The organism is Pseudohoeflea suaedae (assembly GCF_004354915.1).
In the GTDB taxonomy this organism is placed as follows: domain Bacteria; phylum Pseudomonadota; class Alphaproteobacteria; order Rhizobiales; family Rhizobiaceae; genus Pseudohoeflea; species Pseudohoeflea suaedae.
This window is the reverse complement of record NZ_SMSI01000001.1, coordinates 566,277-621,782: the sequence shown is the minus strand read 5'-3', so window position 1 is coordinate 621,782 and position 55,506 is coordinate 566,277. Positions and strand designations below refer to the sequence as shown.

57 protein-coding genes and 1 pseudogene (1 of these 58 cut by a window edge) are annotated in these 55,506 nt (G+C 63.6%); 34 read left to right on the top strand and 24 right to left on the bottom strand.

What is annotated here, in order from left to right:
- Positions 1-84: 84 nt before the first annotated feature.
- The 5 genes from rpmH (at position 85) to argB (ending at position 4,151) form a co-directional block, all read left to right on the top strand.
- The gene (gene rpmH, locus E2A64_RS02940) at positions 85-222 is read left to right on the top strand and encodes a 50S ribosomal protein L34 (RefSeq protein ID WP_133282936.1); all 138 of its coding nucleotides are present in this window, start codon (positions 85-87) and stop codon (positions 220-222) included.
- Positions 223-255: 33 nt separating this feature from the next.
- Entirely contained in the window at positions 256-693 is a 438-nt protein-coding gene (gene rnpA, locus E2A64_RS02935; protein ID WP_133282935.1) for a ribonuclease P protein component, read from the top strand.
- Positions 693-2,492, top strand: coding sequence for a membrane protein insertase YidC (yidC, locus tag E2A64_RS02930; protein ID WP_133282934.1), 1,800 nt, complete (start codon positions 693-695; stop codon positions 2,490-2,492). The genes rnpA and yidC overlap by 1 nt, the downstream gene beginning before the upstream one ends.
- A 2-nt stretch (positions 2,493-2,494) precedes the next feature.
- Positions 2,495-3,166 (top strand): ribosome biogenesis GTP-binding protein YihA/YsxC, encoded by a 672-nt coding sequence (yihA, locus tag E2A64_RS02925; protein ID WP_133282933.1) that lies wholly within the window; start codon positions 2,495-2,497, stop codon positions 3,164-3,166.
- Between the two features lie 88 nt (positions 3,167-3,254).
- The gene (gene argB, locus E2A64_RS02920) at positions 3,255-4,151 is read left to right on the top strand and encodes an acetylglutamate kinase (protein ID WP_133282932.1); all 897 of its coding nucleotides are present in this window, start codon (positions 3,255-3,257) and stop codon (positions 4,149-4,151) included.
- Between the two features lie 19 nt (positions 4,152-4,170).
- Here the strand turns inward: argB and E2A64_RS02915 are convergent, their stop codons facing one another.
- Positions 4,171-5,451 (bottom strand): alpha/beta hydrolase, encoded by a 1,281-nt coding sequence (locus tag E2A64_RS02915; RefSeq protein WP_133282931.1) that lies wholly within the window; start codon positions 5,449-5,451, stop codon positions 4,171-4,173.
- 102 nt (positions 5,452-5,553) lie between these two features.
- A complete protein-coding gene (locus E2A64_RS02910; RefSeq protein WP_133282930.1) occupies positions 5,554-6,459 on the bottom strand; it encodes an EamA family transporter in 906 nt (301 codons plus the stop codon).
- Positions 6,460-6,741: 282 nt separating this feature from the next.
- Here E2A64_RS02910 and E2A64_RS02905 point away from each other — a divergent pair, with 282 nt between their 5' ends.
- Positions 6,742-7,455, top strand: coding sequence for a pyrimidine 5'-nucleotidase (locus E2A64_RS02905; RefSeq protein WP_133282929.1), 714 nt, complete (start codon positions 6,742-6,744; stop codon positions 7,453-7,455).
- A gap of 5 nt (positions 7,456-7,460) precedes the next feature.
- Here E2A64_RS02905 and E2A64_RS02900 read toward each other — a convergent pair whose 3' ends face one another.
- On the bottom strand, positions 7,461-8,312 hold the full coding sequence (locus E2A64_RS02900) for an LOG family protein (RefSeq protein ID WP_133282928.1): 852 nt from the start codon (positions 8,310-8,312) through the stop codon (positions 7,461-7,463).
- 126 nt (positions 8,313-8,438) lie between these two features.
- Between E2A64_RS02900 and dapD the strand changes: the two genes are divergently transcribed.
- The 5 genes from dapD (at position 8,439) to E2A64_RS18160 (ending at position 12,132) form a co-directional block, all read left to right on the top strand.
- The gene (dapD, locus tag E2A64_RS02895) at positions 8,439-9,290 is read left to right on the top strand and encodes a 2,3,4,5-tetrahydropyridine-2,6-dicarboxylate N-succinyltransferase (RefSeq protein ID WP_133282927.1); all 852 of its coding nucleotides are present in this window, start codon (positions 8,439-8,441) and stop codon (positions 9,288-9,290) included.
- A gap of 9 nt (positions 9,291-9,299) precedes the next feature.
- Positions 9,300-9,683, top strand: a complete 384-nt coding sequence (locus E2A64_RS02890) for a DUF805 domain-containing protein (protein ID WP_133282926.1) — start codon at positions 9,300-9,302, stop codon at positions 9,681-9,683.
- Between the two features lie 65 nt (positions 9,684-9,748).
- The gene (dapE, locus tag E2A64_RS02885; protein WP_133282925.1) at positions 9,749-10,948 is read left to right on the top strand and encodes a succinyl-diaminopimelate desuccinylase; all 1,200 of its coding nucleotides are present in this window, start codon (positions 9,749-9,751) and stop codon (positions 10,946-10,948) included.
- Positions 10,948-11,550: a hypothetical protein gene (locus E2A64_RS02880; RefSeq protein WP_133282924.1), complete on the top strand. Its 603-nt coding sequence runs from the start codon at positions 10,948-10,950 to the stop codon at positions 11,548-11,550. Before dapE ends, E2A64_RS02880 begins: the two co-directional genes overlap by 1 nt.
- Positions 11,551-11,655: 105 nt before the next feature.
- Entirely contained in the window at positions 11,656-12,132 is a 477-nt protein-coding gene (locus E2A64_RS18160; RefSeq protein WP_133282923.1) for a Kazal-type serine protease inhibitor family protein, read from the top strand.
- Positions 12,133-12,149: 17 nt separating this feature from the next.
- On the opposite strand, the gene E2A64_RS02870 is transcribed toward E2A64_RS18160, so the two are convergent.
- The 5 genes from E2A64_RS02870 to E2A64_RS02850 form a co-directional block, all read right to left on the bottom strand.
- Positions 12,150-12,617, bottom strand: a complete 468-nt coding sequence (locus tag E2A64_RS02870) for a chemotaxis protein CheW (RefSeq protein ID WP_133282922.1) — start codon at positions 12,615-12,617, stop codon at positions 12,150-12,152.
- A gap of 159 nt (positions 12,618-12,776) precedes the next feature.
- On the bottom strand, positions 12,777-13,523 hold the full coding sequence (gene truA / locus E2A64_RS02865) for a tRNA pseudouridine(38-40) synthase TruA (RefSeq protein WP_133282921.1): 747 nt from the start codon (positions 13,521-13,523) through the stop codon (positions 12,777-12,779).
- Positions 13,523-14,470, bottom strand: a complete 948-nt coding sequence (fmt, locus tag E2A64_RS02860) for a methionyl-tRNA formyltransferase (RefSeq protein WP_133282920.1) — start codon at positions 14,468-14,470, stop codon at positions 13,523-13,525. The genes truA and fmt overlap by 1 nt, the downstream gene beginning before the upstream one ends.
- A 34-nt stretch (positions 14,471-14,504) precedes the next feature.
- The gene (def, locus tag E2A64_RS02855; RefSeq protein ID WP_133282919.1) at positions 14,505-15,023 is read right to left on the bottom strand and encodes a peptide deformylase; all 519 of its coding nucleotides are present in this window, start codon (positions 15,021-15,023) and stop codon (positions 14,505-14,507) included.
- 64 nt (positions 15,024-15,087) lie between these two features.
- Entirely contained in the window at positions 15,088-16,626 is a 1,539-nt protein-coding gene (locus tag E2A64_RS02850) for a globin-coupled sensor protein (protein ID WP_133282918.1), read from the bottom strand.
- 378 nt (positions 16,627-17,004) lie between these two features.
- Here E2A64_RS02850 and E2A64_RS02845 point away from each other — a divergent pair, with 378 nt between their 5' ends.
- On the top strand, positions 17,005-18,246 hold the full coding sequence (locus E2A64_RS02845) for a DNA recombination protein RmuC (RefSeq protein ID WP_133282917.1): 1,242 nt from the start codon (positions 17,005-17,007) through the stop codon (positions 18,244-18,246).
- A 26-nt stretch (positions 18,247-18,272) separates the two neighbouring features.
- Here the strand turns inward: E2A64_RS02845 and E2A64_RS02840 are convergent, their stop codons facing one another.
- Positions 18,273-19,211, bottom strand: coding sequence for a nucleoside hydrolase (locus E2A64_RS02840; RefSeq protein ID WP_133282916.1), 939 nt, complete (start codon positions 19,209-19,211; stop codon positions 18,273-18,275).
- A gap of 164 nt (positions 19,212-19,375) precedes the next feature.
- Between E2A64_RS02840 and E2A64_RS02835 the strand changes: the two genes are divergently transcribed.
- Both E2A64_RS02835 and E2A64_RS02830 read left to right on the top strand, forming a co-directional pair.
- On the top strand, positions 19,376-19,807 hold the full coding sequence (locus E2A64_RS02835) for an Hsp20 family protein (RefSeq protein ID WP_133282915.1): 432 nt from the start codon (positions 19,376-19,378) through the stop codon (positions 19,805-19,807).
- Between the two features lie 53 nt (positions 19,808-19,860).
- Positions 19,861-20,121, top strand: a complete 261-nt coding sequence (locus E2A64_RS02830; protein ID WP_133282914.1) for a BQ00720 family protein — start codon at positions 19,861-19,863, stop codon at positions 20,119-20,121.
- 84 nt (positions 20,122-20,205) lie between these two features.
- Here E2A64_RS02830 and ptsN read toward each other — a convergent pair whose 3' ends face one another.
- The 6 genes from ptsN to lptC all read right to left on the bottom strand — a co-directional run bounded on the left by ptsN (position 20,206) and on the right by lptC (position 25,268).
- Positions 20,206-20,670 carry a PTS IIA-like nitrogen regulatory protein PtsN gene (ptsN, locus tag E2A64_RS02825; RefSeq protein ID WP_133282913.1) on the bottom strand — a complete coding sequence of 155 codons (465 nt, stop codon included), beginning with the start codon at positions 20,668-20,670 and terminating at the stop codon, positions 20,206-20,208.
- 76 nt (positions 20,671-20,746) lie between these two features.
- Positions 20,747-21,316: a ribosome hibernation-promoting factor, HPF/YfiA family gene (hpf, locus tag E2A64_RS02820; protein ID WP_133282912.1), complete on the bottom strand. Its 570-nt coding sequence runs from the start codon at positions 21,314-21,316 to the stop codon at positions 20,747-20,749.
- 225 nt (positions 21,317-21,541) lie between these two features.
- Entirely contained in the window at positions 21,542-23,056 is a 1,515-nt protein-coding gene (rpoN, locus tag E2A64_RS02815) for an RNA polymerase factor sigma-54 (protein ID WP_133282911.1), read from the bottom strand.
- Between the two features lie 167 nt (positions 23,057-23,223).
- Complete coding sequence (gene lptB / locus E2A64_RS02810) at positions 23,224-24,021, bottom strand: LPS export ABC transporter ATP-binding protein (RefSeq protein ID WP_133282910.1); 798 nt, start codon at positions 24,019-24,021, stop codon at positions 23,224-23,226.
- Between the two features lie 4 nt (positions 24,022-24,025).
- Positions 24,026-24,577, bottom strand: a complete 552-nt coding sequence (locus E2A64_RS02805; RefSeq protein WP_133284227.1) for an LptA/OstA family protein — start codon at positions 24,575-24,577, stop codon at positions 24,026-24,028.
- Between the two features lie 4 nt (positions 24,578-24,581).
- The gene (gene lptC, locus E2A64_RS02800; RefSeq protein WP_133282909.1) at positions 24,582-25,268 is read right to left on the bottom strand and encodes an LPS export ABC transporter periplasmic protein LptC; all 687 of its coding nucleotides are present in this window, start codon (positions 25,266-25,268) and stop codon (positions 24,582-24,584) included.
- A gap of 148 nt (positions 25,269-25,416) precedes the next feature.
- Between lptC and sppA the strand changes: the two genes are divergently transcribed.
- The 3 genes from sppA to E2A64_RS02785 are packed head-to-tail and all read left to right on the top strand — an operon-like array spanning position 25,417 to position 27,092.
- Entirely contained in the window at positions 25,417-26,397 is a 981-nt protein-coding gene (gene sppA, locus E2A64_RS02795) for a signal peptide peptidase SppA (RefSeq protein ID WP_133282908.1), read from the top strand.
- The gene (locus tag E2A64_RS02790) at positions 26,394-26,684 is read left to right on the top strand and encodes an integration host factor subunit beta (RefSeq protein WP_133282907.1); all 291 of its coding nucleotides are present in this window, start codon (positions 26,394-26,396) and stop codon (positions 26,682-26,684) included. Before sppA ends, E2A64_RS02790 begins: the two co-directional genes overlap by 4 nt.
- A 51-nt stretch (positions 26,685-26,735) precedes the next feature.
- Entirely contained in the window at positions 26,736-27,092 is a 357-nt protein-coding gene (locus tag E2A64_RS02785) for a lipopolysaccharide assembly protein LapA domain-containing protein (RefSeq protein ID WP_133282906.1), read from the top strand.
- Between the two features lie 37 nt (positions 27,093-27,129).
- On the opposite strand, the gene E2A64_RS02780 is transcribed toward E2A64_RS02785, so the two are convergent.
- Positions 27,130-27,594 carry an SRPBCC family protein gene (locus E2A64_RS02780; RefSeq protein ID WP_133282905.1) on the bottom strand — a complete coding sequence of 155 codons (465 nt, stop codon included), beginning with the start codon at positions 27,592-27,594 and terminating at the stop codon, positions 27,130-27,132.
- 127 nt (positions 27,595-27,721) lie between these two features.
- Between E2A64_RS02780 and E2A64_RS02775 the strand changes: the two genes are divergently transcribed.
- The 6 genes from E2A64_RS02775 (at position 27,722) to olsB (ending at position 34,684) form a co-directional block, all read left to right on the top strand.
- Positions 27,722-28,903 carry a class I SAM-dependent methyltransferase gene (locus tag E2A64_RS02775; protein WP_133282904.1) on the top strand — a complete coding sequence of 394 codons (1,182 nt, stop codon included), beginning with the start codon at positions 27,722-27,724 and terminating at the stop codon, positions 28,901-28,903.
- Complete coding sequence (locus tag E2A64_RS02770; protein WP_133282903.1) at positions 28,896-29,750, top strand: TrmH family RNA methyltransferase; 855 nt, start codon at positions 28,896-28,898, stop codon at positions 29,748-29,750. The genes E2A64_RS02775 and E2A64_RS02770 overlap by 8 nt, the downstream gene beginning before the upstream one ends.
- Positions 29,747-30,253, top strand: a complete 507-nt coding sequence (lspA, locus tag E2A64_RS02765; RefSeq protein WP_133282902.1) for a signal peptidase II — start codon at positions 29,747-29,749, stop codon at positions 30,251-30,253. Before E2A64_RS02770 ends, lspA begins: the two co-directional genes overlap by 4 nt.
- Positions 30,254-30,291: 38 nt before the next feature.
- On the top strand, positions 30,292-31,290 hold the full coding sequence (acuI, locus tag E2A64_RS02760) for an acrylyl-CoA reductase (NADPH) (protein ID WP_133282901.1): 999 nt from the start codon (positions 30,292-30,294) through the stop codon (positions 31,288-31,290).
- A gap of 67 nt (positions 31,291-31,357) precedes the next feature.
- On the top strand, positions 31,358-33,664 hold the full coding sequence (locus tag E2A64_RS02755; protein ID WP_133282900.1) for an ATP-binding protein: 2,307 nt from the start codon (positions 31,358-31,360) through the stop codon (positions 33,662-33,664).
- 150 nt (positions 33,665-33,814) lie between these two features.
- A complete protein-coding gene (gene olsB, locus E2A64_RS02750; protein WP_133282899.1) occupies positions 33,815-34,684 on the top strand; it encodes a l-ornithine N(alpha)-acyltransferase in 870 nt (289 codons plus the stop codon).
- A 93-nt stretch (positions 34,685-34,777) separates the two neighbouring features.
- Here the strand turns inward: olsB and E2A64_RS02745 are convergent, their stop codons facing one another.
- Positions 34,778-37,063, bottom strand: a complete 2,286-nt coding sequence (locus tag E2A64_RS02745) for an NADP-dependent malic enzyme (RefSeq protein WP_133282898.1) — start codon at positions 37,061-37,063, stop codon at positions 34,778-34,780.
- 166 nt (positions 37,064-37,229) lie between these two features.
- Here E2A64_RS02745 and mutS point away from each other — a divergent pair, with 166 nt between their 5' ends.
- Both mutS and E2A64_RS02735 read left to right on the top strand, forming a co-directional pair.
- Positions 37,230-39,986 (top strand): DNA mismatch repair protein MutS, encoded by a 2,757-nt coding sequence (gene mutS, locus E2A64_RS02740; RefSeq protein WP_244598124.1) that lies wholly within the window; start codon positions 37,230-37,232, stop codon positions 39,984-39,986.
- Positions 39,987-40,078: 92 nt separating this feature from the next.
- Positions 40,079-41,077: an adenosine kinase gene (locus E2A64_RS02735; RefSeq protein WP_133282897.1), complete on the top strand. Its 999-nt coding sequence runs from the start codon at positions 40,079-40,081 to the stop codon at positions 41,075-41,077.
- A gap of 7 nt (positions 41,078-41,084) precedes the next feature.
- Here the strand turns inward: E2A64_RS02735 and E2A64_RS02730 are convergent, their stop codons facing one another.
- The 3 genes from E2A64_RS02730 to hrcA form a co-directional block, all read right to left on the bottom strand.
- On the bottom strand, positions 41,085-41,720 hold the full coding sequence (locus E2A64_RS02730) for a trimeric intracellular cation channel family protein (RefSeq protein ID WP_133282896.1): 636 nt from the start codon (positions 41,718-41,720) through the stop codon (positions 41,085-41,087).
- Positions 41,721-41,754: 34 nt separating this feature from the next.
- Positions 41,755-42,357, bottom strand: coding sequence for a nucleotide exchange factor GrpE (grpE, locus tag E2A64_RS02725; RefSeq protein WP_133284225.1), 603 nt, complete (start codon positions 42,355-42,357; stop codon positions 41,755-41,757).
- Positions 42,358-42,485: 128 nt separating this feature from the next.
- Positions 42,486-43,559 (bottom strand): heat-inducible transcriptional repressor HrcA, encoded by a 1,074-nt coding sequence (gene hrcA / locus E2A64_RS02720; protein WP_133282895.1) that lies wholly within the window; start codon positions 43,557-43,559, stop codon positions 42,486-42,488.
- 193 nt (positions 43,560-43,752) lie between these two features.
- Here hrcA and rph point away from each other — a divergent pair, with 193 nt between their 5' ends.
- From rph to E2A64_RS02685, 7 genes are all read left to right on the top strand, one after another.
- Positions 43,753-44,469, top strand: coding sequence for a ribonuclease PH (gene rph / locus E2A64_RS02715; protein WP_133282894.1), 717 nt, complete (start codon positions 43,753-43,755; stop codon positions 44,467-44,469).
- 28 nt (positions 44,470-44,497) lie between these two features.
- Entirely contained in the window at positions 44,498-45,145 is a 648-nt protein-coding gene (rdgB, locus tag E2A64_RS02710; RefSeq protein WP_133282893.1) for an RdgB/HAM1 family non-canonical purine NTP pyrophosphatase, read from the top strand.
- Between the two features lie 11 nt (positions 45,146-45,156).
- Positions 45,157-46,362 (top strand): radical SAM family heme chaperone HemW, encoded by a 1,206-nt coding sequence (hemW, locus tag E2A64_RS02705; RefSeq protein WP_428977462.1) that lies wholly within the window; start codon positions 45,157-45,159, stop codon positions 46,360-46,362.
- Between the two features lie 67 nt (positions 46,363-46,429).
- The gene (rsmI, locus tag E2A64_RS02700) at positions 46,430-47,332 is read left to right on the top strand and encodes a 16S rRNA (cytidine(1402)-2'-O)-methyltransferase (RefSeq protein ID WP_244598220.1); all 903 of its coding nucleotides are present in this window, start codon (positions 46,430-46,432) and stop codon (positions 47,330-47,332) included.
- Complete coding sequence (locus E2A64_RS02695) at positions 47,329-47,703, top strand: YraN family protein (protein WP_133282890.1); 375 nt, start codon at positions 47,329-47,331, stop codon at positions 47,701-47,703. Before rsmI ends, E2A64_RS02695 begins: the two co-directional genes overlap by 4 nt.
- 117 nt (positions 47,704-47,820) lie before the next feature.
- Positions 47,821-48,765, top strand: a complete 945-nt coding sequence (gene gshB / locus E2A64_RS02690) for a glutathione synthase (RefSeq protein ID WP_133282889.1) — start codon at positions 47,821-47,823, stop codon at positions 48,763-48,765.
- A gap of 314 nt (positions 48,766-49,079) precedes the next feature.
- Positions 49,080-50,615, top strand: coding sequence for a YifB family Mg chelatase-like AAA ATPase (locus tag E2A64_RS02685; protein WP_133282888.1), 1,536 nt, complete (start codon positions 49,080-49,082; stop codon positions 50,613-50,615).
- A gap of 115 nt (positions 50,616-50,730) precedes the next feature.
- Here the strand turns inward: E2A64_RS02685 and cysK are convergent, their stop codons facing one another.
- The 3 genes from cysK to dut all read right to left on the bottom strand — a co-directional run bounded on the left by cysK (position 50,731) and on the right by dut (position 53,341).
- Positions 50,731-51,699, bottom strand: a complete 969-nt coding sequence (cysK, locus tag E2A64_RS02680) for a cysteine synthase A (protein WP_133282887.1) — start codon at positions 51,697-51,699, stop codon at positions 50,731-50,733.
- A 164-nt stretch (positions 51,700-51,863) separates the two neighbouring features.
- Positions 51,864-52,862, bottom strand: coding sequence for a proline racemase family protein (locus E2A64_RS02675; RefSeq protein ID WP_133282886.1), 999 nt, complete (start codon positions 52,860-52,862; stop codon positions 51,864-51,866).
- The gene (gene dut, locus E2A64_RS02670) at positions 52,862-53,341 is read right to left on the bottom strand and encodes a dUTP diphosphatase (protein WP_133282885.1); all 480 of its coding nucleotides are present in this window, start codon (positions 53,339-53,341) and stop codon (positions 52,862-52,864) included. Before dut ends, E2A64_RS02675 begins: the two co-directional genes overlap by 1 nt.
- A 93-nt stretch (positions 53,342-53,434) precedes the next feature.
- Here dut and E2A64_RS02665 point away from each other — a divergent pair, with 93 nt between their 5' ends.
- Together E2A64_RS02665 and E2A64_RS02660 are read left to right on the top strand one after the other, a co-directional pair.
- Entirely contained in the window at positions 53,435-55,024 is a 1,590-nt protein-coding gene (locus tag E2A64_RS02665) for a peptide chain release factor 3 (protein WP_133282884.1), read from the top strand.
- A pseudogene (locus E2A64_RS02660) lies at positions 55,009-55,158 on the top strand (manganese-binding transcriptional regulator MntR); the annotation flags it as partial. The gene E2A64_RS02665 and the pseudogene E2A64_RS02660, both read left to right, overlap by 16 nt.
- Here the strand turns inward: E2A64_RS02660 and E2A64_RS02655 are convergent.
- Positions 55,155-55,506, bottom strand: the end of a protein-coding gene (locus tag E2A64_RS02655; RefSeq protein ID WP_133282883.1) for a ComEC/Rec2 family competence protein. The gene runs 1,172 nt beyond the window's last position; the window shows 352 of its 1,524 coding nt (coding positions 1,173-1,524); the start codon falls outside the window, past its right edge; the stop codon is at positions 55,155-55,157. The pseudogene E2A64_RS02660 and the gene E2A64_RS02655 overlap by 4 nt on opposite strands.

The following is a 55,506-nucleotide window of genomic DNA, read 5'->3' as shown; positions in this document are numbered from 1 at the left end:
TCAAAACAGCGCGAGACCCGGCAATCGAACAGCCTCAAAAGCGACAGTTCCAAGAAGGGCCGCACACCGCGGTAATTTAAATAAATGACGAAGCGCACATACCAACCCTCGAAGCTTGTCCGCAAGCGCCGCCACGGTTTCCGTTCCCGCATGGCAAAGGTCGGCGGCCGTAAGGTCATCGCCGCACGCCGCAACCGCGGTCGCAAGCGTCTTTCGGCCTAAGCCCCCGAGAAGACCCGAATTTCAGGGGGTCACGTGACAAACCTGACCCAAGAGACAAAACCCGGCCGGCTGAAAAGTCGGCCGGATTTTCTTCGTGCACAGAAGGGACTGCGCCTGCGCGGACCCTATTTCCTCCTCGAAATGATCGACCGCAACGAGCCCGACGCCGCCCCCCGCGTCGGCTATACGGTGACCCGCAAGCAGGGTAATTCGGTGGAGCGGAACCGCATGCGCCGACGTCTGCGCGAGATCGTCAGACTCGCCGAGGGGGTTTCATTCCGGCCCGGTCACGATTATGTGCTTGTCGCGCGGAGGGACACGCTGTCCGCGCCCTTCGAGGAAATCGGCAAGGCTTTCGCCACCCGCATGGCCGAGGGTCACAGGAAAATTTCGCGCCCGCAACAGGGGACGGGACGAAAACAAAACGCTAACGCGCCGGCAGGACCTGCCACGGCGCCCGGGACGAATTGATGGAAAACAACCGCAATTACATGGTGGCGATTGGCCTCTCGATCATAGTGCTGATCGCGTGGCAGTTCTTTTACGTCACGCCGAAGATGGAGCGCGAACGCGCCGACACGCAGCAGGAACAGATGGTCAGCGCCGAGACGGCCACCTCGGGCTCCGATGCGGCCATTCCGTCTGCCGGAACCTCGAGCACCGCGACCCCCAGCGGAACGGCCGGCGACCAGCCCGCCTCCCGCGAAGAGGCCCTGTCGAGCGGCGCACGCATCACCATCGACACCCCGGACCTGAAGGGTTCCATCAACCTCAAGGGCGCGCGTATCGACGACTTGTCGCTCAAGAATTATCATGAGGAAGTCGACCCCTCGAGCCCGATCATCCAGCTTCTGAGCCCTGCGGCGACCGATCTCGGCTATTTTGCGGAAATCGGATATGTGAGCGCCACCCAGGGCCAGAACGTCCCAGGACCGAACACGGAGTGGATCGCCGAAGGCGCGACCACCCTGTCCCCCTCCTCGCCGGTGACGCTGACCTGGGACAACGGTACGGGCCTGACCTTCAGCCGCACCATCACCGTCGACGATCATTACATGTTCGCCTACGAGGATTTGGTCACCAACGGCAGCGGCGAAGCCGTCACCCTCGCCAATTACGGCCGCGTGACCCGTTACTTCAAGCCGAAGACCGCCGGCATCTACGTGCTTCACGAAGGTCTCATCGGCGTGGCCGGCGAGCATGGCCTGCAGGAAATCGACTACAAGGACGTCGAGGAAGACGGCACCATCGATCCGGGCAGCAGCGTCGGCGGCTGGGTCGGCATCACCGACAAGTACTGGGCCACCGCCGTTATCCCGGAGCCGGGCACCGGTTTCGACAGCCGCTTCGGCTACTTCAAGGACGGCCGCGCCCGCTACCAGTCCGATTTCAAGTCGGATGACATTTCGGTCGCCTCCGGCGCGTCGGCTACGACGACGACCCGCATCTTCGCGGGCGCCAAGGAAGTGCAGGTCATCGACAATTACGACACCTCGCTCGGGATCATGAATTTCGATCTCATGATCGACTGGGGCTGGTTCTACTTCCTGACCAAGCCGATGTTCTGGCTGCTGGACTTCTTCTATCACCTCGTCGGCAATTTCGGCGTCTCGATCCTGCTGACGACGATCCTCGTGAAGGCCATCTTCTTCCCGCTCGCCAACAAGTCCTACAAGTCGATGGCGAACATGAAGAAGGTTCAGCCGAAGATGGAGGAGCTCAAGGCGAAATTCGGCGACGACCGCATGGGGCTGCAGCAGGCGATGATGCAGCTCTACAAGGAAGAGAAGATCAATCCGGTGGCCGGCTGCTGGCCGGTGCTGCTGCAGATCCCGGTGTTCTTCTCGCTCTACAAGGTCATCTACATCACCATCGAGATGCGGCACGCGCCCTTCTTCGGCTGGATCCAGGACCTTTCGGCTCCGGACCCGACCTCGCTGTTCAACCTCTTCGGCCTTCTGCCCTATGACGTGCCGCACGCGCTGATGATCGGCGTCTGGCCGCTGATCATGGGCGTCACCATGTTCCTGCAGATGCGCATGAACCCGACGCCGCCGGACCCCACCCAGGCGATGATCTTCACCTGGATGCCGGTCGTCTTCACCTTCATGCTGGCCTCGTTCCCGGCCGGTCTGGTGATCTACTGGGCGTGGAACAACACGCTGTCGGTCATGCAACAGGGCGTCATCATGAAACGCCAGGGTGTGAAGATCGAATTGTGGGACAACCTCAAGACCATGTTCACGCGAAAATCGAAGACAGAGAGCTGACGATGTCGGACGACACTGTCGACACCATTGCCAATGAAGGGGCGGCACCGCCGCCCTTTCCCTATCCGTGGATCTTCATCCGCGGCGTGCCGTCCTTGAAGTTTCTGCCGCCGGAAGGTCCGGCGGAGATCGCCTTTGCCGGCCGCTCCAATGTCGGAAAGTCCTCGCTGATCAATGCGCTCGTGGGCGCCAAGGGACTGGCACGGACCTCCAACACGCCGGGGCGCACCCAGGAGCTGAACTATTTCGTTCCGGAAGGGTATTCCGGAGAGGGCGAGGACCTGCCGCCGCTGGCGCTGGTCGACATGCCCGGCTACGGCTATGCCAAGGCGCCGAAGGACCAGGTGGATGCCTGGACGCGGCTGGTCTTCGACTATCTGCGCGGACGCTCGACGCTCAAGCGCGTCTATCTGCTGATCGATGCCCGACACGGCGTGAAGGCCAACGACGCCGAGGTCATGACGCTGCTCGACAAGGCGGCCGTTTCCTACCAGGTCGTCCTGACCAAGACCGACAAGATCAAGGCCGCGGGCGTGCCGAAGCTTCTGCAGGAAACCGCGGCCAAGATTGCAAGGCGGCCGGCGGCCTATCCGGTGCTTCTGTCGACCTCGTCGGAAAAGCGCGAGGGGATCGACGAATTGCGGGCGGCCATCATGACGGCGGTGACGACCTGATCCTCCCATCCCGAAGGGTTCAGGCCGTTGAAGCGCGCGGCGAATGCCGCTAAACAGCTTGCCGACACTTCCACGGGATATCCATCACATGACCGATACGACTGAAAGCACTGCCGGTATCCAGGCCCGGCTCCTGGCCGAAGCCCTGCCCTACATGCAGCGCTACGAAAACAAGTCGATCGTGGTCAAATATGGCGGCCACGCCATGGGCGACGCCGCGCTCGGCAAGGCGTTCGCGCAGGATATCGCGCTTCTCAAACAGTCCGGCGTCAATCCCATCGTCGTTCACGGCGGCGGTCCGCAGATCGCGGCCATGCTGAAGAAGATGGGGATCGAATCCCGCTTCGAGGGCGGCCTGCGCGTCACCGACGAGAAGACCGTCGAGATCGTCGAAATGGTTCTGGCCGGCTCGATCAACAAGGACATCGTCCGGATGATCAATGCCGAGGGCGAATGGGCCATCGGCCTGTGCGGGAAGGACGGCAACATGGTCTATGCCGAAAAGGCGACGAAGACCGTGACCGACCCCGATTCCAACATCGAGCGCGTTCTCGATCTCGGCTTCGTCGGCGAACCGGTGGAAGTCGACCGGACGCTGCTCGACCTGCTTGCGAAGTCCGAGATGATCCCGGTGATCGCGCCGGTGGCTCCGGGCCGCGACGGGCATACCTACAACATCAACGCCGATACTTTCGCCGGCGCCATTGCCGGTTCGCTCAACGCGACCCGCCTGCTCTTCCTCACCGATGTGCCGGGCGTTCTCGACAAGGACGGCAAGCTGATCGACGAGCTGACGGTGGCCCAGGCCAAGGCGCTGATCGAGGACGGCACCATCTCGGGCGGCATGATCCCCAAGGTGGAAACCTGCATCGAGGCCATCGAACGCGGCGTGCAGGGCGTGGTCATCCTCAACGGCAAGACGCCGCATGCGGTGCTTCTGGAAATCTTCACAGAGCACGGCGCGGGCACGCTTCTCGTTCCCTGAAGCCTTCCGAAGCGTTTTCCTATCGACCTGAACTCTCGGACTGACAGCGCGAGTTGCCGGCAGCGCATTGACGTTGGGCACGGCCGTTGCCGAGCGGAACCAGGCCGCCGAGCGAATTGTCGAGGCTTTCGCCAAAACGGCCGACCTGGTCGTCGAGGCTCTGGCGGGTCGAGGGATCGATGATGGCAATCGGCACCGACACGGCAACACCGGCTGCAGAGCCGACCGTATTGGTGACCGAAAGGGCCGTCGCCCCCAGTTCGGCACCGAGCCCGATATCCTGATCGGTGATCGTCTGGCCGGCGATGAGCCGGTTGCCCAGAAGCTGCACGACCTGCGGGCTTTCGGCGAATTTCGAGTGGTTGAGCCGGTCGCCGCCACGCAGTTTCGACAGGTCGAGCACGGTAATGCCCTCGGCCTCGAGCTGCTCGCGTATGCCGGGGTCGTCGATGTCGACCTGGCCCAGGCGATCGACATTGCCGGAGATGCGGCGCGAAACCTTCAGCGCGCGATCGTCACGGGAGACGAAGATCGTGAATTTCGGACGATCAGGCCCCATGTCGGCCAATTGCTGGCGGAAGACGTCGATGTCGAGGTCGGGCGCCGCGAGTATGACATCGGTGATCTTCGGCGGCACGCGCCCTTTGCGGATTGCCATCTGACGCAGCGATTCAACGGTCAGCCACGTCCCCATCGAATGGGCAAGAAGCGTGATCTCCTTGACGGACCGCGTTTCGGATGCGGTTGTCAGCATCGCTTCCATGGCCGTTCGCGAATAGTTGGTGCTTTCCTTGTCGTAGCCATAGGCAAAGACCGAACCGCGCGAGGGCCAGGTGAACAGAAGCGGCGTGGCGTCGGTACCGCTGTCGTGAACGATCTGGGCAAAACGGTAGACCGCGCTCTCATAGCGGTTGTTGAAACCGTGCACGAAGACGAGCAGCCTTCCATTGCGCTCCATATGGCCGGAGAGCCAGTCCCGTGTCGCGGCTACATCGGCGATGGGGCTCGTCGAGACGGTCGCGAAATCGCGGCTCGGGTCGGGCGGCAGCTTCTTCGGCCACTGCACGTCGCCGATCTCCCGCGCCTCTGCCGGCGGAATGGAGACCACCACTTCGTTGAGGTTCACCGCCTCGCCGCGTTCGCCCGAATAGGGTTCGCCGATCTCGCCCGATGCCGCGCGCGTCGTTGCCACCATCATCGAGACGATCGAGGCGTCGGGAACCGTCTGTCCGATCGGCGCCATGACCGCGGTCGGCGCAGTGGCGCAGCCGGCAAGCGCCGCGGCCAGCAGCGTCAGCATGACCGAGCGCGCCGCGCTGCGGTGGATTGCGGATGTGTTAGGCCGAGACAATTTCACCCCTTCAGGCCGAGCCTGGACTTTCGAGGCCGTTCGGCCCCGCCCTCACGCCAGCAATAGCACAAGAATACCAGCTACAATAAGGATGCAGCCGACAAACTCCAGCCTGTTTATATGCTCGCGGAAGAACAGCACGGTCGAGGCGAAGGTGAACAGCAGCTCGATCTGTGCGAGCGCCTTGACGACGGCCGCGGTCTGCAGGGTCATCGCCATGAACCAGCCGAAGGATGCGGTGGCCCCCGCGGCGCCCACGAACGCCGACACTTTCCACGCGGTCCTGATACGGCCGATCTCCTCCGGGTTCTTCCACAGCATCCAGGCCGTCATGACGAGCGTCTGCAGAAAAATCGCCGCCAGCAGCGTGATGGCCGCCTGCATCATGAAATTCGGGCCGCCGAGGGAGAGCGAGGCCCCACGATAACCGACGGCGGCGAGACCGAAGAACAGGCCCGACGCAAGGCCGATACCCGCTGTCCGGGTGAAGATGGACATCACCAGCGACTTGGGGCTGATCGGCGAGCGGGCCACCGAAATCAGCATCACGCCGACGAGCGAGATGGCAATGGCGAGAAGCGTGACGGGGCTCACGCCGTCGGACAGAAAGACGAGGCCGAAGAGCGCCGCCTGGGCCGGCTCGGTGCGCGAATAGGCCGTGCCGACGGCGAAGTTGCGGTGGCTGAACAGCTGAATGAGAAGAGCCTGCGCGGTGATCTGCGCCAGTGCGGCGACCGCCACCCAGACGAAGAAGACCGCCGGGAAATGCGGCGGCCAGTCATAGCCGCCGATCAGGTGAAGCGCGAGAACGAAGAAGATCGCGAAGGGCAGGCCGAAACCGAAGCGGACGAAGGTGGCGCCGGTGGTGCCCATGGCACCCTTGAGGTGTTTTTGCAGCGAGGAGCGGATATTCTGCAGGAAGGCAGCAGCGATCGTGATGGCGATCCATGTGGGCATGGCGATGGTCTTTCGAGAGAGCTGGAACGGAGGGGGCCCGGAACAATCCGGAAAAGGCCGGGAAAGGCCGTCTCAGCCCAGACGCGCGAGGCGAATGCCGAAACAGGACGGAAAGAAGCGCACCGGCAGGCGTTTGCGATCCTGCAGGACAAAGGCGCGGCAATGGTCCGTTCCGGTCATCATGACCGATATCTAGCAGGTTTTAAGGGCAATACAAATTCCGCAGGGCCGGCAAGGCCCTTGGCATTCCCATAGCGGCCGCGACCTGCCATAAGTCCTCCCATGACAGCAAAGCCCTCCCGCCCCGACCTCGCCGATTTCGAGACCGTGACCGAATGGGTCTTCGACCTCGACAACACGCTCTATCCCCGCCGCGCCGACCTGTTCTCGCAGATCGACAAGAAGATGACCGGCTATATCCGCACGCTTCTGGATCTCGATCACGACGCGGCGCGCAAGGTGCAGAAGCAGTATTACCGCGACCACGGCACGACGCTGCAGGGGCTGATGGTCAATCACGGCATCGACGCCAACGAGTTCCTCGCGGCGGTCCATGACATCGACTATTCGGTTCTCGAACCCGATCCGGGCCTCGGCGAGGCGATCCGGGCCCTGCCGGGCCGAAAATTCATCTTCACCAATGGCGACGTGCCGCATGCGCGCAGAACAGCCGAGGCGCTCGGGATCCTTGATCATTTCGACGATATCTTCGACATCATCGCCGCCGAACTGATGCCGAAGCCCGCACCCGATACCTATCGACGCTTTCTCGAGATCAACGGCGTGCACCCGAAGAATGCGGCCATGTTCGAGGATCTGCCGCGCAATCTGGCGGCTCCGCACGATCTCGGCATGCGCACGGTGCTGATCGTGCCCAACAACATGGATGAGGTGGTCGCCGAGACGTGGGAACAGGAGGGCGACACCGCCCCCCACATCCACTACGTCACCGACGATCTGCGCGAATTCCTCTTCGCGCTTCAAGCCGCGGACTGAGCCCCTTATTCGGGCGCGAACTCGTAGTAGCGCGAGATCGCGTCCCAGGCTTCCTCGGCCGTATCGACATAGTTGAGAAGCCCTGGGTCGTCCGGCGAGATGGTGCCGAAATCGCTCAGCGCCTGGAAGTCGATGATCGAGGTCCAGAACTCCTTGCCGAACAGGAGGAAGGGGATCGGCTCCATGCGGCCGGTCTGGATCAGGGTCAGCGTCTCGAACATCTCGTCCATGGTGCCGAAGCCGCCCGGGAAGATGGTGATCGCCTTGGCGCGCATGAGGAAGTGGATCTTCCGGATCGCGAAATAGTGGAAGTTGAAAGACAGTTCCGGCGTCACATAGGGATTGGGCGCCTGTTCGTGCGGCAGCACGATGTTGAGGCCGATCGACTTGGCCCCGACATCATTGGCGCCGCGGTTACCCGCTTCCATGACGCCCGGCCCGCCGCCGGTACAGATGACGAATTCCGATCCGCCTGATTTCAACGAATGCTCGGAGACCACGCGGGCGAAATTGCGCGCTTCCTGATAGTAGCGCGAGGCTGCCCGGAGGTTCTCAGCCTGGGTCTCGTTATGGGCGGCCCATGGATCGCCGCCGGGTTCGGGAATGCGCGCGCCGCCGAACATGACGACTGTCGACCGCACATTCGCCTCGTCCAGCAGCATTCCGGGCTTGAGGAGCTCGAGCTGCAGGCGGACGGGCCGCAGCTCCTCGCGGCAGAGGAAATCCATGTCGGCATAGGCAAGCCGATAGGCGGGATGAGCGGTCTGCGGGGTCAGCGGCTGGCGTTCGGCGCGCTCCCGGTCGGAATGGCTATCCTGCAGCGGGTCCCAGGCACCATCCGGACGTTTGGCATTCATGGCATTCTCCTTGTCGAATTGACCGGGCCTGCCTCCTCCCTTAGGAGAAAAGCCGATCACTGCCGTGAAAGACGAGTTCGCCGCAGAAAGCAAGAAATACCCGTTCAAGATTAAGGAAACGCCACAATGAAGCACGACCTGACGGCCCTTGAGGCGACGATCGAAACCGCTTTCGACAATCGCGACGAGGTTTCCACTTCCACCCGTGGCGAAGTGCGCGACGCCGTCGAGGAAGCGCTCAACCTGCTCGATCGCGGCGAAGCCCGCGTGGCCGAGCGCGGCGAAGACGGGAACTGGACCGTCAACCAGTGGCTCAAGAAGGCGGTGCTTCTCTCCTTCCGGCTTAACCCGATGGAAATCATCAAGGGCGGTTCGGGCGAATCCGTCTGGTGGGACAAGGTGCCGTCGAAATTCGAAGGCTGGTCGGCCAACGAGTTCGAGACCGCCGGTTTCCGCGCGGTGCCGGGCTCGATCGTCCGGCGCGGCTCCTTCGTCGGCAGGAATGTCGTGCTGATGCCGTCCTTCGTCAATCTCGGCGCCTATGTCGACCAGGGCACCATGGTCGACGGCTGGGCCACTGTCGGCTCCTGCGCGCAGATCGGCAAGAACGTCCACCTGTCGGGCGGCGTCGGCATCGGCGGCGTGCTCGAGCCGCTGCAGGCTGGCCCCACCATCATCGAGGACAACTGCTTCATCGGCGCGCGGTCGGAAGTCGTCGAAGGCTGCATCGTGCGCGAGGGCTCGGTGCTCGGCATGGGCGTCTACATCGGCAAGTCGACCAAGATCGTCAACCGCCAGACCGGCGAGATCAGCTATGGCGAAGTGCCGCCCTATTCGGTGGTCGTGGCCGGCACGCTCCCCGGCAAGCCCTTCCCGAACGGCGAGCCCGGCCCGAGCCTCTATTGCGCGGTCATCGTCAAGACGGTCGACGAGAAGACGCGTTCGAAGACCGGCATCAACGAACTGCTGCGCGACTGATATCGCGCCATGCGCGGACGCCCCGATGCAGACCTGAGATGGCTCCTGTTCGGGATGTCCGGCAGGATAGGACGCAAGGCGTTCATCCTCACGATACTCTTCTGGTTCGCAGTCCTTGCCATGCCCGTCGCCATGGCCGGCCGGATGGGAGCCAGCGAACATGAAGGGGCGGTGCTGATCGGTTTTTCGCTGATCGTCGCCGCCTTTCTCACGGCCTGGTCGGTGCTCGCGGCGACCGTCAAGCGGCTTCACGATATCGGGCTGCCGGGCGGCTGGGCCATCGCGCTCTTCTTTCCGCCCGCCGCGCTCCCCGCAATCCTGGCGCTGTCGCTCTGGCCCACCCGGCAAGGACCGAACCGTTTTGGCGCGGGACCCGAGCAGCCGGGCCACTGAGCGAATGGCGAAAAGCCCCGTCCGTCACGGATGACACCTTGCGGCCAATCGGCTATGCAAACGTCATGACACTGACCAATCCTTCCGACGTTCTCTCCGCCCTGATCCGCTGCCCGTCCGTTACCCCCGAGGAAGGCGGCGCACTGGAGACGCTCGAGCGTTTTCTCTCCGAGCTCGGCTTCACGGTCGAACGGCCGGTCTTCTCCGAAGACGGTACGCCCGACATCGAGAACCTCTATGCCCGGCTCGGCAATGACGGCCCGCATCTGATGTTTGCGGGACATACGGACGTGGTGCCGACGGGAAATCTCGAGGGCTGGAGCCACGATCCGTTCGGCGCGGAAGTGGCCGATGGCATGCTCTACGGCCGCGGCGCGGTGGACATGAAGGGCGGCATTGCCTGCTTCCTCGCCGCACTCGCCCGCCTTACCGGCGACAAGGGCGCACTGCCCGGCTCGATCTCGTTCCTGATTACGGGCGATGAGGAGGGCCCGGCGATCAACGGCACGGTGAAGCTGCTCGAACATGCTGCCAAGAAGGGCGAGAGCTGGGATGCCGCGCTGGTGGGCGAACCGACCAACCCGAACCAACTCGGCGACATGATCAAGATCGGCCGACGCGGATCGCTGTCGGCGAAGCTGACGGTGAGCGGCACGCAGGGCCACGTGGCCTATCCGCATCTGGCCGACAATCCGCTCAGGGTCGCCAACGCACTGGCAGCCGCCCTCCTCGACCCGCCGCTCGACGCGGGCAACGAGCGCTTCCCTGCCTCCAATCTCGAGCTGACCTCGATCGATACCGGCAACCCGGCCACCAACGTGATCCCGGGTTCCGTGGACGTGACGTTCAACATCCGCTTCAATGACGGCTGGTCGGCGGAAACGCTCTCGGCCGAGATCGAGAACCGTCTCCGACAGGCGGCCGACGCCCTGCCCGACCGCGCGACCCGCGGTCCCGCACGCTACGACATCAGCTTCCAGCAGCGCCCCTCCCCGTCCTTCCTGACCCGTGACGACGCGCTGATCGGCACACTGTCCGGGGCGGTCAAGTCGGTGACCGGCCGGATGCCGGAGCTATCGACGACCGGCGGCACGTCGGATGCGCGCTTCATCAAGGATTACTGCCCCGTCGTGGAGTTCGGCCTCGTCGGCAAGACCATGCACATGACGGATGAATGCGTGGCGCTTTCCGACCTCGAGACGCTGACGCAGATCTACGAGCGCTTCATCGTCGACTGGTTTCAAGCCCAGGAAGGCCGCGTCTGATGGGCGCTGTCGGCTTGCCCTCCCGACAGGAAGTCGGCCGGTCTCTGGCCGGGCTCTTCACCACCCTCGAAGGTGACAGGCGCGGGCTGGAGCAGATCGATTCGAGCCTCGAAGGCATGCTGCGATCGTTCCTGGCCTATGCCTGGTGCTGGCCGGCACAGACATTCCTGTGGGCCGGCATCTGGCGCGACATGCCCGATCAGCAACCCGACACCGTCTGGGGCACGATAAGCTTCATCCTGACCGGATCGATCTTCGACTTTCTCGCCTGGGTGCTGCCGGCTCTGCTTCTCTACCCGGTCTCCCAGCCCTTCGGCTTCCGCAAGCAGTTCCTGCCGCTGATCGCGGCGACCAACTGGTTCGGACTGATTGCCACCTATCTGGCCTTCCTGCCGGCGACGGTCAGCTATTTCGCGCCGGTGCCCGAGGGGCTCGACGCGATCCTGTCGCTCGCGGTCTATGGCGTGACGATCTGGTTCTATTTCCGGCTGGTCCGCGCGGTGCTCAACGACGAGGCGATACTCGCGGCGCTGGTGACGCTCGTCACCCTCGTTTCCAGCCTGCTCGTTTCATCGCTGGCATTCGGCGCGCTGGGTATTTAGGCACAATTCAATTCGCAAGCCACTGTCAGCACAACCTATGATATAATATTTGAATCTATCCCCTTTTAGTAGTAATTTAACTTACTACAACAGGAGGAGGTCGTGATGAAAGTAATATTCTTTATTCTTGCACTAGCCATTTCACCTCTAACCAGCAGCACCAATGCGGAAGACGTAAAATCTTGCGGTGGAATTGCCGGAATCTCGTGCGGTCCCGGTGATTACTGCAAATTTCCACTCTCGGCGGCTTGCGGCGCCGCAGATCAGATGGGGCAATGCGTCAAAATGCCGGAGGTCTGCACCAAGGAATACGTGCCCGTCTGCGGATGCGACGGCAGCACTTACAGTAACGTTTGCGAAGCTGCAGCAAACGGTTCAAGTGTGGCATACGTGGGTGTATGCCGAAACCATGCGCGAGAACCCGCGAAAATACAGGGCTCGACTAACGCCTGCATTCAAGTAGTGAGCTGCGGGATTAAGAACGGCGAACCGAAAACATATCCCACGCCCTGTGAGGCCTATGCAGATGGCGCGACTTATGTTCAGCCCAAGTCAGGCTCGACATGCCCAGCAATTCAATAGTGGGTTAAGTGCGCCGATCAGGCGGCCAGTTCCTCGACATTGGGGAACAGGGCATCGAGATCGAGATAGCAGATCATCTCCTGGCCGACGGGGATGATGGCGCGAGTGAGCGCGCGCTCGGCTTCCGGCAGGACGTCCGGGGCCGGCTGCAGGTCGGAATTCTTCACGGTGATCATGTCCGAGACGTTCTCGACGAGAAGGCCGACGAGCTTGGAGGCGATCTGGGTGACGATGATGGCGGAGCGCTCGGTCGGCTCGATCGGCTTCAGGCCGAGACGGATCGCCATGTCGATGACCGGGATCACGGAACCGCGCAGGTTGATCACGCCGAGCACGTGAGCAGGGGTATGCGGGAGGGTAGTCGACGGCGCCCAGCCGCGGATTTCGCGCACGGCCATGATGTTGACGCAGAAAACCTGCCCCGCGAGATGGAAGGAAATGATCTCAAGCGTGCCGGTGTTGTCGTTGGTGGCTTGTTCGGACATCGGTGCGGTTCTCACTGTTCCCTAAGATCAAGACGTCCGGGCGGGTGCGTGATGCATCCAGCTCGCCCGATTTGTGAACTCTGCCGATATCCCCTTGATATAGGGTTAAAATGCTGCGCGAAACTTGGCGGATGAAGGCCTCGCCGCGATTGCCCGGTCTCAATAGTCGACCTGCATGAAATAGAGCCCGCCCGGAGGCGCCACGGCGCCACAGGCGCTGCGGTCGCGGGCCTGCAATGCGGTCTCCACATCGGCGCGGCTCCATTTGCCCTGGCCCACGAGTTTCAGGGTTCCGGCGAACGACCTGATCTGATTGTGCAGAAAGCTCTGCGCGCTGGCCCGGAGCTCGATGGTGCCGTCCGCATTCACCGAAACGTCGAGCCGGTCGAGCGTCTTTACCGGCGAGCGCGACTGGCAATGGACGGAGCGGAAGGTGGTGAAATCGTGCCTGCCGACGAGCGCCTGGGCCGCATCATGCATGGCTTGCGCATCAAGCGGACGGGCCAGCCACCAGGCGCGGTCGCGTTCGAGAACCAGCGGCGCAGGGCGGCAGATGTAACGGTAGAGATAGTGACGTTTCGTGGCAGAGAAGCGGGCATCGAAATCATCGGCCACCTTCTCCGCCTCAAGCACGGCAACGGTCTCCCGCGCCATGCCGAGATGGGCGTTGATCGCATTGCGCACGGTCTCGACCGGCCAGTCGCGGGCAAGATCGACATGGGCAACCTGGCCACGGGCATGGACGCCGGTATCGGTGCGTCCGGCACCGCGTATCCCGACCTCTTCGCCGGAGAACCCCTTTATCGCCGCCTCGATGGCCCCCTGCACACTGGCCGGGCCGTCCTGACGCTGCCAGCCGGCATAACCGGTCCCGTCATATTCGATGAGGAGCCTGTAGCGCGGCATCAGCCCGCGACCGTTCCGGCAGGCACGGCGGAGCCGCGAAGGAAATCGGAAGCGGCCAGAGGCTTGCCGCCGGCCTTCTGCAAACGTTCGAGGCGGATTGCGCCCTCGCCGCAGGCAATCGTCAGATGGTTGTCGATGAAGGTGCCGGACGGCGCATGCCCCGGCGCTTCCGCCGAAAGCGAGGAGGCGAGCACCTTCACCCGTTCGGGCTCGCCGCCGAGGGAGAGCAGGAACCACGCACCCGGAAACGGCGAAAGGCCGCGAATATGGTCGTGCACCTCGCGTGCGGGCCTCGAAAAATCGATGCGGGTTTCGGCCTTGTCGATCTTGGCCGCATAGGTCACGCCGTCTTCGGGCTGGGCGACCGTGTCCAGCATGCCGTCGGATGCGAGCCTGGCCATCGCCTCGACCATCAGACGGGCGGTCAGTTGCGAGAGCTGATCGTGGAGTTCGCCGGCCGTGCGGTCGACAGGAATCGCGACCTTTTCGGTGAGCGCCACCGCGCCGGTGTCGAGCCCCTTGTCCATCTTCATGACCATGACGCCGGTCTCGCCGTCGCCCGCCATGATCGCCCGCTGGATGGGGGCCGCTCCGCGCCATCGCGGCAGAAGCGAGGCATGGCCGTTCCAGGCCCCATGTTTCGGCGCATCGAGAATGGCCTGCGGCAACAGAAGGCCATAGGCGACGACGACGGCGGCATCGGCTTCGAGCGCAGCAAATCGTGCCTGCTCGTCCTCGCCCCTGAGGCTGGTGGGGGTGCGGACCTCGATACCGAGTTCGGCGGCGGCGGCATGGACCGGTGAGGGCCTGGTCTCGAGGCCGCGGCGACCTGCGGGACGGGGCGGCTGGGAATAGACGGCGACTATCTCGTGGCCGGCGTCCGCCAGCGCCCTGAGCGTCGGCACCGCATAGTCCGGCGTTCCCATGAAAACGAGCCGCATAGAAATCTCCCGGGGACCGGCCAGCAGGCTCAGGCCTGGATCAGGCGCTTGTCCGCTGGCGCGCCATCTTGGTGAACTTCTTGACCACCATGTCGCGCTTGAGTTTGGAAATATGGTCGATGAAGAGCACGCCGTTCAAATGGTCGATCTCGTGCTGGAGACAGGTCGCCAGAAGTCCCTCGGCCTCCATTTCCTTGCGCTCTCCGGTGATGTCCTGATAGCTGACGGTCACCTTGGCCGGGCGCTCGACCTCGGCATAATAGTCCGGGATCGACAGGCAGCCTTCCTCGTAGACGCTCATCTCGTCGCTGCGAGCGACAATTTCCGGATTGGTGAAGACCAGCGGTGCGGGATCCTCGTCCTTGCCGGCAACGTCGATCACCAGAAGACGGCGAGGCTCGCCGATCTGGATCGCGGCCAGACCTATGCCCGGTGCGTCATACATGGTTTCAAGCATGTCCCTGGAGAACCGCTCGAGCTCGGCGTCGAAACGCTCGATGGGGGCGGAGTTCTCGCGCAGAAGCGGGTCGGGAAGCAGGATGATCGGCTTGATGCTCATGGAGCCTAGATATTATGAGGGCGGCCGACTTGCAACCGCCCCGAAGCCGTTGAAACGGTCGAAATCAGGCAACCTTGCGCGACCTCGCCGGAGCGTCGCCGGCGCGCCGGCTCGAAGCGCTGGAAACAGCGGCATCATTCGGATCGCGGGTCTTGAAACCGCGCAGCGATGTCGTCAGCCGTTCGACTTCGCCGGTCAGCTTGTTGATCTGCCCGGAAGTTTCATCGACCATGTGGGCATTCTGCTGCGTGATCGAGTCCATCTCGTTGACGGCGGAGGAGATTTCACCCAGCCCGGAGGACTGCTCGCTTGCCGCGGAGGCGATCGATCCGATGATCTGGTTGATCTCCTCGACCCGGCCGATGATGTTTTCGAGCGCGGTACCGGACTTGCTGACGAGTTCGACGCCGGTTTTCACCTGAACGGATGAATCGGCGATGATCTTCTTGATCTCGCGCGCCGCTTCTGCCGAGCGCTGCGCGAGCTCGCGAACCTCCTGCGCGACGACCGCGAAGCCCCGCCCCGCCTCGCCTGCACGAGCGGCTTCCACGCCGGCGTTCAAGGCCAAAAGATTGGTCTGGAAGGCTATGTCGTCGATCACCCCGATGAAACGCGAGATCTCGACCGACGAGGTTTCGATGTCGCCCATGGCGGCTACCGCGGAGGTCACGACCTCGCCTGAGGAATTGGCGAGGGACAGCGCTTCCGCCGTCACATCGGAGGCCTTGCGGGTACGCTGGGCGGTCGAGGTGACGCTCTCGGAAAGTTCATGCAGGGCAGCCGAACTTTCCTCGATCGAGGCCGCCTGCTGCTCCGTGCGCTGAGACAGCCGCTCGGAGTTGTCCTGAAGCTGCCTCGAAAAGGTGAGGATCTGCTCCGAGGCGTCGCGCACCTGCGCGATGGACTGGCGGAGGTTCTCGACCGAACCGTTGTAGTCGGCCCCCATGCTGTCGAACCGGCCCGGGAGACCGGATGGCAGACGGCTTTCCAGATCGCCGTCGGAAAGCGCCTTGAGGATGTTTCCAAGCTTCTCGAGCGCCTCGTTCTGGTCGCGCTCGGCGGCAAGCCGGTTGTCCTCGGCTTCCTGGCGCTTCTTCTCGAGCTCCTCGAGATAGACGCTGATGGCGAGGTCCATGTCGAGAAGCGCCGCCTTGACCACAACCGAAATGTCGGCGGCCAGTTCGGAGGATTTCCCGCGCCCGAACATGCCGGGCCAGCGCTCGCGGACGATGCCGTGGACGAGCTGCTCGACGATGAGGGCATAACCGCCGATGTACCAGCGGGGTTCGAGACCGATCTTGGCGTGAACCTTGCCGATCGTCGTCACGCCATCGACATAGGTGTCATCGAAGCGGCCCTCGGTCACATTGCCCCAGTGGCCGGATTGCCGGGTTTTGGCGGCATTCATGTGATCGGCGCCGGAAAAGAACTTCGAGACTTCCGGGACCCGTGCGACCTTCTCGTAGAAGACGTCGAGCCCGCCACCGATGGATTTTTCCACCGTCGGCTTCAGATCCCTCAGGCGCTGGCGTTGCGCCGCGTCAAAACCCAGAAACTCCGTACGTTCATCAATTCCGCTCTTCCGACTGCCGTGCTCGCTCATTGCAAAATCGCCCTGTAGAAATACCAGTTGGCCGTTTATCCTCTTCTAGGGTTAACACTAACCATCAGAGCCACCCTGAATTTGTCACAGGCTAAAGTTGTGATCCGTGCGGATATACAGGTCGCTGCAATATCTGAAAACAAATCAATACTTTGACTTATGAGGCGATAGACTTGGTCGGCCCCGCCCCGTAAATTTTCGCAGTCAGTTTCCATGCCTCCCGGATGCGCATTTTGCATTTCGGCTTTCCGCATGAGCCCGAAGCCGGCCAAATTTCCGGAAGCGGGGGGTGAGGGCAAGCAGGCCAGACGCGTCCGGATTGCACCGGTGTTCTTGTTTTGATCTATCGCTGCCAGGCGAATCTGCTATGAAACAGGGATGAACGAGCAAGCGGCATCTCCCAATTCCATCCTGTTCCGGGTCGGTGAGATACCCGTCACGCTGACGGGTCTTCTCGTCGTCGCGCTGATCGTGGCGGCGGCCATATCCCTGGTGCTGTTGCTGCTGCTCTCGCGGGCATCGCGACAGCGCGCTGCGGCAGAGCGCGCCGCCTCCGAACGGGCGCAGCACGCCGAGGACCGGCTCGGCGACATCCTCAAGGCACAATCCGAAATGCAGGGCCGCATGGGCGCGATGGCGGAAATGTTCGGCACCCGGCAGGCGGAATTCAACCACGCCATCAACCAGCGCATCGACGGCATGACGCAGCGCATCGGCACCACGCTGAGCGAACAGACCAAATCGACGCACGAGAATCTCGCCCGGCTGCAGGAACGGCTGGCGGTAATCGATACGGCGCAGAACAATATCCAGACGCTCGCCCGCGACGTCGTGGGGTTGCAGGCAATCCTGTCGAACAAGCAGACGCGCGGCGCCTTCGGCCAGTCGCGCATGGAAACGATCGTCAAGGACGGCCTGCCCTTCGGCTCCTACGAGTTCCAGCGCACGCTGTCGAACGGCACCCGTCCCGACTGCACCATTACCATGCCCAACGGCGCACCGGATCTCGTCATCGATGCCAAGTTCCCGCTCGAGGCGTGGAATGCGATGCGCGAAACCGAGCCGGGCGACACGGCTTCGCTCGCACAAGCCACCCAGCGCTTCCGCCGCGACATGGAAGTCCATATCCGGGACATATCGGAAAAATACCTGATCACCGGCGAGACGCAGGACACGGCCTTCCTGTTCGTGCCGTCGGAATCCATTTTCGCCGAGATTCACGAGAACTTCGAGGGAATCGTCCAGCGCGCCCATCGCGCCCGCGTCGTCATCGTCTCGCCCTCCCTGCTGATGCTTTCAGTGCAGGTGGTGCAGGCTCTATTGAAAGATGCGCGGATGCGCGAGCAGGCCCACCTGATCCAGGGGGAGGTGCTTAGGCTGATGGAGGATCTTTCCCGCCTGGACGAGAGGGTCCGCAAGCTGCAGACGCATTTCGGCCAGGCGCAAAGGGATATCGACCAGATCCTGACCTCCACCGACAAGCTGACCAAGCGCGGCAGCAAGATCGAGATGCTCGAATTCGAGGCCAGCCCCCGCGCCGGCGCTTCTCACCGCGGCGAGAGCGACGGCCCCGAAGAGAGGAGCGGCAAGCTCCGCCTTCGGGTGGTCGACGAGGACTGACATCGCCTCAGAGGCGACCAGTTTCCTCAGAGGCGGCTCAGGCGCTCGATGAAGAGGTCGAAAAAGCCCTCATCGTCGATATCCCTGATCACCATCGCGTTCCTTTTCCGGCCTGTCACCCGCCACCAGTCGATCACCGTCATGCCGAGCGTCAGTTCCGATTTCGTCTCGATCTCGACATTGCACTCGCGGCCGGAAAACAGCTCGGGCTTGAGCAGGTAGGCGATCACGGTGGGATCGTGCAGCGGACCGCCGTCGGTGCCATACTTCTGTTCGTCGAAACGTTCGAAATATTCCAGCATGTCGGCCATGATGCCGGCAGGCTTGCCGCCATTGGCGCGCAGACGCCCGATGCGGTCCTTGCGCGTGAGCGCCTTGTGCGTGACATCGAGCGGCATCATGGTGATCTTGATGCCGGAGGCAAAGACGATCTCGGCGGCTTCCGGATCGACATAGATATTGAACTCGGCTGCCGGCGTGATGTTTCCGCCCTCGAAGAAGCCGCCGCCCATCAGCACGATTTCGCCAATGCGCCCGGCGATGTCCGGGGCCTTTTGCAGGGCCATGGCAATGTTGGTCAGAGGACCGAGCGGGCAGAGCGTGATCGCCCCCTTCTCGTTGTCGCGGATCGCCTCGATGATGAAATCGACGGCATGACCATCGGCGAGCGGCACCGGCGGCTCGTAGATCTCGACGCCGTCTATACCGGTCTTGCCGTGAACTTCCTCGGCGGTGACGAGATCGCGCTTGAGCGGCTTTTCGGCTCCCGCATAGACCGGAATGTCGCTTCGCCCGCAGATATCGAGGATCAGCCGGGCATTCCGCTTCGTCAGTTCCAGCGGAACATTGCCGGCAACCGCAGTCAGCGCCAGAACCTCGAGTTCGGGGCTGGCGGCAGCCAGCATGATGGCACCGGCATCATCCTGGCCGGGGTCTGTATCGATGATGATTTTGCGGGCAGACATGCACGATCCTTGTTGTTGTCCGGGTAATCGAATGTGAGGCGGACCCTATGTCGCGGCACGGAAGCGGGCAAGTCCTTGCAGCCGGGGTTGCGCACACCCATATTCAGCCTGTCCGGACGCCGATACGGGTCCGGATATGAATGTCGCTTGAAAGAGGACAGACCATGACCCGCATGACCCCGTTTTCAAGTCCGCTGCTTCTGGGCTTCGACACGATCGAAAAATCCCTTGAGCGCATCGCCAAGGGCTCGGAGGGCTACCCGCCCTACAATATCGAGCGAATTCGCGCCAATTCGGATGGCGACCCGGCGGAGCGGCTGAGAATCACCCTCGCAGTCGCCGGCTTCACCGAGAGCGATCTCGACGTGACCACCGAAGAAAACCAGCTCATCATCCGTGGCCGCCAGGGTGAACCCGAGGGCCGCGAATATCTCTATCGCGGCATTGCCGCACGCCAGTTCCAGCGCACTTTCGTGCTTGCCGACGGCATGCAGGTGATAGGCGCGGAGCTGAAGAATGGCCTGCTTGCCGTCGATCTCATTCGTCCCGAACCGGAGCGGATGGTGAGAAAAATTAACATTTCCGTCGGAGATTAATTCGAACGGTAGGCCAAGTGTTGCGTTTCACATCCTCCAAGGAGGCTAAATCGATGTTTGCAAGAACCGTTAAATCCCCGTCCGTGACAACAACGGAGCTCGCCGCTCTCGGTGAAGGCGAAGTCGGCTACATCCGCGAAATGACGTCGGATGAGGTCAACAAGCGCTTCCCCTCCGCACCGCAGCTCGATCCGGGCATGCAGCTCTGGGCGCTGTTCGGGGCAGATGGCACACCGATCCTTCTAACCGACGACAAGTCGAGCACGTTCTATCGCGCCGCCGAAGACGAGCTGAAGACCGTCAGCATCCACTAAGGGCGGACGTCGCCTCGCCACACAAAAAAGCAGCGCGGATGATGCTCCGCGCCGCTGATCTTCTCAAATCGTCCGGAACCCGGATCAGGCGGCGTTAGACGCCTGGGAATCCGACAGGAAGGCGTAGAGCGAGGCCGCGTCGTCGGTCGCGCGCATCTTCTCCACCAGATCGCTGTCACGCATGACGCGGGCAATCCGCGACAGCGCCTTGAGGTGATCGGCGCCCGCCCCTTCGGGAGCGAGAAGCAGAACCACGAGATCCACAGGCTCGTCGTCCAGCGCCTCGAAATTGACGGGCTGATCCAGACGCGCGAAGACCCCGACGATCCGGTCGAGATTGCCCATCTTGCCGTGCGGAATGGCAATGCCGTTGCCCACGCCGGTCGAACCAAGCCGCTCGCGCTGGAGAATCACGTCGAAAATCTCGCGCTCGGGCAGCCCGGTCAGGGATGCAGCCTTGGCCGACATTTCCTGCAACAGCTGCTTCTTGGAGTTTGCCTTGAGTGCCGGCAGAACAGCGTTCTGCGCAATCAGGTCAGCAAGCGCCATGATGTCATACCCTCATTGTCCAGCCCCACCGGGGGCGCGGCATCTGCGGCGATGCCGGCGTCCCCCGCCGACATGGCTACGATTTGACGGAACCGGCGTCGATCCAGCCGATATTCCCATCGTTGCGCCGGTAGACCACGTTGAGCGCGTCATTGCCAGCATTCTTGAACATCAGCACACGTTCGTCGGTCATGTCGAGCGCCATGACGGCGGACGCCACGGTCATCGTCCCGACCTGCCGGGTGCTTTCTGCGATGATCGCCGGAGCGTAGTCTTCCGGCGCTTCGTCGGCCTCATCCAGTTCCGCCTCGACGACGGAATAGGCAATCTCGTGCCCATTGCCGTTGTTTCCGTGATGGTCCTTCAGCCGGCGCTTGTAGCGCCTGAGGCGCTTTTCGACCTTGCCTGCGGCACTGTCGAAAGCCGGCTGCGGGTCGAGCGCTTCCCCGGTGGCGTGAAGCACCACGCCGGTATCGAGATGCACCCGGCAATCGGCGGAGAACCGCGAACCGGACTTCTCCACGATGACCTGCGCCGAATAACCGCCGTCAAAATACTTGCGGACGGCGTCATCGATGTGATCTTCGATCTTCGTCCGGAATGCCTCGCCGACTTCCATCTGTTTGCCCGATACACGCACGTTCATGGATGAACCCTTCTTCTTGTTGATTTGGGTATTCATATTAGGCCAACGCCATCACCGTTCCAAGGAGGAGACGAGGTGATTGGCGGCATTTTCCGGTCCGCAGCGCATTTCGGATTGTATCGGAGGCTTTCCTCAGGCCAACGCGGCCCGGCTTCTACGCGCCACAACCACCGCTGTCAAGTTTGGCATAAAACTTGCTTTAAATGTTAAGCATTTTCAGCACCTTCACGCGACCGCGGCCTTTGCGCGCGCACGCTTCTCGCGTCGCCGCTGGACCGAAGACGGTATCGACATGGCCTCGCGATACTTCGCCACGGTGCGCCGCGCAATCCCGATTCCGCCCTTCTTCAGCAGGTCCACAAGATCATCGTCGGACAGCACCGCATGGGGCTCTTCCTGCTCTATCAATGTGCGGATCCTGTGACGAACGGACTCGGCGGAGTGCGTTTCGCCATCATTATTCGCCGAACCGATGGATACGGTGAAGAAGTATTTCAACTCGAAAACGCCGCGCGGGGTCAGCATGAACTTGTTGGAGGTCACGCGGCTGACGGTGGATTCATGCATGCCGATGGCTTCGGCGACCGCCTTGAGATTGAGCGGGCGCAGATGGTCGACGCCATGCAGGAAAAAGGCATCCTGGCGTTTGACGATCTCGCTTGCGACCTTGACGATGGTGCGCGCGCGCTGATCGAGCGAGCGCGTGAGCCAGTTGGCCGTCTGCAGGCATTCATTGAGGAAATCGCGGCCCTCGCCGGCCTTCGGCAGTCTGGCCGACACCTTGGCGCAATAGCTCTGGTTGACGAGCACCCGCGGCAGGGTGTCGGGATTGAGCTCGACCAGCCAGCCGCCGTCGGATGCCTGGCGCACGATAACGTCGGGCACGACGATCTCGCTCAACGTCTCCTCGAAACGCGTGCCCGGCTTGGGATCGAGCGCCCGGATTTCCGAAAGCATCTGCAGCAGGTCTTCCTCGTCAACGCGGCACAGGCGCCCGAGGGACTGGAAGTCGCGGCGGGCCAGCAGGTCGAGATGATCGAGCAGCGTCGCCATGGCGGGGTCGAGACGGTTCTTGCGCTCGAGCTGGATGGCCAGACACTCCGACAGCGAACGGGCGAAAATGCCGGGCGGGTCGAAAGATCGGGTCTTGGCAAGCACCCCTTCGATGCGCTCCCGGTTCACGCCGAGGCGGATGGCGATTTCGTGCGTATCGCCCTGGAAATAGCCCGCGGGATCGAGATGATCGGCAAGTTCGTTGGCAATGGCGCGATCGGTGACGTTTTCGAAGGCGAAGGCAACCTGCTCGGCCACATGGTCGCGCAATGTCAGCGGCATGGCGGCGAAATCGTCGATATCGACGCCTTCGCCGAGTCCGCCGGATCCGCCGCCAGGCATCGATTTCCAGCTCGCGGCGAGTTCGGGCGCGTCCGGGCGCTCGGCGCCATGATCGTCCTGGTAGACATTCTCATAGTCGGCATCGAGGGATTCCGACATCCGCTCGGCCGATCCGTCCGGCTCCGGCTCATGAACCCTGAGCGGAATGATGTCGGCACTTTCGGGTGCGTCCTGCTCCGAGGCCTCGCCCGCGATCTCGAGCAGCGGATTGCGCTCGACTTCCTGCTCGATGAACTGCTGGAGCTCGGCATGATTGAACTGCAGCAGCCGGATCGACTGCATCAGTTGCGGCGTCATGACCAGGGACTGGCTCTGACGCATTTGCAGTTTCACGGACAAGGACATCCGACGCACTACTCCCCGTATCCGGGTCTCCGCCGCGCATCATGCGGGTTCGAAGCCCAAAACCGGCTCCACCCCCTACGAAAACATTCCAAGGACCCGGTTGGCCCGAGAATTGCTTGTTTCACCCTTCAGGTCAAGTAAGCCATCAAATTCTGCTGAAAAAATAGTCAGAGAGAGAATTGTTCGCCCAGATACAGTTTGCGGACGTCGGCATTGGCCACGATTTCCGCGGGGCGTCCATGGGTCAGCACCTGACCGGCATGGATGATGTAAGCGCGATCGATCAGACCGAGGGTCTCGCGCACATTGTGGTCCGTAATCAACACCCCGATACCGCGCCGCGTCAAGTGGCGCACGAGATTCTGGATGTCGGCGACCGCGATGGGATCGACGCCGGCAAAGGGCTCGTCGAGCAGCATGAAGGTCGGATCGGAAGCCAGCGCGCGGGCAATCTCGAGCCGGCGACGCTCGCCGCCCGAAAGCGCGATCGAAGGCGCCTTGCGCAGATGGTCGATATGGAACTCGGCCAGCAGCTCGTCGAGTTTTGCCTCCCGCGCCTTCGCCTCCGGCTCGACGACCTCCAGGATGGCGCGGATATTCTGCTCGACCGACAGGCCGCGAAAGATCGAGGCTTCCTGCGGGAGATAGCCGACCCCAAGCCGCGAACGGCGATACATGGGCAGCTTGGTCACCTCGTTGCCGTCGATCTCGATCGCACCGGAATCCACCGGCACGAGCCCCGTGATCATGTAGAAACAGGTGGTCTTGCCCGCACCGTTGGGCCCGAGAAGACCGACCGCCTCCCCCCGGCGTACGCCGAGAGACACGCCATCGACGACCCGCCGCGTCTTGTACGCCTTGACCAGGTTGCGCGCGATCAGCGTTCCCTTGTAGCGCTCCTCGGCCACGTGCTGGCGAACGCCGCCCGCACCGCCGGGCCTGAGCCAGTGAAGTCCGATCCTCATACCGCTACTGGCTCTGACGCGATTTCGGATCGAGCTGGATGCGCACGCGTCCGCCGCAGCTTTCGAGCTTTGCCTCGCTCGACCCCATGTTCACGGTCAGCCGGCAGCCGATGAAAATGTTGTCGCCCTGGGTAAGGACCACCTTCTCGCCCTCCAGGACCGCGGTTTCGCGCACCATGTTGAACGTGCCCTTGTCGGCGGATGCGGTCTGGGTCGCGGTGCGCAGCAGCACCTTTTTGGACACGTCGATGCTTTCGATATCGCCGCCTCCGGAGGTCATGCCGTCGCCGCCATTCTTGTAATGAACGACCATGAGGCCGGACTGCAGCGTGGTGTCGCCCTGCTGGACCTTGACGTTGCCGGTGAAGATGGCGCGCTTTTCCGCTTCCTTGATCTCGAGCTTGTCGCTCTCGATCTGGATGGGCTGGTCGTTGGCAATCGCCAGACCCGGCATCCGCGTGGCCGTTTCCTGCGCATGAGCGGGCGCAACGCCGAAAAGCGCGGCAGTCATGAAGGCCGCCGCGAGGAGCCCGGCCGTTTCAGTCATCTTGAGCATCATCTCAGTTCGCCGTTTGGGTTGTCTTGGAATCTTCAACCGCCTTGGGATCGATGGTCATCCGTACGCGCTTTTCGAGGACAATGGTATTCCCCTTGTCCGCCATTCGCATGGACTGCGCATCCACCACACCTTCGGGCAGCTTGATGTTGACGGGCTTGTCGGTGGACATCGCCCCACCCTTGATGTCGATCGAGGCATCCTGAAGGCTCGCCTTCATGCCCGAACTCGTGGTCACCGTGAAGGGTTTATCGAACGTCATCGTCTCGCCTTCGCGATCGAAAAGCCCGCTTTCCGCCTCGAGCTTGGCCGTAACCCCTTCGGACACAGGCACATCGGCGGAGATATTCTCGAGCTCGATCAGGTTGGGCGAGGTCAGATCCTGCAGCGCGCGATCGGCCTTGAGCTCGTAATTCTGGTTGTTGCCGTTCTCGCCGGTCAGAATCGGCCGGTGCATGACCAGCTTGCCGTCCTCGATGGAGGTGGAGGCCACGACCACGCCTTCCGGCACGATCGAGGACACCCAGGAGACGGCGACGAATCCCAGGATGAGCACGGCGGAAGCGACGGGCAGCGCGATCTTGAGCCGCCTCACGGTACGCGAATGCTGGAGCGCCCGCCGGTATTCCCGGTCGGAACGGCTTTCCAGCCGGTCGCCTGCCAAGCTATGATCGGTCGCAGCTATGCTCATGGGTCTTTCGTGTAGGGCCGAAAACGGGCCAAAAGAGGATTTTCATCTCGAATTCTACTTCAATATGATGTTTTTACGGTAAATGCCAATTCCAACAGAATTACCCAGCCCGGCCAGCCGGAGCTCCCATGCCCAGAAGGATCCCCACATGGATGCCGACCAACTCATCGAACGCCGCCGCCTGAGGCGCAAACTGTCCTTCTGGCGCGCCGCTGCCATAGTGATCGTTCTCGTCGCCGTCGCGGCGGCAACATACGCCCTCCAGCCCTCCACGTCCCGGAGCGACCAGATCGCACGCATCGAGGTCACCGGCATGATCACCGATGACCAGAAGCTGGTCGAGCTGATCGAGGATGCCGAGGAAAGTGACGCGGTGAAGGCGATCGTGGTGTCGCTGAACACCCCCGGCGGCACGACCTACGGCGGAGAGCAGCTGCGCAAGGCGCTGGTCAAGGCGCGCCAAGCCAAGCCGGTTGTCGCGGACATCCGCACACTGGCCGCTTCCGCCGGTTACATGATCGCGGCCTCGACGGATCACATCGTTGCCGGCGAAACCTCGCTGGTGGGTTCGATCGGCGTGATCTTCCAGTATCCGCAGGTCGGCGAACTGCTGGACAAGGTCGGAGTGCAGTTCAAGGAGATCAAGTCCTCTCCTCTCAAGGCCGAGCCCTCTCCCTTCCACCCGGCAAGCCCGGAGGCCGAGGAAATGGTGCGCGCGATGGTTCGCGACAGTTATGACTGGTTCGTGGACCTCGTGGCGCAGGAGCGCGACATGGATCGCGCCACGGCCCTTCGGATTGCCGATGGATCGGTCTTCACCGGTCGCCAGGGTCTGGAAAACGGTCTTGTCGACGCATTGGGTGGCGAAACGGAAATCCGGGCCTATCTGAAGGAACGCGGTGTCAAGGACGACCTCGACATGGTCACCTGGAAGCCGAAACGTGAAGAAGCCGGAGGGCTGCTTCCGTCGCTTGTCGGCAAGGCGATGGAACAGCTGACCGGCCCGACCTTCTCGCTGTCGGACGAAATTCGACAGGTCGGGGGAGGAAAGTTGTTTCTTGACGGTCTGGTATCGCTTTGGCAGGCTGGAGAAAATTCGCCGATAAAGGTCACGGGAGGCCACCAATGATCAAGTCCGAACTGGTCCAGGCGGTCGCCGCGCGCAATCCGCATCTCTATCACCGCGATGTCGAGAACATCGTCAATGCGGTGCTCGACGAGATCACCGATGCGCTGTCGGAGGGCAACCGCGTGGAGCTTCGCGGCTTCGGCGCCTTCTCGGTGAAGAACCGCCCGCCGCGCTCGGGCCGCAACCCGCGCACCGGCGAACCGGTTTTCGTCGAGGAAAAGTGGGTGCCTTTCTTCAAGACCGGGAAGGAATTGCGCGAGCGCCTCAATCCTGACGGCGAGGACTGATACGCAGACGCGCATCACCTCACGGACAATCGCGCCGCAAGCAGATAAAAAATGGTCAAACGCATCATCAGCCTTCTCATCCTGGTCCCGATCGCCATCGTGCTGATCGTGCTGTCCGTCGCAAACCGGCAGAGCGTCACCCTGGCGTTCAATCCGTTCGACCGCAGCGATCAGGTGATGTCGATGACGCTGCCGTTCTTCGTCTACCTGTTCGGCGCGGTCATCGCGGGCATGGTCATCGGCTCGGTCGCAACCTGGTGGGGCCAGGGCAAGCACCGGGCACGGGCCCGCTCTTCTAAGAAAGAAGCGGTGAAATGGCACAAGGAAGCAGATCGGCTGAAGGCCGATAATGCGCCACAAAAAGAAGAGCGCCAGGGGTTCCCGGCGCTCGGCAGTCCAAACAGCTGATCCGCCGGGCGCGACGGACCGAAAGCCCGGAGGCGGATCAGGCGGTTTCCTGCCCGTCCGTCTTCCCGGTTATCACCTCGTTGAGATTGGCGAAGAACTGCGCGGCGAGCTTCTTCGACGTCGAATCGATCAGCCGCGAGCCCATCTGCGCGAGCTTGCCGCCGACCTGGGCGGTGACCTCGTAATTGAGGATGGTGATATCGCCCTCCTCTTCGAGCTTGACGTCCGCGCCGCCTTTGGCAAAGCCCGCTATGCCGCCCTTGCCTTCGCCGACGATGGTGTAGCTCTTCGGCGCGACGATATTTTCAAGCGTCACATGCCCCTTGAAGCTGGCCGAGACCGGCCCGACCTTGACCTTCACGGTCGCCGTCATCTCGTTGTCGGAGATCTTTTCGAGCTCCTGGCAACCGGGAATACACCGACGCAGGACGTCCGGATCGTTCAGCGCGTCCCAGACCTTGTCCCGGGGAGCCGCGATTTCCTCTTTGCCCATCATTTCCATCAGATGATCTCCTCGTGTTCCCCTGTCCCGCCTAAAACCGCTTTGCCAACGGGGTGGCGGATTGCTATGTGCTCTCACACATAATCATTTGGCATAATTCATCAAGATCAATCGGGATCAGGACGGCGTGGCAGGCAGAAAGCGGGACAAGGCAGGACGACCGGGAGACCGGAAAGGCGCACCCGCGAAAACACGCGGCGCGCCGCACCGGGACGTCACGTCGAAGGCTGGCGGCAAGGGCGGCCACAGGGACGCAGGCGGCAAGCCGTCCTCGCGCGACCGCGAGCCCGCCCGGAAGGCAGGTGCGAAACCGGCCCCCATCCAAGTGGCCGCGCAGGATGACAAGCAGGCCTCACAGCTTTTCGACCGGCCGCTGACCCGGCACAGCGGCGCACTGCCCGGCGAGCGAATTCCGGTGATTCTCGAAAGCCTCGAGGATCAAGGCTACCAGCTTCTCGATTCCGGCAATGGCGAAAAGCTCGAACGATACGGCCCGATGCGGATCGTCCGGCCCGAGGCGCAAGCCTTGTGGCCACGGCGCATGAAGCCGGGCGAATGGGACAATGCCGACGCGGTCTTTACCGGCGACACCGAGGAAGACGGGCTTGGCCGCTGGGCCTTCCCGAAGGCACCGCTCGGCGAGACATGGCCGATGCAGCTCATGGGCGTCGACTTCCACGGCCGGCTGACATCGTTCCGGCATGTCGGCGTCTTCCCCGAGCAGCTCGCCCATTGGCGCTTCATGGTCGACGCCATCGAGGCGAGGAAGGGCGCACCGGCCAAGGTGCTCAATCTCTTCGGCTATACCGGCGTCGCCTCGCTGATCGCCGCCAGCGCAGGTGCGGAAGTCACCCATGTCGACGCGTCGAAAAAGGCGATCGGCTGGGCGCGCGAGAATCAGGCCCTCGCCGGGCTCGACAAGAAGCCGATCCGCTGGATCTGCGACGACGCGATGAAGTTCCTGCTGCGCGAGGAGAAGCGCGGCAACGGCTACGATCTCATCCTCACCGACCCGCCGAAATTCGGGCGAGGACCGAACGGCGAAGTCTGGCAGCTGTTCGATCACCTGCCCCTGATGCTCGACGTCTGCCGGGCGGTGCTCTCCAGAAATCCGATCGGGCTGGTGCTGACCGCCTATTCGATCCGCGCCTCCTTCTATTCCATCCACGAGCTGATGCGCGAAACCATGCGCGGCGCCGGTGGCCGGGTGGAATCGGGCGAACTCATCATCCGCGAGTCGGGCGACGACGCCTCCGAGGCGCGCGCCCTCTCGACCTCGCTTTTCAGCCGGTGGCTCCCTCATGAATGAACGACGTACGATTGCCCGCGTGGGCCAGGTCAAGGAGATCACCAGTCTCTCCAACCCCATCGTCAAGGATGTCCGCGGGCTTCAGCAGAAGAAGCACCGCGACGAGAGCGGGACGTTTCTTGCCGAGGGGTTGAAGCTCGTCATCGACGCCTTCGAACAGGGCTGGACCATCCGGACGCTGATCTACGCCAAGGCCGCGCGCGGCAAACCGGTCGTGGAAGAGGTCGCCGCCAAGACCGTGGCACGGGGCGGGCTGGTTCTCGAAGTCAGCGAGAAGGTGCTGACGGCGATAACGCGGCGCGACAATCCGCAAGCCGTGATCGCCGTGTTCGACCAACAGTTCAAGCCGCTGTCGGCCATCCGCCCGCAGGATGGCGAGACCTGGGTGGCGCTCGACCGGGTGCGCGATCCGGGCAATCTGGGCACCATCATCCGCACCGCCGATGCAGCCGGCGCGTCGGGCATCATCCTCATCGGCGAAACCGTCGATCCCTTTTCCATGGAAGCGGTGCGGGCAACCATGGGCTCGGTCTTCTCGATGCCGCTCGCCCGCGCCTCGGCGGCGGATTTCCTTGCCTGGAAAGCCAAGGCCGGCGCGAGCATTGTCGGCACCCATCTCAAGGGCTCGGTCGATTACCGCACCATCGATTACAAGAGCCGCCCGACGGTGATCCTGATGGGCAACGAACAGGCCGGGCTGCCCGACGACTTGGCGGAGGGGTGCGATCAGCTGGCCCGCATTCCGCAGGCCGGACGGGCGGATTCGCTCAATCTCGCGATCGCGACCGGCGTGATGCTCTTCGAAGCCCGGCGGCACCTTTTGTCGTTCGACGAGGCGCAGGCATGAGCGGCCTCACCGTTGCCCGCTGGCCCGGTTTCGTCGTTGCGGTCGCCGGTGCGATCGGCCTCGACCAGCTGATCAAGTATCTCGTGGAAACCGGGCTGCCGATGCATCAGCGGGTCGATCTGGTCCCCTATGTCTCGCTATTCCGGACCTATAATGACGGTATCGCGTTTTCGATGCTGGCAGGTATGGCCGATACCGGCCTGGCCCTGATCGCGGCCGCGGTGACGATCTTCGTCCTGGTCCTGAGAGCCCGCACCGATGCGGCCCGGCATTTCGCCCATTGGGGCTATTGCCTGATCATCGGCGGCGCGGTCGGCAATCTGATCGATCGCGTGTGGCACGGCTACGTGATCGACTATATCCTGTTTCATACCGAGAGCTGGTCGTTCGCCGTGTTCAATCTCGCGGATGCCTTCATCTCCGTCGGAGCGGCCTTTATCGTGCTCGACGAATGTCTCGAATGGCGGGCGACACGCCGTCGGGACATTACCGACAGGAAGTGAGCCTTCCGCCGAACGCGGAGGCGCGAAAGGAGGATCGCATGAAAGACCGGTTCAACGGCATTCTGCTGACACGCAACGAAGCCAAGGAAACGATCGTCGAGCGCAGGGAACTGGGGCTGGATGACCTGATGGACGGCGATGTGATCGTCGAGGTCGAGTGGACCACCGTCAACTACAAGGACGGTCTGGCGATAACCGGCAAGTCACCGGTCGTGCGCCGCTGGCCGATGGTTCCGGGCATCGATTGCGCCGGAACCGTGGTGGAGAGTTCGAACGCGCGCTTTTCCCCCGGCGACAAGGTGATCCTCAACGGCTTCGGGGTCGGAGAGACCCATACCGGGGCCTATGCGGAATATGCGCGGCTGAACGGCGACTGGCTGGTCAAGATGCCCGAGGGTATCGACGGACGGACGGCGATGGCTATCGGGACCGCAGGCTATACGGCGATGCTTTCCGTGATGGCGCTCGAGCGCCACGGACTGACGCCGGACCGCGGCCCGATCGTCGTTACCGGCGCCAATGGCGGGGTCGGCACGGTGGCAATCGCACTGCTCGGCAAACTCGGCTACGCCGTGATCGCTTCGACCGGCCGCCCAGGGGAAGCGGATTTCCTCACCTCGCTCGGCGCCAGCGAAATCATCCATCGCGATGAACTGTCCGGCCCGGCCAAGCCGCTCAACAAGGAGCGCTGGGCGGGCGGGATCGATGCCGTGGGCAGCCATACGCTGGCCAACGTGCTGTCGATGACATCCTATGGCGGGGCGGTTACGGCCTGCGGGCTGGCCCAGGGCATGGACCTGCCTGCCTCCGTCGCGCCCTTCATCCTGCGGGGCGTCTCGCTGCTCGGCATCGATTCCGTCATGGCGCCGCTCGCGCTGCGTCAGGAAGCCTGGGCGCGGCTGGCGCGCGATCTCGACCCCGAGAAGCTTGAGGCGATCACCTCCGAAATTGGTTTCCGGGACGTTATCGAAGCGGCAAGGGACATCGTGGACGGCAGGATCCGCGGGCGCGTCGTGGTCAAAATGGAACACGAATAGCGCGATCGATAAAATGCCATCGATCGACTGAAACCTTTCATTACCCGGGCCGTGCTACGGAAGATGCATGAGCCCGGAACCGCACCGACTTCAGAAGGAATTGCTGGCCAACCTCGCCGGCGAGGACGCAGCGCCTCAGCCGACGCACGAGGCGGAAGTGGCTTTCCTTCCACGCAAGAGAAACCGCAAGGCGATTGCGGCTTCGGCGGTGTTTCTGATGACTTCGGCGGCTCTGCTCGCAAGCTCGGCCGCCGTCATTGCCTTCAATCTGCCGGTGGCATTTGCCGTTGCCGGCGCCGGCCTTACCGCCGTCAGCCTGGGACAGGCGCTTCTCGCCGGTCGCAGGGCGGAGCGAAAAGCCGCCAGGTCCGCACGCAAAACCCATTCCTCGCGCAAGACAGCCGGAACCGAAGAAATCGCCGAACGGGGTCTGGACCGGAGCTGGGAAGCCAGCGAGACGCCCGGTCAGGTGGCCGCGATGTTCGATGCGCTGGGCGACATGTTCGTCGCCATCGGGCCCGACAGCGGCATCCTCGCCTGCAACGAAGTTTTCCGGAAGGCGACGAAAATCGACCAACCGGTCGGCAAGAGCCTGCTCGAGACCGGCATCGTCCCGATCGAGACCGATGCAGGGCGCGAGGTTCGGCTTTACGACGGCGACACCCAGCGCATCTGGGCCTGGCGGCAGACCGCCTCGCGCGATGCGAACGGAAAACTCGTGACCTTTGCCATCGGCCGCGAGGTGACCGGCGAACGCCTCGCACGCGAGCAGCTCGCGGAAGCCAAGACGCGCGCCGAAGAGGCAAGTACGGCCAAGACCCGGTTCCTTGCCACCGTCAGCCACGAGATCCGCACGCCGCTCAACGGCATTCTGGGCATGACCCATCTCCTGAGCCAGACCAAGACGACGCCCGAACAGGCCGGATATCTGAGAACCGTACGCGAAAGCGGGCACTCGCTGCTGCAGCTGATCGAGGATCTTCTCGATACGACGTCGATCGAGGCAGGCCGCTTCCATCTGCGTGAGAATGACTGCAATCCGCGCGAACTGGTGCAGACCACCTGCGAACTGATGGCCGCAGCCGCCCACGAGAAGGGCATCGAGATCGCCAGCCACATTGCCTTCGACGTTCCGGAAACGATGACGTCGGACGCCGGCCGGCTCAAGCAGATCCTCTTCAACCTGATCGGCAATGCCATCAAGTTTACCGAGGAAGGCGGCATCCAGGTCGAGGTCGACCGTGTCGACGACCGCCTGCTCTTCTCGGTTTCGGACACGGGTTCGGGCCTGAAGGCCGAAGACCAGCAGCGTGTTTTCGGCGAGTTCGAACGTGCCGACAACTCGTCGACGCGCAAGCATGGCGGCGCGGGCCTGGGGCTTACGATCTCGGCCCGCATCGTTCAGGCCCTCGGCGGTACGATTTCGGTATCGAGCACGCTCGGCGAAGGCAGCCGCTTCTCCTTCACCGTTCCGATCAAGCAGGCCGCTCTCGCGTCGACCACTCGTTCCGACCTCACGGGCAAGCCGCTCGAAGGCAAGAGCGTGCTCCTTCTGGGGCCCGTCGGCCCGGTTGCCGAAACTCTGATCCGCTCGATCCGCGAATTGGGCGGACGTGCGGAACGCGCCAGCGCGCCGGAAACCGTACGTGCCGCCATTGCCCGTTTCGGCAACGACGTGACCGATCTTCTGATCGACCGTCGCATTGCCGACGAGAACCCTGAATTTGTCGAGGCGACGGCGCGCCAGCTGGCCGATGACGTGGCCAGGACGGTGCTCATTGCGCCGGAAGACAGCCGCGAACTCAAGCTGTCGCCCGCACTCGCCGCCGGCCGCTGGCTGGTGCGACCGGTGCGCGCGGTGTCGCTTGTCAATGTGCTCGGCCGCCGCGACGACCGCGACGAGCGCAACCGCGCCTCCGGCGTGATCACCACGCCGGCGCTGCTGCGCCCCTCCGATGCGCCCACCTTCGACATCCTCCTGGCCGAAGACAATCCGGTCAACGCCTTTCTGGTCCGCACCATGCTGGCGCGGCTCGGCCACCGGGTGACGCTCGTCGAGAACGGTCTCGATCTCGTCGATGCCGCGCTGGAGCGGCCGGACGGCAAGTGCAACTTCGATCTCGTCATCACCGATCTGTCGATGCCCGAACTCGACGGCGAGGACGCGATCCGCGAGATCCGCTCGATCGAATCGGCGGAGAGCCTCAGGCGGCTGCCGATCATCGTCCTGAGCGCCAACGGCCAGGCGGCGACACGCGATACGATCCTGGCAGCCGGTGCCGACGGCCATGCCGAAAAGCCGGTCGATCCGGAATGGCTCACCAAGCTCGTCTCGGTAACCGCCGCCAACGGCCGCAAGGCGCGCGAAGCCTGATCGCCCGCCCCACGTCCTGCCCACACATCCTGCCACCACACCCTGCCACCACACCCTGCCCACACGTCCCGGTGACGGCCGGGCGGATGTCATTCTACTGTCTTGGAAATATGGTTATACACCGCCACATCCAACGATGAGGCCATTGCCATGTCCATTGCGGTCAATACCATTCTCGATACCCGGAGCGGGACTCTTCCGCCGTTTCGTGGCGAGACGAGGAAACTCCTCGCACGGATTGGCACTCTTGTCGCTCGCGTGGCTGAAGGCAGCCGCGAAATCGAAGCCGCACAGGCGCTGCGCTACAAGGTCCTCGTCGAGGCGATGGGTGCAGAATTGCCAGACGACGCAATGCGGCTGAAGCGCGACGTCAACCAAATCGATGCCTTTTGCGATCACCTTCTGGTTCTCGATTCGGCCATCGGTGGCGATATCGAGCAGCAGATCGTCGGCACCTGCCGGCTTCTCACCCAGGACAAGGCAATCCGCCATGGCGGCTTCTACTGGCAGAGCGAATATGATGTCGACGCATTGGTGGCCCGCCATCCCGACAAGCGCTTCATGGAGCTTGGCCGCACCTGTGTGCTGCCCGACTACCGCGCCGAGCGGACGAACGAACTGTTGTTGCAGGGCAGCTGGGCCTATGCGCTCCGGCACGATGTGCAGGCGATGTTCGGCTGCGTCTCATTTCCCGGCCACCGCCCCCATGCCCATGCCCTGGCGCTGAGCTTCCTCGCCGGCAAGTCGGCGGCGCCGGAGAACTGGAGCGTCGAGGCGACCGAAGGACGCGGCGTGTCGATGGACATGATGCCGATTGAGGGGATTCAGCCCCGCGCGGCGCTTTCGTCCATGCCGTCGCTCATCAAGAACTATCTGCACCTCGGGGCCATGACATCGACGGAAGCGGTGGTCGATCCCGATTTCGGCACCACCGACGTCCTGGTCATCCTGCCGGTCGGACAGGTGTCGGAGCGCTATGGCAATCAATATGGCGCGGGTGCGGGCAACCTTTCGGCCTGAGCGCCGCCAGGCTCGCGCCTTCAACGCCGAAGCTCACGGAAAAGCCCGGAGGATCGCTCCGGGCTTTTCGCGTCTTACATGGCCGCTGTTCGGTCAGCCGGTCGCATTATAGGCCGCGATCGCGGCCATGTTGACGATGTCGGAATCCTTTGCGCCCATCGAGACGATCTGCACCGACTTGTCGAGACCGACGAGCAGCGGGCCGATGACGGTGGAACCGCCCAGTTCCTGCAGCATCTTCGTCGAGATGGAGGCCGAATGGAACGCCGGCATGACGAGCACATTGGCAGGCGCCGACAGACGGCAGAACGGATATTGCTCCATGACCTTCGAATTGAGCGCAACGTCAGCGGCCATCTCGCCGTCATACTCGAAATCGACCCGGCGCTTGTCGAGGATCCGGACCGCCTCGCGGACCCGTTCCGAACGCTCCCCGGTCGGATGGCCGAAGGTCGAGTAGGCCAGCATCGCGACCCTCGGTTCGTAGCCGAGGCGCCGGGCCATGCCGGCCGCTTCTTCCGCGATATCCGCCAGTTCTTCCGAGGACGGCATGTCGATGACCGCGGTGTCGGCGACCAGTACCGTGCGGCCGCGACAGAGCGCCAGCGATACGCCGATCATCCGGTGGCCCGGCTTGATGTCGATGCAGCGGCGGACGTCCTCGAGCGCAGTGGAATAGTTGCGGGTGGTGCCCGTGACCATCGCATCGGCGTCACCGAGCGCGACCATGCAGGCGGCGAAGTGGTTGCGGTCGTTGTTGATCAGACGCAGACAGTCGCGATGGAGATAGCCCTTCCGCTGCAGGCGCGCGTAGAGATAGTCCGTATAGGCCTCCACCCGCGTCGAGATGCGGGCATTGATGACCTCGATACCCTCGCGGTCGAGATCGATGCCGGCCGCGCGCGCGGTTTCGCGCACCGGCTCCTCGCGGCCGAGCAGAAAGGCCTTGCCGAGCCCCTGGTTCACATAGGCGATGGCCGCGCGCATGACCTGTTCTTCCTCGCCTTCGGCGAAGACCATCCGGCGGGGATGGCGGCGAACCTTCTCATAGAGGCGCTGCAGGGTCGAGGCGAGCGGATCGCGGCGGGCGGAGAGTTCGTGCGTATAGGCATCGAAATTGACGATCGGCCGGGTAGCGACGCCCGAATCCATCGCCGCCCGCGCCACCGCGGTCGGGATGGCGGAGATGAGACGCGGATCGAACGGCACCGGGATGATGTATTTGGGGCCGAAGCGCGGACGATTGCCTTGGTAGGCGGCGGCAACGTCGTCCGGCACATCCTCGCGGGCCAGGTTGGCAAGCGCTTCGGCTGCCGCGATCTTCATGGCATCGTTGATGGTGCTGGCGCGAACGTCCAGCGCGCCGCGGAAGATATAGGGGAACCCAAGCACGTTGTTGACCTGGTTGGGATAGTCGGAGCGGCCGGTTGCCATGATGGCGTCATCACGGATGCGCGCCACTTCTTCCGGCGTGATTTCCGGATCCGGGTTCGCCATGGCGAAGATGATCGGGTTCGGCGCCATCGAGGCGACCATGTCCTCGGTCAGAGCACCTTTCACGGAGAGGCCGAAGAAGACGTCCGCGCCCTCGACGGCATCGGCCAGGGTGCGGCGGTCGGTCGTCACCGAATGCGCGGACTTCCACTGGTTCATCCCCTCGGTACGACCCTTGTGGATCACGCCCTTGGTGTCGCAGAGAATGATGTTGTCCGGCGCGAAGCCCATCGCCTTGATGAGTTCGACACAGGCAATCGCGGCGGCTCCGGCACCGTTGCAGACGAGCTTGGTGGTCTTGAGATCGCGGCCCGTCAGATGCAGCGCGTTGATGAGGCCGGCGGCGGCGATGATCGCGGTGCCATGCTGGTCATCGTGAAAGACGGGGATGTCCATGACCTCGCGCAGCCGCTGCTCGATGATGAAGCATTCGGGCGCCTTGATGTCCTCGAGATTGATGCCGCCGAAGGAGGGGCCGAGGAAGCGCACGCAATTGATGAACTCGTCGGCGTCCTCGGTATCGACTTCAAGGTCGATGGAATCGACATCGGCAAACCGCTTGAAGAGAACCGACTTGCCCTCCATCACCGGCTTGGAGGCCAGCGCGCCGAGATTGCCGAGACCGAGGATGGCGGTGCCGTTGGTGATCACGGCGACCATGTTGCCGCGGGTGGTGTAGTCGAATGCCCGGCTCGGATCCTCGGCAATCGCCTTGACCGGCACGGCCACGCCCGGCGAATAGGCCAGCGACAGATCGCGCTGGGTCGCCATCGGCTTGGTGGGTGAAATCTCGAGTTTACCGGCCCGCCCGCGCGAATGAAAATCGAGCGCTTCCTGATCGGTGACAGCCGTCGTACTCGGGGCGGCCTTGTCAGTCCCTGGCATAGTGTTTCCCATCCCTTGTGGGCGACCGTGGAGAACGCTGGTCCCGGTGCCTCGTTGGTATTGATCCCAATGGTGACCCTTCGTTAGGGTGCTTGGCAAGAGCTGTAAAGCCAATCAACCAACAGACAAGTGACGTTCCGTAAGGAATGCAGACAGGCGAGTGGTCTTGAACGACGTCACCCCTCTCAGCGCGAAGACGCTTACCTCGGCCGAACTGGCGACGGAGGAGAGCCGCGCATCCGCCACCCCGATGATGGAACAGTTCATCGAGATCAAGGCCGCGAACCCCGATTCGCTGCTGTTCTATCGCATGGGCGATTTCTACGAATTGTTCTTCGAGGACGCCGTGGATGCGTCACGGGCGCTCGGCATCACGCTGACCAAGCGCGGCCAGCACATGGGACGCGAGATCCCGATGTGCGGCGTGCCGGTCCATGCCGCCGACGATTATCTGCAGAGGCTGATTTCGCTGGGCTTCCGCGTGGCTGTCTGCGAGCAGGTGGAAGATCCCGCGGAAGCCAAGAAGCGCGGCTCCAAGTCGGTGGTCAAGCGCGACGTGATCCGGCTCGTCACGCCCGGCACGCTGACCGAGGACAAGCTGCTCTCGCCGTCGGAATCCAACCACCTGATGGCGATCGCCCGGATCAAGGGCTCGGACGAGGCGCATTACGGCCTGGCCTGGATCGACATCTCGACCGGCAGCTTCCGGGTGGCGGAAAGCCGGCAGGCGCGGCTTCTCGCCGACGTCATGCGCATCGAGCCGCGCGAAATCGTGCTGCCCGAGCAGATGTTCTACGATGCCGAAGAGCACGCGCTGGTCGATCAGCTCGGCCGCCGCGCCTCGCCGCAGCCGCAGGTCCTCTTCGACAGCGCCACCGCCGAAGGCCGCATCGCGCGCTATTTCGACGTCTCCTCGCTTGACGGGTTCGGCAGCTTCTCGCGCGCCGAACTGGCCGCGGCATCGGCAGCACTCGCCTATGTGGAGAAAACCCAGATCAACGAGCGCCCGCCCCTCGAACCGCCGCAGCGCGAGCTCGACGGCGATACGCTGTTCATCGATCCCGCCACCCGCGCCAACTTGGAACTCACCCGCACATTGTCCGGCGAACGGTCGGGCAGTCTGCTCAAAGCCATCGACCGGACGGTTACCGGCGGCGGCGGCCGCAAGCTGTCGGAATGGCTGATGTCGCCGCTGACCGACCCGAAGGCGATCGACCGCCGTCTCGAGGCCGTCGGCTGGTTTCTCAACGAAGGCCGCTTCGCCGAGGATCTGCGCACCGCCTTGCGCGGGGTCGCCGACATGCCGCGGGCGCTGTCACGTCTGGCCCTCAACCGTGGCGGGCCGCGCGATCTCGGCGCGCTTCTGGCGGGCGCGACCGCCGCGCGTCAGGTGGCGCAATTGTTCGCCGGACGGGAGACGCCTGAAATCCTCGCCGGGGCGCTCGAAGCCATCGCCGCCTTTCCGGCGGACTTCACCGATTTCCTGACGGCCTGCCTCGACGACGAGTTGCCGCTCCTCAAGCGCGACGGCGGCTTCGTGCGCCCGGGCTATCACGGAGAACTCGAGGAACTGCGTTCGCTGCGCGACGAATCCCGCCGGGTGATCGCCGGACTCCAGCTCTCCTATGCCGAGGAGACCGGCATCCGGTCGCTGAAGATCAAGCACAACAACGTGCTGGGCTATTTCATCGAGGTGACGGCCGCCAATTCCGGCCCGCTGACCGAGGGCGAGGCGCGCGCCCGCTTCATCCATCGCCAGACCATGGCGAATGCGATGCGGTTTACCACGACCGAACTCTCCGATCTCGAAACCCGGATCGCGAACGCCGCCGACCAGGCCATGGCGATCGAACTTCAGCTTTTCGAGGCGATGGTGGGCGAAGCTGTCGCCTCCGGGACTGCGATCAAGGCCGCGGCCGAAGCGCTGTCGGTTCTCGATGTGCTTTCAGCGCTCGCCCAGCTTGCCGAGGAGCAGGGCTATGTGCGCCCGATCGTCGACGAAAGCCTGGCCTTCGACATCGTCGCCGGCCGCCACCCGGTCGTCGAGCAGGCGCTCAGGCGGCAGGCGGCCGACCCGTTCGTGGCAAACGACTGCAAGCTCTCGCCGCCCGACGACACCACACTGGCAGGCGCGATCTGGATGCTCACCGGTCCGAACATGGGCGGCAAGTCGACCTTCCTGCGCCAGAACGCGCTGATTGCCATCATGGCGCAGATGGGGTCGTTCGTTCCCGCCGGCTCGGCTCATATCGGCGTGGTCGACCGTCTCTTCTCGCGCGTCGGCGCCTCCGACGATCTCGCGCGCGGACGCTCGACCTTCATGGTCGAAATGGTGGAGACGGCGGCGATCCTCAATCTCGCCACCAATCGCTCGCTGGTGATCCTGGACGAGATCGGCCGCGGCACGGCCACCTTCGACGGCCTGTCGATTGCCTGGGCGGCGGTCGAGAACCTGCACGAGGTCAACCGCTCGCGCGCGCTGTTTGCGACCCACTATCACGAGCTTACAGCACTTTCCGAAAGCCTGGCCCGCCTCGCCAATGTGACGATGAAGGTGAAGGAATGGGACGGCGACGTGGTGTTTCTCCACGAGGTCGCGCCCGGGGCGGCGGATCGTTCCTACGGCATCCAGGTGGCCCGGCTTGCCGGCTTGCCCGATGCCGTCGTCGCGCGCGCCAAGGACGTGCTGACGCAGCTCGAATCCAGCGAACGGGAAAACCCGGCGCTGACGCTTGTGGATGACCTGCCGCTGTTCTCGGCCGAGCTGCACCGCGAAAGAAAGAAGGCGGAAACCGTGGCGTCCGGCCCCTCGCCGCTCGACACACGGCTCGCAGACATCCATCCCGACGATCTCACCCCGCGCGAGGCTCTGGAACTGATCTACGAGCTCAAGCGATTGTCGGCAGGCAGGCCCGGCAACTGACCGGCAAAATTCACCGCAATCCCGTTGTTGCTTGCAATCGCCCCGCCACGGGCTAGATCAGGGGACTGACGGTCAAAACCATTAGGAAATTCATGAGCCAGCTCGACGTTCTTTGTATCGGCAATGCGATTGTCGACATCATCGCCCGCTGTGAGGACGATTTCCTCACCGACAACGAGATCACCAAGGGAGCGATGAACCTGATCGACGCCGATCGCGCGGAACTTCTCTATTCCCGGATGGGTCCGGCGATCGAGACTTCCGGCGGCAGCGCGGGCAATACGGCGGCAGGCATTGCGAGCTTCGGCGGCAGGGCCGCCTATTTCGGCAAGGTTGCGAACGACCAGCTCGGCAAGATCTTCCAGCACGACATCCGCGCGCAGGGCGTGGCCTTCGACACCAAGCCGCTCGACGAGACGCCGCCGACCGCTCGTTCGATGATCTTCGTCACGCCCGACGGGCAGCGCTCGATGAACACCTATCTCGGCGCCTGCGTCGAACTCGGTCCCAATGACGTCGAGGAAGACAAGGTGGCCGCCGCGCAGATCACCTATTTCGAAGGCTATCTGTGGGATCCGCCGCTGGCCAAGGATGCCATCCGCAGCTGCGCCGAGATCGCCCACAGACACGGCAAGCGCATGTCGATGACCCTGTCGGATTCCTTCTGCGTCGAGCGCTACCGCGACGAGTTCCTCGACCTGATGCGTTCGGGCACCGTCGACATCGTCTTTGCGAATGCCGCGGAAGCCATGGCGCTCTACCAGACCGACGACCTTGAAACGGCGCTCGGCAAGATCGCCAAGGACTGCGCGATCGCCGCAGTCACGCTTTCCGAAAAGGGCTCGGTGATCATGTCGGGTGACGAGCGGGTGGAAGTGCCGGCGATCCCGATCGACAGGCTGATCGACACGACCGGCGCCGGCGACCTTTATGCCGCTGGCTTCCTGTATGGCCTCACCCAGGGCAAGTCGCTCGACGCCTGCGGGCGACTGGGCAGTCTCGCCGCCGGGATCGTGATCCAGCAGATCGGCCCCCGCCCGCAGCTGTCGCTCAGGAAGGCCGCCGAAGACGCGGCGCTCATCGCGGGCTGATCGGAGATCAGACGATATCGTCGGGATTGCGTCCGGGACGTGGACGATAGGGCGAGATCGACCAGCCGAAGGCGAGCGCCCCGCCGCGCACCATGAAAGCCGCCAGAACGCCGATCGCGGACGCCGCCAGCAATGGCAGCCCCAGCCCGTCGGCCGCGACGAATGCTGCAGCACCGATGCCGGCCGCCGTCACATAGATTTCCGGACGCATGAGAACGGAAGGTTCGCCCGCGAGAATATCGCGGAGCACGCCGCCGAAAGTGGCTGTCAGCATGCCGGTCACGACCGCGACCGTCATGGAGCCGCTGATTGCGAGACCTTTCGCAGCCCCCATGACCGAATAGGCGGCAAGCCCGGCCGCATCGAGCCAGAGCAGCAGCTTGTAGCGGGATTCCACGAGATGGGCGGTAAAGAAGGTGAGGATTGCGACTGCCGCGCAGATCAGCAGATAGACCGGCTTCTCGACCCAGAAGACCGGCGTTGCGCCCAGAAGGAGGTCACGCACGGACCCGCCGCCTGTGCCGGTGACGGCTGCAAGGAAGATGAAGCCCACGAGATCGAGCTGTTTGCGCGATGCCGCCAATGCGCCGGTGGCGGCAAACACCGCCACACCGGCATAGTCGAGCCATTCAAGCACCGGCATCGTCCCCTCCTCCGGAGATCAGCGCCCTTCGGGATCAGGCGTCTTTTTCGGCCTGTGCATTGGGCGGGCCGGGTTCGGCTGACGTTGCCGGCTCCTTGGGACCGCCCTTGGCGATACCCACCATGGCCGGACGCAGCACGCGTTCGCCGATCACGAAGCCCGGCTGCACCACCTCGAAAACGGTATTGTTCGGCACGTCGGGGTTCGGCACCTCGAACATGGCCTGATGGAAGTTCGGATCGAACTTCTCGCCCTTCGGGCTGATCTGCTTGACGCCGTGCCTTTCGAGCGCGCCGAGCATGCTGCGCTCGGTGAGTTCGACGCCCTCGTGGAAGGTCTTGAGTTCGCCTTCCGCCTCCTCGCTCACCGCATCGAGCGCGCGGCGGAGGTTGTCGGAGACCTGCAGCATGTCGCGGGCAAAACCGGCAATCGAATAGCTCTTGGCATCCTGCACGTCGCGCGCGGTGCGGCGACGCAGGTTTTCCATCTCCGCGGCAAGCCGCAGGTAGCGATCCTTCAGATCGGCATTCTCGGCCCTGAGCTTTTCGAGTTCGGCCTGTTCCGCGCCAGCCTCTCCGCCCGCGACCATTTCTTCGGTCTCGGCGGTTTCGGTTTCGCGGTTCTGATCGTCACTCATCATGGTCGTTTCTTCCCGTCATTCGAAGGAATTGAAGTTGGACCGGATATCATTGTTCGGGCGGCAAAAATCAAGGCCCGAGCCGGGAATCGACCCCGGATCGGGCCGGAGATCGCGTAAAAGGCCGATTACCGCAGCAGCCGCGAGACCAGTTGCGCGGTGTAATCGACCATCGGCACGATGCGGGCATAGTTGAGCCGCGTCGGACCGATGATGCCGACCGCGCCGATGATCTGGTCCTCGCCGTCACGATAGGGCGCCACGATGAGCGAGGAGCCGGACAGGGAAAAGAGCTTGTTCTCGGAACCGATGAAGATCCTGACGCCGGAGCCTTCCTCGGCCAGGGTCATCAGCTCGATCAGGCTTTCCTTGCGCTCGAGCTCATCGAAGAGAAGGCGGAGGCGTTCGAGTTCCTCCCCGGCCTGGACGTTCTCGAGAAGGTTGCCGCGACCGCGCACGATGAGGCGCGCGCCGTTCTTGTCGCCGCCGGCCCAGATCGCCAGACCACGTTCGACGAGATCGCCGGAAAGGTCGTCGAGTTCCTTCTTGAGATCGATCTGAAGCTTCTCGAGTTCCTTGCGCCCCTCGCCGATTGTCCGCCCGGCCAGATGGGCGTTGAGGAAATTCGCGGCCTCCGTGAGCTGCGAAGCGGTGACGCCGGCGGGCAGTTCCATGACCCGGTTTTCGACCTGGTCGTTCTCGCCCACGAGGATCGCAAGCGCACGCTGCGGGTCGAGGCGGATGAACTCGATATGGCGAATGGCATGATCGTTCTTGGCGGCGATCACCAGTCCGGCACCGCGTGAGAGACCCGAAAGGATCTGGCTCGCCTCGGTCAGAAAGCCGTCAGCCGAGGGGTCGGTGGCATTAAGGCGGACCTCGCGGTCGATGGTCTCGCGCATTTCCGGCTGGAGATCCCCCACCTGCATGAAGGCATCGACGAAGAAGCGAAGCCCGCGCTGGGTCGGCAGCCGCCCCGCGCTGACGTGGGGCGCATAGATGAGGCCCAGATCCTCCAGATCGGCCATGACATTGCGGACCGAGGCAGGCGAGATCTGCGTGCGAAGCATGCGCGAGAGATTTCTGGAGCCCAGCGGATCGCCGGAATCCATGTAAGATTCAACGATATGGCGGAATATCTCCCGCGACCGGTCGTCGAGACCGGACATGAGATCATGGGGCGGGATTGAACTGACCGTCATGGCGGGAAACTCTCGATGCTCCTTTCGCGCGAATTCGCTGTACGGGTGAAATATAAGATGTGACGTCGATAGGTGAAAGGGGCGACCTGCCCGTGAGCCGCCGAGGCGCAGACGCATACCAGCCCGTCCCCGTTTTTCTTTGCATGGTCTGGCGGCAAGCGCTAGAAGCTGCGCCGAACAACAGGAGAATGCCATGCGACCTTCCGGCCGGAAAACTGATCAGATGCGCGCCGTCAGCTTCGAGCGCAATTTTTCGAAGCATGCAGAGGGCTCATGTCTCGTCAAGTTCGGCGACACCCATGTGCTTTGCACCGCGAGCCTCGAGGAACGCGTTCCGCCATGGTTGCGCAATGCCGGCAAGGGCTGGGTGACGGCCGAATACGGGATGCTGCCCCGCGCCACCGGCGACCGCATGCGCCGCGAGGCCTCCGCGGGCAAGCAAAGCGGCCGGACACAGGAAATCCAGCGCCTCATCGGCCGGTCGCTGCGCGCCGTCGTCGATCTCGAGGCGCTCGGCGAACGCCAGATCAGCGTCGACTGCGATGTGATCCAGGCCGATGGCGGCACCCGCACGGCCTCGATCACCGGCGCCTGGATCGCCCTTCATGATTGCCTCAAGTGGATGGAGCAGCGCTCCATGGTGAAGGTCGACAAGGTTCTGAAGGATCATGTCGCCGCCATTTCCTGCGGCATCTTTGCCGGCCAGTCGGTCATCGATCTCGACTATCTGGAGGATTCGTCCGCCGAGACAGACGCCAATTTCGTCATGACCGGCAAGGGCGGCATCGTCGAGATCCAGGGTACGGCCGAGGGCGAGCCCTTCAGCCAGGACGAGTTCCTCACACTGCTCGACCTCGCCCGCAACGGCATCGGCGAACTGGTGACAATGCAGAAGGACGCCATCGCCTGAGGCGAAGGACACGGAGAGCGTGAACAGCATGACTGTGCCTGAAACCATCCTGGTCGCCAGCCACAACGCCGGCAAGATCGCCGAGATCACCGAGTTGTTCACGCCGCTTGGGATACGTGTGACCTCGGCGGCCGAACTCGACCTGCCCGAACCGGCTGAAGAAGGCGACACGTTCGAGGCCAATGCGGCAACCAAGGCGCTGGCCGCGGCCCGCGCCTCCGGACTGCCCGCGCTGTCGGACGATTCCGGCCTCGTGGTCGACGCGCTCGACGGCGCGCCGGGCGTCTACACCGCCGACTGGGCAACGCTCGAGGATGGCAGCCGCGACTTCCAGATCGCCATGCAGAAGGTCGAGGATGCGCTGCAGGCGCGCGGCGTCACCGATCCCGCCAGGCGAACCGGCCGTTTCGTGAGCGTGTTGTGTCTCGCCCAGCCGAACGGGGATGTCAGCTTCTTTCGCGGCGAGGCCGAGGGTACACTCGTGTGGCCGCCGCGCGGCAATCTCGGCTTCGGCTACGATCCGGTGTTTCAGCCGGAAGGCCATGAACGCACCTTCGGCGAGATGCCGTCGGAAGAGAAACACGGCTGGAAGCCCGGCGACGCGGAAGCGCTGTCGCACCGGGCAAGAGCCTTCAAACGGTTTGCGGAAGAATGTCTCGGACTGACCCGCGCGTGACGCTCCCCCAGATTCCGGACCCGCGCAAGCCCGCCAATGACGCCGGACGTCCGGCGATCAACGGCGATGACGGCACGCCCGGTTTCGGCGTCTATCTGCACTGGCCGTTCTGCGCGGCCAAATGCCCCTATTGCGACTTCAACAGCCATGTGCGCCATGGCGGCGTGGACCAGTCCGCCTATGCGGCCGCGTTCCAGCGCGAGATCGCCCATATGCGCGCGCTCTCGGGCCCGCGCGAGGTGACCAGCATCTTCATCGGCGGCGGCACGCCTTCGCTGATGGATCCGGAGACGGTGGCAGCCGTGCTCGACGCCGTTGCCGGGGCCTGGCATGTGCCCGAAGGCATCGAGATCACCATGGAAGCCAATCCCTCGAGCGTGGAAGCCTCGCGGTTCCGCGGCTACCGGGCGGCGGGCGTCAACCGTGTGTCGATGGGCGTTCAGGCCCTCAACGACAAGGATCTGAAGTTTCTCGGTCGCCTTCATTCCGTGACCGAGGCGCTGACGGCGATCGATCTGGCACGCGAGATTTTCCCGCGCATGTCGTTCGATCTCATCTATGCGCGGCCCGACCAGAAGCCGGATCACTGGGCCAAGGAACTGGAGCAGGCCATCGCGCTGGCAGCCGATCACCTGTCGCTCTACCAGCTGACCATCGAGGAAGGCACGCCGTTCTTTGGACTGAGGCAGGCGGGCAAGCTGCACGTGCCGGACGGGGAGCATTCCGCCGAACTCTACGAACTGACCCAGGACGTGACCGCGCAATACGGTCTGCCGGCCTACGAGATTTCCAACCATGCCCGACCGGGTGCGGAGAGCCGGCACAACCTCACCTACTGGCGCTACGGCGATTATGCGGGCATCGGCCCCGGGGCCCACGGCCGGCTGAAGACTGGCAACCTCAAGCTTGCGACAGCCACCGAGCGTCGGCCCGAGGGCTGGCTCGAGATGGTGGGCACTTCCGGTCACGGCATCGCGGAAACCGAGGAACTGGACGCGGTGACGCAGTCCGACGAAATGCTGCTGATGGGCTTGCGACTGACCGAGGGCATCGATCTCGACCGCTGGAAGAAACTCTCCGGCCGCGACCTCGATGCCGATCAGGTGGATTTCCTGACCAGCCTCAATCTCATCGAACGGATCGGCAGGAACCGCCTGCGCTGCACGCCGCAGGGCATGCTCGTGCTCGATGCCGTGGTGGCCGATCTCGCCTTCTGAGCCGATTTGCGGCAGTCTGGCCACTGACGACCATTTCACCGGAGACAGGATGACCGAACAGGCGGACATGCGCGGGAAGATGCCGAAGGACAGGACGCGCTCCTTCTTCATCGGGCAGGCGGAAATCCCCGCCCGGCCGCTGGAACCGGGGCTCTATCTGGTGGCGACCCCGATCGGCAATCTCGGCGACATGACTATCCGCGGGCTCGAGACGCTGACCTCGGCGGATGTGGTGGCCTGCGAGGATACCCGCGTGACCCGCGTGCTGCTCGACAGATTCGGCATTTCCGCGCGACCCTACGCCTATCACGAGCACAATGCGGATACCGTCGGCCCGAAACTGATCGAGCGCCTGAAGGCCGGCGAGAGCGTGGCGCTCGTTTCCGATGCGGGAACGCCGCTGGTCTCCGACCCCGGCTACCGGCTTGCGCAGACGGCCATCGCGGAAGGCATCCGGGTGATCCCGATCCCGGGCGCTTCCGCGCCTCTGGCTGCGCTCGTGGCCTCGGGTCTGCCCAATGACGCCTTCCTGTTCGGAGGGTTTCTTCCGCAGAAGGACAAGGCACGGCGCGACCGGCTCAACGAACTCGGTCAGACGCCGGCGACGCTTCTTTTCTTCGAGAGCCCCAACCGGATCGGCGCGACCCTGACGGCGGCAGCGGAGGAACTCGGCGCCGAGCGGCAGGCAGCCGTGTGCCGCGAACTGACCAAGGCCTTCGAGGAGGTGCGGCGCGGCACGCTGGGCGAGCTTGCGGAGAGTTATCGCGAGGCCGCCGTGAAAGGCGAGATCGTGCTTGCGATCGGCCCCGGCACGGCGGAAGCGCCAAGCAAGGCCGACACCGACACGATCCTCGCCGGGCTCGTATCGGAAATGTCTGCAGGCCAGGCGGCGTCGGAGGCAGCCCGGCTGACAGGTCTTCCGCGAAAGGATCTCTACAAGCGGCTTCTGGCGCTGAAGGACGGCGGGTGAAGCGCGAGAGCGCCGCGCATGACCCCAAGCGCCGCTCGGCCGAGCGGCGGGGACGGCGGGCGGAATGTCTTGCCGCACTGGCGCTTCTTCTGAAGGGCTACCGCATCCGCGCCTGGCGCTATCGCTGCGCGTTCGGCGAGGTGGACCTGATCGCCCGGAAGGGAGATCTGGTGATTTTCGTGGAAGTGAAGGCGCGGCGCGACCTGCGCACCGGGGTGGATGCCGTGACGCCCACCGCCGCGCGCCGCATCAATGCCGCGGGCGAACACTGGATCGCCCGGCAACCCGACGCCGCCAGGCTCTCGTGGCGCACGGATGTCGTGGTCGTCAGCCCCAGGACCTGGCCCCGCCATCTTGAAGACGCGGTGTGAATTTTTCTGAATCGGCGTCCCGCGCGCGCCGCCACCGTTGCAATTCCACCCCCCTCAGCCCTATGTGTCAGACCATTGCCGCCGAAGGGCTGGTGAAGGGCCGCTGAAGGGATTGTCATGAGCAAGATCAGAAATGTCGCCGTCCAGATGGACCATGTCTCCTCGATCCATATCGCGGGCGATTCCACCTTCGCCATGTGCCTGGAAGCGCAAGCGCGCGGCTACAATCTCTTCCACTACACCCCCGACCAGCTTTCCCTGCGCGACGGCACGGTGGAAGCGATCGTCGAGCCGATGACCTTGCGCGACGAGGCAGGCAACCACTTCGACCTGGGCGCCCAGGAAAGGGTGGATCTGTCGACCATGGATGTGGTTCTCCTGCGCCAGGATCCGCCATTCGACATGAACTACATCACCACCACGCATATTCTCGAGCGCATTCATCCCAGGACGCTGGTGGTCAACGATCCGGCCTGGGTGCGCAATTCGCCGGAGAAGATCTTCGTCACGGAGTTTGCGGACCTGATGCCGCGAACGCTGATCACCCGCGATCCGAAAGCGATCGCGGACTTCCGCTCCGAGCTCGGCGACATCATATTGAAGCCGCTTTACGGCAACGGCGGCGCCGGCGTTTTCCATATCCGTCCGGACGACCGCAACCTGTCGTCGCTCCTGGAAATGTTCAACCTTTCGTTCCGCGAGCCCTTCATCGTGCAGGAATACCTGCCTGCCGTGCGCAAGGGCGACAAGCGCATCATCCTGATCGACGGCGAGCCGGTGGGAGCGATCAACCGGGTGCCCGCGGAGCACGATTCCCGTTCCAACATGCATGTGGGCGGTCGCGCCGAGGCCAGCGAGCTGACACCTCGCGAGAGGGACATCTGCGCGCGCATCGGCCCGGCACTGAAAGAACGCGGCTTCATCCTCGTCGGCATCGACGTGATCGGCGACAAGATGACCGAGATCAACGTCACCTCGCCGACCGGCATTCGCGAAGTGAAGCGTTTCACCGGAACCGATATCTCCGCCCTCTTGTGGGATGCGATCGAATCCAAGCGCTAGGCCGCTCTGCCTCCGGGCGACCGGTCGGCTTGGTCAGGCCGGCGACGCCATTCGCGTGTCTGGAGTTTCCAGGTCCGTCAGGATAGCGTCACGCTTGCCGGCACCATCAAAAGTAACACACAAGTTTTGCCAGTAACGGGCGATTCGCGTTTCCCGTGTGTTCACACTTGTTCCGCTTTTACAATCACTTGCAATCGCAACGCACGATAAACGTGTATTTGTTTCTTTTTTGTTCTTGTTTTAGACCTTTATACATGCATAATAATCGCCATATCGCGCAATGAGTGTGCGGACGCCTAGCGCAAGAGGGCATCATGGTTGCACGGGTCGGAACGGTTGCATTCCAGGGCATCGATGCGGTGCCGGTCGATGTTCAAGTGATGGTTGCACCGGGCAAGGTCGGAATGCAGATCGTCGGCCTGCCCGACAAGGCGGTGGCCGAAAGCCGCGAGCGCGTTCAGGCCGCCCTTCACGCCTCGGGACTGGCGATGCCATCCAAGCGCATCACCGTCAATCTCGCGCCCGCCGACTTGCCGAAGGAAGGCAGCCATTACGATTTGCCGATCGCGCTCGGACTGATGGCGGCGCTCGGCGCCATCCCGGGCGATGCGCTGGACGCCTATGTGGTGCTGGGCGAACTCTCGCTTGACGGAACGATTGCCGCCGTGGCGGGCGCGCTGCCGGCGGCGATCGGGGCCAATGCGCTCGGCAAGGGACTGATCTGCCCGAAGGACAGCGGGGCGGAGGCGGCGTGGGCGGGCGAGGAGATCGACATCCTCGCCCCCCGCAGCCTCGTTGCCATTGCCAATCATTTCCGCGGCACGCAGGTGCTCTCGCGACCGGAGCCCGCGCGCAGGGCGGATCGGGCCAACCTGCCGGACCTTTGCGAGATCAAGGGACAGGAAAGCGCGCGCCGCGCCCTGGAAGTGGCGGCTGCAGGCGGGCACAACCTCCTTTTCAACGGGCCACCGGGATCGGGCAAGTCCATGCTCGCCTCGCGACTGCCCTCCATCCTGCCGCGGCTGTCGGCGGCGGAACTCCTCGAGGTCTCCATGATCCATTCGATTGCGGGACAGCTCGCAGGCGGCAAGCTGTCGGACCGCCGCCCCTTCCGCGCGCCGCACCATTCGGCCTCGATGGCGGCCATGGTCGGCGGCGGGCTGAGGGCAAGACCCGGCGAGGTTTCCCTCGCCCATCACGGTGTGCTGTTTCTCGACGAGTTTCCGGAATTCACGCCGCAGGTTCTCGATTCCCTGCGCCAGCCGCTCGAAGCGGGGGAATGCGTGATCGCGCGAGCCAACCACCGCGTCACCTACCCGGCCAAGATCCAGCTGGTCGCGGCGATGAACCCGTGCCGCTGCGGCATGGCGGGCGAGCCCGGGCACAGCTGCGCACGCGGGCCGCGCTGCCGTGCCGATTACCAGGCGCGGATTTCCGGACCGCTGCTCGATCGCATCGACATCAGGATCGACGTTCCTGCGGTTCAGGCCGGCGACCTGATCCGGCCCGGCACCTCGGAGACCAGCGCCACGGTGGCCGCGCGGGTCGAGCGCGCCCGGCAGATGCAGCGGGAGAGATATCGCGAGGCGGGACGGGCCGACATTCGCACCAATTCGCAATGCTCGACCGCGCTTATCGAGACGGTCGCCGCGCCCGATGCGGGCGGGCAGGCGCTCCTGTCGGAAGCGGCTGAGAAATTGCGGTTCTCGGCGCGCGCCTATCACCGCATCCTCAAGGTCGCGCGGACGCTCGCCGATCTCGACGGGGCGGATACGGTCGGCCGTATCCATCTCGCCGAGGCGATTTCCTACCGGGTGGCGAGCGAGCAGACTTCGGCGGCTGCGGCCTAGCCGCGCCCGGTGACAGACAGGGCCGTTGCCTCGACTTTTATCGCGCTCACAAAAAACCGGCGATATCGCTGGGATATCGCCGGAGACGAGAGGTCAGACGTGAACCGGGCTCGTGCTATTCGCCCAGCCCGTCGAAGAGGGCGGTCGAGAGATAGCGCTCGGCGAAGGACGGGATGATCACGACGATCTGCTTGCCTTCGTTTTCAGGCCGCTTGCCGAGTTCGATGGCCGCCTTGAGGGCGGCACCCGAGGAGATGCCGACCGGCACGCCCTCGATGCGGGCGACCTTGCGCGCGGTCTCGAACGCATCCTCGTTGGAAACCTGTACGACTTCGTCGTAGATTTCCGTATCGAGAATGGCCGGCGCGAAGCCCGCTCCGATGCCCTGGATCTTGTGCGGGCCGGGTTCGCCACCCGACAGGACCGGCGAAGCGGCGGGCTCGACGGCGACGACCTTGAGGCCCGGCTTCCGCGACTTCAGCACCTGGCCGACACCGGTAATGGTGCCGCCGGTGCCGATGCCGGCAACGAAGAGATCGACATTGCCTTCGGTATCGTTCCAGATTTCCTCGGCGGTCGTCCTGCGGTGGATTTCGGGGTTGGCGGCGTTCTCGAACTGCTGGGGTATCACCGCGTCAGGGTTCTCCGCGGCGATCTCCTGCGCCCTGGCGATCGCGCCTTTCATGCCCTTCGGTCCTTCGGTCAGCACCAGTTCGGCGCCGAGAAGGGCCAGCATCTTGCGGCGCTCGATCGACATGGTTTCCGGCATCGTCAGGATCAGCCGGTAGCCGAGCGCCGCCGCCGCAAAGGCGAGCGCGATGCCTGTATTGCCGGACGTCGGCTCGACCAGCACCGACTTGCCCGGCGTTATCTTGCCCTGCTCTTCCAGCGAGCGGATCATGGCGAGGCCGATACGGTCCTTCACGGAGGAAATCGGATTGAAGAATTCCAGCTTGCCGAGGAGACGCGCCTTCACGCCCTCGGCTTCCGCCAGCTTGTCGAGGCGGACGACGGGCGTGTTGCCGATCGTATCGAGTATCGAATCGAAGATGCGGCCGCGGCCGGGTTTGCTCACATCGCTCATGCGTTCCTCCTGAAAATCTGTGTCTCGCTGACTGCGATCTATTATTCTCCATCAAATGTAGGATCGGGCGACCGCCATTACGAGGAAATGCGATCACGAGGCCGCCAGAGATCCGCCAATTGAATCCTCATGCCGCCATGATCGGGGAATATTTTTCTACCGCATCAGCGGACGAGAAAGCCGCCGCCCAAAAGGTCGTCGTCCTCGACGACAAAGCTCGCCTCACCGGCATAATGCGCCCGGCCGGAAACCCGGACCGTGACGGCGCTCCATTCGCCGGCGGTCGTGGACGTGGCGACCATTCCGGTGAAACGCGAACCGACAATGCTTTCGAAGTGCCGGATCTCCCCCGCTGCGACCTGCCCTCTGGCGTGCAGGGTCGCCATGCGGGCGGTGACGCCGGACCCGGTGGGCGAACGGTCCACCTGACGATCGGCGAAGACGCAGATGTTGCGCGACGGCGTGTCATCGCCGGCGCCGCCATCGGTCAGGATCGAGCCGTAAAGGAATGCGAGATCCGCGGCATCGGGATGGGTCAGCGGCACGGCCTGTCTGACCGCCCGGCTCAGCCGGTCCGCCGCCTCGATGAAATCGGCGACAGGGTCACGTCCGAACTCCAGACCGAAGGCGCGCGCCGGCGCCAGCGCATAGAAGGCGCCGCCATAGGCGACGTCGCAGACGATCTCTCCATAGTCCGGCACATCGACGCGGACGCCCTCCTCGAACAGGAAGGACGGAACGCTCTCGAAACTCACCTCCGCGGCCCTGCCGTCGCGGATCGTCACATCCGCCACGACCATCCCGCAGGGGCACTCGATATTGACGCGCGCCTTGTCGCCGTCGACGCTCACCATGCCGCGATCGACGGCGAACCGGCCGAGCGCGATGATCGCGTGACCGCACATGGTCGAATAGCCTTCATTGTGCATGAAGAGGACGGCGAGATCGGCACCCGGCAGGCTGGGTTCGACGAGTATGGCGCCATACATGTCGGCATGGCCGCGCGGCTCGAACATCAGGATCCTGCGCAGATGATCGAGCTCGTCGCGGACATGAGCGCGCTTTTCGAGAATCGTCGCGCCGGGAACATGCGGGTAGCCATGGGTGACGATCCGGAGCGGTTCGCCGCCGGTATGCATGTCGATGACCCGCAGCGTCTCCATCAGCCGGTGCCGGTCGAGCCGAAGCCGCCCGCACCGCGCGCGGTTTCGCCCGCCTCGTCCCTGAGCTCGAGCACCACCTGCAGGGCAGGCGCCACCACCATCTGCGCGATACGCGCCCCGCGGGTGATCTCGAAGGGCGCATCGCCGTGATTGATCAGAAGCACCTTTACCTCGCCGCGATAATCCGCATCGATGGTTCCGGGCGTATTCAGGCAGGTGATGCCGTGTTTGAAGGCCAGCCCCGAGCGCGGACGAACCTGCGCCTCATAGCCGTCCGGCAATTCGAAGACGAGGCCGGTGGGCACCAGCGCGCGGGCGCCCGGCGCGAGGGTCAGCGGCTGGCTTTCGGGCAATGCAGCCCGCAGATCCATGCCGGCGGCGCCGGCACTCTCGTAGGACGGCAGATCGAGCCCCTCGGAGTGAGGCAGGCGGACGAGGCCGACGACGGGCCGGGCGAGCTGAAGCAATGGATCGGTCATGGCGGAATGATCCGATGCGCAGGGCTTCGCGGTCAATTGCAACTCGCTCGCCGAACCGCTAGAAGTCCGCCCAATCAACAGGATTTGCACCTCATGCCCGAAAGCATTGCCGAAGCGGTGGCGCGCCGCCGCACCTTCGCCATCATCTCGCACCCGGATGCCGGCAAGACCACGCTCACCGAAAAGCTGCTCTTGTTCGGCGGAGCCATCCAGCTCGCCGGCGAGGTGAAGGCCAAGAAGGACAAGATCCAGACCCGTTCCGACTGGATGAAGATCGAGCGCGAGCGCGGCATCTCCGTCGTCACGTCGGTGATGACGTTCGAGTATGGCGATCACGTCTTCAACCTGCTCGACACACCGGGCCACGAGGACTTCGCCGACGACACCTACCGGACACTGACCGCGGTGGATGCCGCAGTCATGGTGATCGACGCGGCCAAGGGCATCGAGCCGCGGACGCTCAAACTCTTCGAGGTCTGCCGTCTGCGCGACATTCCGATCGTGACCTTCGTCAACAAGATGGACCGCGAAGCGCGCAATCCGTTCGAGATCCTCGACGAGGTGGAAGAGAAGCTGGCGCTCGACACGGCGCCGATGACCTGGCCGATCGGTCAGGGCAAGTCGTTCGCGGGCACCTATCACCTGTCCAGAAACGCCGTGCGCGGCTCGGACTCGGAGACGGACCTCACCCAGGTCAACGGGCCGGAGGCCGCACTCGCGGCCGGCCGCCTGCCGGAAAACGAGCGCGAGACCTTCATCGAGGAAGCGTCGCTCGCCATCGAGGCCTGCCGTCCGTTCAACCTGGAAGCCTTCCGCGAAGGTCATCTGACGCCGGTCTATTTCGGCTCGGCGCTGCGCAACTATGGTGTGCGCGATCTCATCGAGGCGCTCGGCTCCTTCGCGCCGCAGCCGCGGGCGCAGGTTGCCGATGTTCGCACGGTGGAGGCGACCGACGACAAGATGACGGCCTTCGTCTTCAAGATTCAGGCCAATATGGACCCCAATCATCGCGACCGTATCGCTTTCGTGCGCGTGTGCTCGGGCAAGCTCGAACGCGGCATGAAGGCGCGGCTGTCGCGCACCGGCAAGCCGATGGGCCTGACGGCGCCGCAGTTCTTCTTCGCCTCGCAGCGCCAGATCGCCGATACGGCCTTTGCCGGCGACGTGGTGGGCATCCCGAACCACGGCACGCTCAGGATCGGCGATACGCTGACCGAGGGCGAGGAACTGGTCTTCCAGGGGGTACCGAACTTCGCGCCCGAAATCCTGCGCCGCGTGCGGCTCGGGGACGCGATGAAAGCCAAGAAGCTCAAGGAGGCGCTGCAGCAGATGGCCGAGGAAGGCGTCGTGCAGCTGTTCACGCCGGAAGACGGTTCGCCGGCAATCGTCGGCGTGGTCGGGGCGCTTCAGCTCGACGTTCTCAAGGAGCGGCTGTCGGTGGAATACGGCCTGCCGGTCTCGTTCGAAATGTCGCGCTTTTCGATGTGCCGGTGGATTTCGGCCGATTCGAAGACCGAGCTCGAGCGTTTCGTCGACCGTCACCGCGGCGACATCGCCCGCGACCTCGACGGCGACCCGGTGTTCATGGCCGCCGACGGCTTCTCGCTCAATTACGAAGCCGAACGCTATCCCGACATCAAGATGGTCGCCATCAAGGAGTATCACGTCGCCAAGGCGGCGTGATCGCCTTTCTTCTCTCGCTCGGCATTTGCCAGGAAACCGCGCGCATCGATGCCGAGGGTATCGAGCATCATGTCTCGGCCGAAACGCTGGACGCCTTCCGCCGCACGATGGCCGAACGGGATGGCGGAAGCTAGCGGATGATCTGCAGCGCGCCTTCGGCATCGAAGGCGTAGTCGAAAGTGAACCACTTCTTCGTCTGGCTGGTGGTTTCCACGCGGAACGCCGCCATAAGACGCTCGCCGTCGGTCTTCACGTAAATTGTTCCGTAGACCGTGACATTGGACTGGCCGAGAACCTCCATCTCGGCGATGATCTTGTCGCGCAGGACCTCCGAGGGCTTGGCGTGCAGGCTCATGATGCGGTTGACGAGCGTGCGGAGCAGATCGACATCCGCGGTTTCCCGCACCGAGCGCTGAAGCTCGGTCGACAGGATGACCGGCGAAGCGCCGCGACCGAGCTTGCCGAGCCGGCCCAGGAGATCG

What these genes read in the sequence shown, in the direction of transcription:
- E2A64_RS02890 (WP_133282926.1), top strand. Translation starts at nt 9,300, where the DNA reads ATGCGCGGACGCCCCGATGCAGACCTGAGATGGCTCCTGTTCGGGATG.
- E2A64_RS02675 (WP_133282886.1), bottom strand. Translation starts at nt 52,862, where the DNA reads ATGGAGACGCTGCGGGTCATCGACATGCATACCGGCGGCGAACCGCTC.
- E2A64_RS02770 (WP_133282903.1), top strand. Translation starts at nt 28,896, where the DNA reads ATGAATGAACGACGTACGATTGCCCGCGTGGGCCAGGTCAAGGAGATC.
- E2A64_RS02915 (WP_133282931.1), bottom strand. Translation starts at nt 5,451, where the DNA reads ATGCTGACGCTGCTGGCCGCGGCGCTTGCCGGCTGCGCCACTGCGCCG.
- yihA (WP_133282933.1), top strand. Translation starts at nt 2,495, where the DNA reads ATGTCGGACGACACTGTCGACACCATTGCCAATGAAGGGGCGGCACCG.
- grpE (WP_133284225.1), bottom strand. Translation starts at nt 42,357, where the DNA reads ATGAGTGACGATCAGAACCGCGAAACCGAAACCGCCGAGACCGAAGAA.
- E2A64_RS02755 (WP_133282900.1), top strand. Translation starts at nt 31,358, where the DNA reads ATGAGCCCGGAACCGCACCGACTTCAGAAGGAATTGCTGGCCAACCTC.
- ptsN (WP_133282913.1), bottom strand. Translation starts at nt 20,670, where the DNA reads ATGGCGCTTGCTGACCTGATTGCGCAGAACGCTGTTCTGCCGGCACTC.
- E2A64_RS02905 (WP_133282929.1), top strand. Translation starts at nt 6,742, where the DNA reads ATGACAGCAAAGCCCTCCCGCCCCGACCTCGCCGATTTCGAGACCGTG.
- E2A64_RS02735 (WP_133282897.1), top strand. Translation starts at nt 40,079, where the DNA reads ATGAGCCAGCTCGACGTTCTTTGTATCGGCAATGCGATTGTCGACATC.
- cysK (WP_133282887.1), bottom strand. Translation starts at nt 51,699, where the DNA reads ATGAGCGATGTGAGCAAACCCGGCCGCGGCCGCATCTTCGATTCGATA.
- yidC (WP_133282934.1), top strand. Translation starts at nt 693, where the DNA reads ATGGAAAACAACCGCAATTACATGGTGGCGATTGGCCTCTCGATCATA.
- dapD (WP_133282927.1), top strand. Translation starts at nt 8,439, where the DNA reads ATGAAGCACGACCTGACGGCCCTTGAGGCGACGATCGAAACCGCTTTC.
- dapE (WP_133282925.1), top strand. Translation starts at nt 9,749, where the DNA reads ATGACACTGACCAATCCTTCCGACGTTCTCTCCGCCCTGATCCGCTGC.
- rph (WP_133282894.1), top strand. Translation starts at nt 43,753, where the DNA reads ATGCGACCTTCCGGCCGGAAAACTGATCAGATGCGCGCCGTCAGCTTC.
- truA (WP_133282921.1), bottom strand. Translation starts at nt 13,523, where the DNA reads ATGCCGCGCTACAGGCTCCTCATCGAATATGACGGGACCGGTTATGCC.
- E2A64_RS02685 (WP_133282888.1), top strand. Translation starts at nt 49,080, where the DNA reads ATGGTTGCACGGGTCGGAACGGTTGCATTCCAGGGCATCGATGCGGTG.
- def (WP_133282919.1), bottom strand. Translation starts at nt 15,023, where the DNA reads ATGAGCATCAAGCCGATCATCCTGCTTCCCGACCCGCTTCTGCGCGAG.
- E2A64_RS02745 (WP_133282898.1), bottom strand. Translation starts at nt 37,063, where the DNA reads ATGCCAGGGACTGACAAGGCCGCCCCGAGTACGACGGCTGTCACCGAT.
- rdgB (WP_133282893.1), top strand. Translation starts at nt 44,498, where the DNA reads ATGACTGTGCCTGAAACCATCCTGGTCGCCAGCCACAACGCCGGCAAG.
- rpmH (WP_133282936.1), top strand. Translation starts at nt 85, where the DNA reads ATGACGAAGCGCACATACCAACCCTCGAAGCTTGTCCGCAAGCGCCGC.
- dut (WP_133282885.1), bottom strand. Translation starts at nt 53,341, where the DNA reads ATGACCGATCCATTGCTTCAGCTCGCCCGGCCCGTCGTCGGCCTCGTC.
- acuI (WP_133282901.1), top strand. Translation starts at nt 30,292, where the DNA reads ATGAAAGACCGGTTCAACGGCATTCTGCTGACACGCAACGAAGCCAAG.
- E2A64_RS02840 (WP_133282916.1), bottom strand. Translation starts at nt 19,211, where the DNA reads ATGTCTGCCCGCAAAATCATCATCGATACAGACCCCGGCCAGGATGAT.
- E2A64_RS02730 (WP_133282896.1), bottom strand. Translation starts at nt 41,720, where the DNA reads ATGCCGGTGCTTGAATGGCTCGACTATGCCGGTGTGGCGGTGTTTGCC.
- E2A64_RS02850 (WP_133282918.1), bottom strand. Translation starts at nt 16,626, where the DNA reads ATGAGCGAGCACGGCAGTCGGAAGAGCGGAATTGATGAACGTACGGAG.
- olsB (WP_133282899.1), top strand. Translation starts at nt 33,815, where the DNA reads ATGTCCATTGCGGTCAATACCATTCTCGATACCCGGAGCGGGACTCTT.
- E2A64_RS02785 (WP_133282906.1), top strand. Translation starts at nt 26,736, where the DNA reads ATGGTCAAACGCATCATCAGCCTTCTCATCCTGGTCCCGATCGCCATC.
- E2A64_RS02880 (WP_133282924.1), top strand. Translation starts at nt 10,948, where the DNA reads ATGGGCGCTGTCGGCTTGCCCTCCCGACAGGAAGTCGGCCGGTCTCTG.
- lspA (WP_133282902.1), top strand. Translation starts at nt 29,747, where the DNA reads ATGAGCGGCCTCACCGTTGCCCGCTGGCCCGGTTTCGTCGTTGCGGTC.
- E2A64_RS02910 (WP_133282930.1), bottom strand. Translation starts at nt 6,459, where the DNA reads ATGCCCACATGGATCGCCATCACGATCGCTGCTGCCTTCCTGCAGAAT.
- E2A64_RS02780 (WP_133282905.1), bottom strand. Translation starts at nt 27,594, where the DNA reads ATGGAAATGATGGGCAAAGAGGAAATCGCGGCTCCCCGGGACAAGGTC.
- E2A64_RS02870 (WP_133282922.1), bottom strand. Translation starts at nt 12,617, where the DNA reads ATGTCCGAACAAGCCACCAACGACAACACCGGCACGCTTGAGATCATT.
- E2A64_RS18160 (WP_133282923.1), top strand. Translation starts at nt 11,656, where the DNA reads ATGAAAGTAATATTCTTTATTCTTGCACTAGCCATTTCACCTCTAACC.
- gshB (WP_133282889.1), top strand. Translation starts at nt 47,821, where the DNA reads ATGAGCAAGATCAGAAATGTCGCCGTCCAGATGGACCATGTCTCCTCG.
- lptB (WP_133282910.1), bottom strand. Translation starts at nt 24,021, where the DNA reads ATGAGGATCGGACTTCACTGGCTCAGGCCCGGCGGTGCGGGCGGCGTT.
- E2A64_RS02835 (WP_133282915.1), top strand. Translation starts at nt 19,376, where the DNA reads ATGACCCGCATGACCCCGTTTTCAAGTCCGCTGCTTCTGGGCTTCGAC.
- E2A64_RS02805 (WP_133284227.1), bottom strand. Translation starts at nt 24,577, where the DNA reads ATGCTCAAGATGACTGAAACGGCCGGGCTCCTCGCGGCGGCCTTCATG.
- lptC (WP_133282909.1), bottom strand. Translation starts at nt 25,268, where the DNA reads ATGAGCATAGCTGCGACCGATCATAGCTTGGCAGGCGACCGGCTGGAA.
- rsmI (WP_244598220.1), top strand. Translation starts at nt 46,430, where the DNA reads ATGCGCGGGAAGATGCCGAAGGACAGGACGCGCTCCTTCTTCATCGGG.
- E2A64_RS02790 (WP_133282907.1), top strand. Translation starts at nt 26,394, where the DNA reads ATGATCAAGTCCGAACTGGTCCAGGCGGTCGCCGCGCGCAATCCGCAT.
- sppA (WP_133282908.1), top strand. Translation starts at nt 25,417, where the DNA reads ATGGATGCCGACCAACTCATCGAACGCCGCCGCCTGAGGCGCAAACTG.
- E2A64_RS02845 (WP_133282917.1), top strand. Translation starts at nt 17,005, where the DNA reads ATGAACGAGCAAGCGGCATCTCCCAATTCCATCCTGTTCCGGGTCGGT.
- rpoN (WP_133282911.1), bottom strand. Translation starts at nt 23,056, where the DNA reads ATGTCCTTGTCCGTGAAACTGCAAATGCGTCAGAGCCAGTCCCTGGTC.
- E2A64_RS02900 (WP_133282928.1), bottom strand. Translation starts at nt 8,312, where the DNA reads ATGAATGCCAAACGTCCGGATGGTGCCTGGGACCCGCTGCAGGATAGC.
- hpf (WP_133282912.1), bottom strand. Translation starts at nt 21,316, where the DNA reads ATGAACGTGCGTGTATCGGGCAAACAGATGGAAGTCGGCGAGGCATTC.
- argB (WP_133282932.1), top strand. Translation starts at nt 3,255, where the DNA reads ATGACCGATACGACTGAAAGCACTGCCGGTATCCAGGCCCGGCTCCTG.
- E2A64_RS02830 (WP_133282914.1), top strand. Translation starts at nt 19,861, where the DNA reads ATGTTTGCAAGAACCGTTAAATCCCCGTCCGTGACAACAACGGAGCTC.
- hrcA (WP_133282895.1), bottom strand. Translation starts at nt 43,559, where the DNA reads ATGACGGTCAGTTCAATCCCGCCCCATGATCTCATGTCCGGTCTCGAC.
- E2A64_RS02665 (WP_133282884.1), top strand. Translation starts at nt 53,435, where the DNA reads ATGCCCGAAAGCATTGCCGAAGCGGTGGCGCGCCGCCGCACCTTCGCC.